At 70.4% G+C, this 57,671-nt stretch carries 43 protein-coding genes, 1 tRNA gene and 1 rRNA gene; 19 read left to right on the top strand and 26 right to left on the bottom strand.

Going from position 1 to position 57,671, the window contains the following annotated elements:
- Nucleotides 1–43: 43 nt before the first annotated feature.
- Complete coding sequence (locus H180DRAFT_RS22215; protein WP_055487954.1) at nucleotides 44–949, bottom strand: oxidoreductase; 906 nt, start codon at nucleotides 947–949, stop codon at nucleotides 44–46.
- A gap of 176 nt (nucleotides 950–1,125) precedes the next feature.
- On the opposite strand from H180DRAFT_RS22215, the gene H180DRAFT_RS22210 reads away from it, so the two are divergent.
- Entirely contained in the window at nucleotides 1,126–1,716 is a 591-nt protein-coding gene (locus H180DRAFT_RS22210; protein ID WP_055487888.1) for a TetR/AcrR family transcriptional regulator, read from the top strand.
- Between the two features lie 76 nt (nucleotides 1,717–1,792).
- A complete protein-coding gene (locus H180DRAFT_RS22205) occupies nucleotides 1,793–2,815 on the top strand; it encodes a TAXI family TRAP transporter solute-binding subunit (protein WP_079100313.1) in 1,023 nt (340 codons plus the stop codon).
- A gap of 147 nt (nucleotides 2,816–2,962) precedes the next feature.
- Here the strand turns inward: H180DRAFT_RS22205 and H180DRAFT_RS22200 are convergent, their stop codons facing one another.
- From H180DRAFT_RS22200 to H180DRAFT_RS22185, 4 genes are all read right to left on the bottom strand, one after another.
- Nucleotides 2,963–5,071, bottom strand: coding sequence for a WD40 repeat domain-containing serine/threonine protein kinase (locus H180DRAFT_RS22200; RefSeq protein ID WP_074466932.1), 2,109 nt, complete (start codon nucleotides 5,069–5,071; stop codon nucleotides 2,963–2,965).
- Nucleotides 5,072–5,392: 321 nt separating this feature from the next.
- The gene (locus H180DRAFT_RS30590) at nucleotides 5,393–7,057 is read right to left on the bottom strand and encodes a P-loop NTPase fold protein (protein ID WP_254666140.1); all 1,665 of its coding nucleotides are present in this window, start codon (nucleotides 7,055–7,057) and stop codon (nucleotides 5,393–5,395) included.
- Entirely contained in the window at nucleotides 7,008–7,478 is a 471-nt protein-coding gene (locus tag H180DRAFT_RS30585) for a P-loop NTPase fold protein (protein WP_055487885.1), read from the bottom strand. Before H180DRAFT_RS30585 ends, H180DRAFT_RS30590 begins: the two co-directional genes overlap by 50 nt.
- Before the next feature lie 140 nt (nucleotides 7,479–7,618).
- Nucleotides 7,619–8,059 (bottom strand): ATP-binding protein, encoded by a 441-nt coding sequence (locus tag H180DRAFT_RS22185; protein ID WP_302622452.1) that lies wholly within the window; start codon nucleotides 8,057–8,059, stop codon nucleotides 7,619–7,621.
- 182 nt (nucleotides 8,060–8,241) lie between these two features.
- Here H180DRAFT_RS22185 and H180DRAFT_RS22180 point away from each other — a divergent pair, with 182 nt between their 5' ends.
- From H180DRAFT_RS22180 to H180DRAFT_RS22160, 5 genes are all read left to right on the top strand, one after another.
- The gene (locus tag H180DRAFT_RS22180) at nucleotides 8,242–9,084 is read left to right on the top strand and encodes a helix-turn-helix domain-containing protein (RefSeq protein WP_055487884.1); all 843 of its coding nucleotides are present in this window, start codon (nucleotides 8,242–8,244) and stop codon (nucleotides 9,082–9,084) included.
- Nucleotides 9,081–9,395, top strand: coding sequence for a DUF397 domain-containing protein (locus H180DRAFT_RS22175; protein ID WP_055487883.1), 315 nt, complete (start codon nucleotides 9,081–9,083; stop codon nucleotides 9,393–9,395). Before H180DRAFT_RS22180 ends, H180DRAFT_RS22175 begins: the two co-directional genes overlap by 4 nt.
- Nucleotides 9,396–9,526: 131 nt before the next feature.
- On the top strand, nucleotides 9,527–9,760 hold the full coding sequence (locus H180DRAFT_RS22170; protein WP_055487882.1) for a hypothetical protein: 234 nt from the start codon (nucleotides 9,527–9,529) through the stop codon (nucleotides 9,758–9,760).
- Entirely contained in the window at nucleotides 9,757–10,182 is a 426-nt protein-coding gene (locus H180DRAFT_RS22165) for a type II toxin-antitoxin system VapC family toxin (RefSeq protein ID WP_055487881.1), read from the top strand. The genes H180DRAFT_RS22170 and H180DRAFT_RS22165 overlap by 4 nt, the downstream gene beginning before the upstream one ends.
- Before the next feature lie 136 nt (nucleotides 10,183–10,318).
- On the top strand, nucleotides 10,319–13,351 hold the full coding sequence (locus H180DRAFT_RS22160) for an alpha-mannosidase (RefSeq protein ID WP_055487880.1): 3,033 nt from the start codon (nucleotides 10,319–10,321) through the stop codon (nucleotides 13,349–13,351).
- 252 nt (nucleotides 13,352–13,603) lie between these two features.
- On the opposite strand, the gene H180DRAFT_RS22155 is transcribed toward H180DRAFT_RS22160, so the two are convergent.
- Nucleotides 13,604–14,659, bottom strand: coding sequence for a LacI family DNA-binding transcriptional regulator (locus tag H180DRAFT_RS22155; protein WP_055487879.1), 1,056 nt, complete (start codon nucleotides 14,657–14,659; stop codon nucleotides 13,604–13,606).
- A 272-nt stretch (nucleotides 14,660–14,931) separates the two neighbouring features.
- Here H180DRAFT_RS22155 and H180DRAFT_RS22150 point away from each other — a divergent pair, with 272 nt between their 5' ends.
- The 4 genes from H180DRAFT_RS22150 (at nucleotide 14,932) to H180DRAFT_RS22135 (ending at nucleotide 19,801) form a co-directional block, all read left to right on the top strand.
- Nucleotides 14,932–16,251 (top strand): ABC transporter substrate-binding protein, encoded by a 1,320-nt coding sequence (locus H180DRAFT_RS22150; RefSeq protein WP_055487878.1) that lies wholly within the window; start codon nucleotides 14,932–14,934, stop codon nucleotides 16,249–16,251.
- Entirely contained in the window at nucleotides 16,248–17,276 is a 1,029-nt protein-coding gene (locus H180DRAFT_RS22145; protein WP_055487877.1) for a carbohydrate ABC transporter permease, read from the top strand. The genes H180DRAFT_RS22150 and H180DRAFT_RS22145 overlap by 4 nt, the downstream gene beginning before the upstream one ends.
- Nucleotides 17,273–18,184, top strand: coding sequence for a carbohydrate ABC transporter permease (locus H180DRAFT_RS22140; protein WP_055487876.1), 912 nt, complete (start codon nucleotides 17,273–17,275; stop codon nucleotides 18,182–18,184). The genes H180DRAFT_RS22145 and H180DRAFT_RS22140 overlap by 4 nt, the downstream gene beginning before the upstream one ends.
- A gap of 213 nt (nucleotides 18,185–18,397) precedes the next feature.
- Entirely contained in the window at nucleotides 18,398–19,801 is a 1,404-nt protein-coding gene (locus H180DRAFT_RS22135; RefSeq protein WP_254666149.1) for a GH1 family beta-glucosidase, read from the top strand.
- A 112-nt stretch (nucleotides 19,802–19,913) separates the two neighbouring features.
- On the opposite strand, the gene H180DRAFT_RS22130 is transcribed toward H180DRAFT_RS22135, so the two are convergent.
- Nucleotides 19,914–21,416: a sensor histidine kinase gene (locus H180DRAFT_RS22130; RefSeq protein WP_055487874.1), complete on the bottom strand. Its 1,503-nt coding sequence runs from the start codon at nucleotides 21,414–21,416 to the stop codon at nucleotides 19,914–19,916.
- 30 nt (nucleotides 21,417–21,446) lie between these two features.
- Entirely contained in the window at nucleotides 21,447–22,166 is a 720-nt protein-coding gene (locus H180DRAFT_RS22125) for a response regulator transcription factor (protein WP_055487873.1), read from the bottom strand.
- A gap of 275 nt (nucleotides 22,167–22,441) precedes the next feature.
- Here H180DRAFT_RS22125 and H180DRAFT_RS22120 point away from each other — a divergent pair, with 275 nt between their 5' ends.
- The 5 genes from H180DRAFT_RS22120 (at nucleotide 22,442) to H180DRAFT_RS22100 (ending at nucleotide 28,103) form a co-directional block, all read left to right on the top strand.
- The gene (locus tag H180DRAFT_RS22120) at nucleotides 22,442–23,218 is read left to right on the top strand and encodes an amino acid ABC transporter ATP-binding protein (RefSeq protein WP_055487872.1); all 777 of its coding nucleotides are present in this window, start codon (nucleotides 22,442–22,444) and stop codon (nucleotides 23,216–23,218) included.
- Nucleotides 23,219–23,443: 225 nt separating this feature from the next.
- Nucleotides 23,444–24,364, top strand: a complete 921-nt coding sequence (locus tag H180DRAFT_RS22115) for a glutamate ABC transporter substrate-binding protein (RefSeq protein ID WP_055487951.1) — start codon at nucleotides 23,444–23,446, stop codon at nucleotides 24,362–24,364.
- A 150-nt stretch (nucleotides 24,365–24,514) separates the two neighbouring features.
- Nucleotides 24,515–25,162, top strand: coding sequence for an amino acid ABC transporter permease (locus H180DRAFT_RS22110; protein WP_055487871.1), 648 nt, complete (start codon nucleotides 24,515–24,517; stop codon nucleotides 25,160–25,162).
- Nucleotides 25,159–26,028, top strand: coding sequence for an amino acid ABC transporter permease (locus H180DRAFT_RS22105; RefSeq protein WP_055487870.1), 870 nt, complete (start codon nucleotides 25,159–25,161; stop codon nucleotides 26,026–26,028). Before H180DRAFT_RS22110 ends, H180DRAFT_RS22105 begins: the two co-directional genes overlap by 4 nt.
- A gap of 260 nt (nucleotides 26,029–26,288) precedes the next feature.
- A complete protein-coding gene (locus tag H180DRAFT_RS22100; RefSeq protein WP_055487869.1) occupies nucleotides 26,289–28,103 on the top strand; it encodes an FAD-dependent monooxygenase in 1,815 nt (604 codons plus the stop codon).
- Nucleotides 28,104–28,249: 146 nt separating this feature from the next.
- On the opposite strand, the gene recX is transcribed toward H180DRAFT_RS22100, so the two are convergent.
- The 6 genes from recX to H180DRAFT_RS22070 all read right to left on the bottom strand — a co-directional run bounded on the left by recX (nucleotide 28,250) and on the right by H180DRAFT_RS22070 (nucleotide 32,880).
- Nucleotides 28,250–29,059 (bottom strand): recombination regulator RecX, encoded by an 810-nt coding sequence (gene recX / locus H180DRAFT_RS22095; protein ID WP_074466930.1) that lies wholly within the window; start codon nucleotides 29,057–29,059, stop codon nucleotides 28,250–28,252.
- Nucleotides 29,060–29,062: 3 nt separating this feature from the next.
- A complete protein-coding gene (gene recA / locus H180DRAFT_RS22090; RefSeq protein ID WP_055487868.1) occupies nucleotides 29,063–30,205 on the bottom strand; it encodes a recombinase RecA in 1,143 nt (380 codons plus the stop codon).
- A 244-nt stretch (nucleotides 30,206–30,449) separates the two neighbouring features.
- A complete protein-coding gene (locus tag H180DRAFT_RS22085; protein ID WP_055487867.1) occupies nucleotides 30,450–30,644 on the bottom strand; it encodes a DUF3046 domain-containing protein in 195 nt (64 codons plus the stop codon).
- A gap of 46 nt (nucleotides 30,645–30,690) precedes the next feature.
- Nucleotides 30,691–31,005, bottom strand: coding sequence for an AzlD domain-containing protein (locus tag H180DRAFT_RS22080; protein WP_055487866.1), 315 nt, complete (start codon nucleotides 31,003–31,005; stop codon nucleotides 30,691–30,693).
- Entirely contained in the window at nucleotides 31,002–31,913 is a 912-nt protein-coding gene (locus H180DRAFT_RS22075) for an AzlC family ABC transporter permease (protein ID WP_055487865.1), read from the bottom strand. Before H180DRAFT_RS22075 ends, H180DRAFT_RS22080 begins: the two co-directional genes overlap by 4 nt.
- Before the next feature lie 139 nt (nucleotides 31,914–32,052).
- Entirely contained in the window at nucleotides 32,053–32,880 is an 828-nt protein-coding gene (locus H180DRAFT_RS22070) for an AraC family transcriptional regulator (protein ID WP_055487864.1), read from the bottom strand.
- 57 nt (nucleotides 32,881–32,937) lie between these two features.
- Here H180DRAFT_RS22070 and H180DRAFT_RS22065 point away from each other — a divergent pair, with 57 nt between their 5' ends.
- Entirely contained in the window at nucleotides 32,938–37,686 is a 4,749-nt protein-coding gene (locus H180DRAFT_RS22065; RefSeq protein ID WP_055487949.1) for an Lhr family ATP-dependent helicase, read from the top strand.
- Nucleotides 37,687–37,788: 102 nt separating this feature from the next.
- Nucleotides 37,789–38,643: an Fpg/Nei family DNA glycosylase gene (locus tag H180DRAFT_RS22060; protein WP_055487863.1), complete on the top strand. Its 855-nt coding sequence runs from the start codon at nucleotides 37,789–37,791 to the stop codon at nucleotides 38,641–38,643.
- Between the two features lie 25 nt (nucleotides 38,644–38,668).
- On the opposite strand, the gene H180DRAFT_RS29575 is transcribed toward H180DRAFT_RS22060, so the two are convergent.
- From H180DRAFT_RS29575 to H180DRAFT_RS22020, 9 genes are all read right to left on the bottom strand, one after another.
- Nucleotides 38,669–38,974: a hypothetical protein gene (locus H180DRAFT_RS29575; protein ID WP_139151426.1), complete on the bottom strand. Its 306-nt coding sequence runs from the start codon at nucleotides 38,972–38,974 to the stop codon at nucleotides 38,669–38,671.
- A gap of 225 nt (nucleotides 38,975–39,199) precedes the next feature.
- The gene (locus H180DRAFT_RS22055) at nucleotides 39,200–39,583 is read right to left on the bottom strand and encodes a helix-turn-helix domain-containing protein (protein WP_028437492.1); all 384 of its coding nucleotides are present in this window, start codon (nucleotides 39,581–39,583) and stop codon (nucleotides 39,200–39,202) included.
- Nucleotides 39,584–39,713: 130 nt separating this feature from the next.
- Nucleotides 39,714–40,280, bottom strand: a complete 567-nt coding sequence (locus H180DRAFT_RS22050) for a CinA family protein (protein ID WP_055487862.1) — start codon at nucleotides 40,278–40,280, stop codon at nucleotides 39,714–39,716.
- Entirely contained in the window at nucleotides 40,277–40,984 is a 708-nt protein-coding gene (gene pgsA / locus H180DRAFT_RS22045; RefSeq protein WP_055487861.1) for a CDP-diacylglycerol--glycerol-3-phosphate 3-phosphatidyltransferase, read from the bottom strand. Before pgsA ends, H180DRAFT_RS22050 begins: the two co-directional genes overlap by 4 nt.
- Nucleotides 40,981–42,570, bottom strand: coding sequence for a 30S ribosomal protein S12 methylthiotransferase RimO (rimO, locus tag H180DRAFT_RS22040; protein ID WP_055487860.1), 1,590 nt, complete (start codon nucleotides 42,568–42,570; stop codon nucleotides 40,981–40,983). Before rimO ends, pgsA begins: the two co-directional genes overlap by 4 nt.
- Before the next feature lie 147 nt (nucleotides 42,571–42,717).
- The gene (locus tag H180DRAFT_RS22035) at nucleotides 42,718–43,539 is read right to left on the bottom strand and encodes a helix-turn-helix domain-containing protein (RefSeq protein WP_055487859.1); all 822 of its coding nucleotides are present in this window, start codon (nucleotides 43,537–43,539) and stop codon (nucleotides 42,718–42,720) included.
- A 190-nt stretch (nucleotides 43,540–43,729) separates the two neighbouring features.
- A complete protein-coding gene (locus tag H180DRAFT_RS22030; protein WP_055487858.1) occupies nucleotides 43,730–46,462 on the bottom strand; it encodes a DNA translocase FtsK in 2,733 nt (910 codons plus the stop codon).
- Between the two features lie 209 nt (nucleotides 46,463–46,671).
- Complete coding sequence (locus H180DRAFT_RS22025; protein ID WP_055487857.1) at nucleotides 46,672–47,382, bottom strand: response regulator; 711 nt, start codon at nucleotides 47,380–47,382, stop codon at nucleotides 46,672–46,674.
- A 246-nt stretch (nucleotides 47,383–47,628) separates the two neighbouring features.
- Nucleotides 47,629–53,349 carry a HAMP domain-containing protein gene (locus tag H180DRAFT_RS22020; RefSeq protein WP_055487856.1) on the bottom strand — a complete coding sequence of 1,907 codons (5,721 nt, stop codon included), beginning with the start codon at nucleotides 53,347–53,349 and terminating at the stop codon, nucleotides 47,629–47,631.
- Between the two features lie 500 nt (nucleotides 53,350–53,849).
- Between H180DRAFT_RS22020 and H180DRAFT_RS22015 the strand changes: the two genes are divergently transcribed.
- Nucleotides 53,850–56,465 carry a SpoIIE family protein phosphatase gene (locus tag H180DRAFT_RS22015; RefSeq protein ID WP_254666139.1) on the top strand — a complete coding sequence of 872 codons (2,616 nt, stop codon included), beginning with the start codon at nucleotides 53,850–53,852 and terminating at the stop codon, nucleotides 56,463–56,465.
- 92 nt (nucleotides 56,466–56,557) lie between these two features.
- On the opposite strand, the gene H180DRAFT_RS22010 is transcribed toward H180DRAFT_RS22015, so the two are convergent.
- From H180DRAFT_RS22010 to rrf, 3 genes are all read right to left on the bottom strand, one after another.
- Nucleotides 56,558–56,630, bottom strand: a tRNA-Thr gene (locus H180DRAFT_RS22010).
- A gap of 115 nt (nucleotides 56,631–56,745) precedes the next feature.
- The gene (locus H180DRAFT_RS22005; protein WP_079100311.1) at nucleotides 56,746–57,432 is read right to left on the bottom strand and encodes a DegT/DnrJ/EryC1/StrS family aminotransferase; all 687 of its coding nucleotides are present in this window, start codon (nucleotides 57,430–57,432) and stop codon (nucleotides 56,746–56,748) included.
- A 102-nt stretch (nucleotides 57,433–57,534) separates the two neighbouring features.
- Nucleotides 57,535–57,651: ribosomal RNA gene (gene rrf / locus H180DRAFT_RS22000) — 5S ribosomal RNA — on the bottom strand.
- Between the last annotated feature and the right edge of the window lie 20 nt (nucleotides 57,652–57,671).

The following is a 57,671-nucleotide window of genomic DNA, read 5'->3' as shown; positions in this document are numbered from 1 at the left end:
CGCGCGGAAGCAGACCCGTCCGCACTGCCGGCCGGCTCCCGGCTCAGGCACGTCCCGAAGGCGCGGAAGTGAGCGGGAACGCGACGCCGGTGAGGCTCTCGGAGAGACCCCAGAGGCGCTCGGCGTCGCGCGCGTTCTTCGCGGCGGCGCTCCTGCGGGCCGGTGCCGGGTGTCCGCGGCTCTCCATGAAACCGCCGGGGCCGGTGTAACTGCCGCTCGGCAGCGGCTGGGTGGCGGCGTAGAGCGTGGGCAGCGCACCCATCTCGTCGCGCTGCGCGACGAGCCGGTTCGCGACGGCCATGAACGCCTTCTCGGCCTTGTTCGTCGTGTGGCCCTGGAGGTTGGTCGCCGAGTACCCGGGGTGGGCGGCGTGCGCCGTGACCTGCGAGGCCACCGACTCCAGCCGCCGGGCGAGTTCGGCGGTGAACAGGAGGTTGGCGAGCTTGGACTGCCCGTAGGCGCGCCAGCGGTTGTACCCGCCGTGGGAGTTGAGGTCGTCGAAGGCGATGCGGCCGGTTCGGTGCGCCACGGAGGAGACGGTCACGACGCGGCCGCTGATGTGGGGCAGCAGCAGATTGGTGAGGGCGAAGTGGCCGAGGTGGTTGGTGCCGAGCTGCATCTCGAAGCCGTCGGCCGTGCGGCGCTCGGGTATCGCCATCACGCCGGCGTTGTTGACCAGGACGTCGAGCGTGCCCTGCCAGTTCTCGGCGAAGGCGCGCACGGAGGCCAGGTCGGCCAGGTCGAGCCGTCGCACCTCGGTGCTGCCCCGCAGCGTGGAGGCGGCGGCCTCGCCGCGGGCCGTGTCCCGCACGGCGAGGACGACGTGCGCTCCGGCGCGGGCCGCCTCCCGCGCGGTGACGAGGCCGAGGCCGCTGTTGGCTCCGGTCACGACGACTGTGCGTCCGGAGAGATCGGGGAGCTGCTGTGCCGTCCATCGTGAGGTAGTCATGACGGGAATGTAGTCACCGACAACATGGCCGTCAATCCCGTCCACCCGGGCCGTGTTCCGCGCGGCTGCGCGGAACACGGCCACCGGAACTCCGGGATCCCGGCGAGCTGCCGGGATACGCCCGGACCGAACCGGACCCACCTGGGCCGACCGCGGCGGTCGAGTACTCTGCCGCCATGCGCGCCGGCTCCTACCACCACGGAAACCTCCGCGCCGCGCTTCTCGAACGGGCCGAGGCCACGGTGCGCGAGCGCGGCGTCACCGCCCTCTCCCTCCGCGAGCTCGCCCGCGAGACCGGCGTCAGCCACGCCGCACCCCGGCGCCACTTCGGCGACCGGCAGGCGCTGCTGGACGCGCTCGCCGAGGACGGTTTCGTCCGCCTCGGCCAGGACCTCGACGCCGCCGTGCGGGACGCCGAGCCGGAATGCACCGCCCGGTTGCAGGCCCTCGCCCGCGCATACGTCCGCTTCGCCATGCGGCACGCGGCCCTGCTGGAGCTGATGTACGCCGGCAAGCACCGCGAGGGTGCCGAGTCCGTGCGCGCCGCGGCGGAGCGGGCGTTCGCCGTCTCGCTCGAAGTGATCTCCGTCGCGCAGGAGTCGGGGGAGCTGGTGCCCGGCAACCCCGAACACCTCGCCCTGCTGGCGCTCGCGACGCTGCACGGGCTGACGGCCATGGCCAACGGCGGGATGCTCGACGGCCAGGAGCTGGAAGCCGTCGTCCCCGACGCCGTCGAGAAACTGCTGCACGGCCTGCGGCGACGATGAGAGCCGCCCGCCCCTCCTCCCTGCACCGTGGCCCCGCCCTCGCGTCCGGCGCCGGTGCCTGGCACGATCGCCGTCCATGGTGAGCCTCCGACGTACAGCGCGCCGCCTGAGCGGCGGCCTCCGCATGGGCAGACGGCACCTGCTGCGCGCGGGCACGGCTGTGGTCGCCGTGCTCGGGGTGCTGGTGTGGTGGCTGGTGCCCGGCGGCACCGCCGCCCCCAGCGGCACCGTCACCTTCGCCACCGGCGTGTCCACGGGTGTGTACGCGCGCTACGGCTCCCTCCTCCAGGACCGCCTTCACCACGAACTGCCCGATGTGCAACTGCGGTTGCGCAGCAGCCAGGGCTCGGTGCAGAACCTCGACCTGGTGACCTCCGGCAAGGCCTCCTTCACCATCGCCGCCTCGGACGCGGTCGCCACGTACCGCGACCGCAAGGAACCGGGCGCCGACCGCCTGCGCGCGTGCGCCCGGCTGTACGACGACTACCTGCAGCTCGTCGTACCGGCCGGTTCGGGTGTGCGCAGCGCCAAGGACCTCAAGGGGATGCGGGTCGGCGTCGGCCAGGAGCGGTCCGGGGTGAACCTCATCGCGGGAAGGCTGCTGCGGGCGGCCGGTCTGGACGTCGACAAGGACGTGCACACCGTGCACCAGGGGATCGACCGTATGCCAGACCTGCTGGAGAAGGGCAAGATCGACGCGTTCTTCTGGTCCGGTGGCCTGCCGACCGCCGCCATCGAGAACCTGTCGGCGAGAACCAACATCCAGCTCGTACAGCTCGGCGATCTGGTGGAGAAGCTCCACGCCCTCGAACCCGAGACGCGCCACTACCGTGCCGCCGTGATGCCGCCCGACGCCTACCCGGCCATTCAGCAGGGCGAGCCCGTCGACACCGTGGCAGTGGCCAACCTGCTGGTCACCACGGACCGTACGGACACCGCCCTCACCGAAGGCATGACGCGGGCGGCGCTCAACAGCCGCGACCGGATCGGCGAGAAGGTCCACGCGGCGCAGAAGGTCGACCGGCGCACCGCGATCTACACGGCACCGCTGCCCCTGCACAAGGGCGCCCAGCACTTCTACAGGTCCGTCAAGCCGTAGCGCCGCGGGGGCACTTGACGCCCGTCGCGTCAAAGTTCCCGTTCGGCGCAGCACTTGACGCCCCGTGTCAGCTCTGCCGCGCACAAGTTCCTTCGCCGGCCCTGCGGTTGGGGCGGGTGCCCGGCCGCGCGCCCCGGCTCCCTCGGCTCAACCGGCCTTCGGGACCTTCCACATGCGCAGCTTGCCGTCCCTCGCCGTGGTCGCGACGAGCCCGCCCCCCGGACTGACGGCCACGCTCTCCACGCTGTCCTTGTGGCCCGTCAGGACGGCCCGCGGTGTTCCGTCGTCCGGATTCCACAGCCGCGCCTCGGTCCACGCGAAGGTCGCGAGCGTCTTGCCGTCCGAGCTGGAGACGACGCCGTCCGCGGAGGTGAATCCGCCTTCGGCCAAGGGGTCTTTTTCACGGCCGCTGTTCACGTCCCACTGTCTGATCCTGTCGTCCGAACCGACGGTGAACAGGGTGGTGCCGTCCTTGCCGAACGCCACACCGGCGACACTCTTGGGATGGCGGAGGGCGTGGGCGGATGTGTGGTCGGCCACGTCCCACAGCATCGCCGTGTGCAGGGAGCTGCCGGCGGGGTCGTAGGCCGCGGACGCCACCGTCCCGCCGTCCGGGCTGAAGACGACGTTCCACACCGGCTGGCCGTGATCCAGTGTGGCGATGCGGCGGGTCTCGCTGCTGTCTACGTCCCACAGCCGCACCTTGCCGTCCTCGCTGCCGGTGGCGAGGACCTTGCCGTCCGGGCTGAACGCGATGTCCCTGACCTGATCCGTGGGGCTCGCCTCGAAGGTGGCGACCTGTCGGCGCCCGGCCAGGTCCCACAGTCCCACCGTGTGGTCGCCGGCCGCTCCGGCGAGCACCTTGCCGTCGGGGCTGAACTCGACGGAGGAAATCCTCTGGAGCTGCTCCTCGCCGCGTTCGTCGCGCTGCTCGAGGGTGGCGCGCTGCTTGCGGGTCGCCACGTCCCACAGCCGCAACTTGCCCTGCTGAACGCCTGCGGCGAGCGTCCTGCCGTCCGGGCTGAACGCCACGTCCGCGGCCGAGTCCCCGGGGCCCGTGAGCGTGACCGTGGGCTTCAGCCAGGGAGGCGAGTCCCCGCCGGTGCCGCCCCAGGGCACGAGGAAGACGGTGAGTACGACGGCCAGAACGAGGACGAGCCCGAGGACGACCCCGCCTGCCCCTGCGCCGCCTCGCCCTCTCCGCAAGGGCGCGGCAAGGGCGGCGAACGGGGAGTACCCGACCGGCGGGGAAGGGCTCGCCGGCCGGGACGGTGCCGCCTCTTCCGGGTCCTGCTTCGTCGGAGGCGGCGCGGGCACCGCGGAGTGGGCGGGCCGGGTCGGAGCAGAGTGGACGTCGACGACGGTCGCTTCCGGCGCCGGATTCCCGCGACAGAGCTGGATGACGGCGGCGGGGTCGGGTCGCTGCTGCGGGTCCTTCGCCAGGCAGCGCGCGGCGACCGTGCGGACGGGCGCGGGGCAGCCGTCGAGGTCGGGTTCCTGTTCGAGGATGCGGTAGGTGACGCCGTGGGCGCTGCCGCCGCCGAAGGCGAGGCGTGCGGTGACTGCGAAGTGCGCGACGAGTCCGAGGGCGAAGACGTCGACGGCTTCGGTCAGTTCATGCCCGCGGATGTACTCGGGCGCCATGTACCCGGGCGTTCCCGCGCGCATTCCCGTACCGGTCACCGAGGTGACGTCCGCGGCCCGCGCGATGCCGAAGTCGATGACCTTGGGCCCCTCGGCGGTGAGGATGATGTTGGAAGGCTTCAGGTCACGGTGGATCACACCGGCGGCATGGATGGACTGCAGGGCCTCGGCCACCTTGGCGACAAGACCCAGCGCCGCCGCCTCCGGCAGCGGACCCTCGTCGTCCACGGCGTCCTGCAACGACGGCCCGGGAACGTAGGCCGTGGCCAGCCAGGGCTCCTCGGCCTGAAGGTCCGCGTCGACCACCGGCACGGTGTACAGCCCCTGGACCCGCCCGGCGGCGGCCACCTCCTGCTCGAAGCGCTTGCGGAAGGCCCGGTCACCCGCGTACTCGCGGTGCACGAGCTTGACCGCCACCTCACTGCCCGCCGGTGTACGCCCCAGGTACACACGGCCCATCCCGCCCGCACCCAGCACCGCCTCCAGCCGGTACGGACCGGCCTCGCGCGGATCGCCGGTCCCCAGCGGCCGGTGCGGAGGCGGAGTCGTCGGCCACCCCGGCCCAGGGCTGACAGGCGGAACCGCCGGACCGCCACGGTCCAGTTGAGACATGGCGCCTCTCCCCCGTTCGTCTGCGCGCCCGTACCGCGCCGTGCGCCACCGATCAGGCGCGGCCCGCTCCCGGCGATCCGGGGGCGGCCTCCCCGCCAGCCGGGTCCGGGCCGCCGGCTCCGAGCGAGCCACAGATTAGACGAACGCCACACCCCTGAACAGATCTCCCAGGACGCGGGAGGGACCGCGTGACCGCTGGTCCCTCCGCCGCCGGCGGCATGCCGACTCCACACGCCACGGGCCACGTCGCTGGGGACGGCCGCCTCGCCGCGCCGTCCGCCGTCGCAAGGCGCGAACGGCACTTCGGGGGCTGCGAACCCGCTACGCGGTCGAGTCGCCGGGCCCGGCCGCCGGAGACGTCCGCGACCGGCGCTCCTGAGCGGCGTCGGCGACGAGCTGCTGCAGCTTGTCCGGGCTCGCCGTGATCCCCGCGTCCAGCTGCTCGGCCTGTGCCTGCCGCGCCGGGGTGACCCGGCCCGTGTAGAAGATCAGGGGGCCCTTGTAGTAGTCGCCGCGGCGGAGACCTTCGGCATCGTTGAACCCGGCCTCGCGGCCCGCGCCGCGCGCGATGTCGGAGATCAGCAGATCGTGGTCACCGGCCGCGAGCTGCCGCTCCGCCTCCGCCCGGTTCTCGACCACCTCGACGGACGCCCCCGCCCGGCGCATCGCCTGGGCCTCCGTCTCGACACTGGCAGGGTTGTCGTCGATCCACAGGATGCGCATGTCCGCGAGTGGTTGGGCGGCGCGTGCCCTCGAAAGGTCCGAGAGGGGAGGCTCGGCCCCGTACTGAGGCACCGGGTACGGGGACCCCGGGTACGGGGACCCCGGGTACGAGGGGCCCGAGTACGGGGACGCCGAGTAGGGGGACACCGGATACGGGGGCCCCGGGTACGGCGAGCCCGGGTAGGGCTGCGGCTGGTACGCGCCCTGGTACTGCTGAGCCGGCACCGGTGCGCCTTGTTCCGCGGTGGGGCGCAGTTGCTGCTGCCACAGCGACTGGATCACCTGCCCGTACGCCTGCGGCTGCTCCAGCTCGTCGACCGGCGAGGGGCGCTGACGCAGTCGCTGGATCAGCTCCTCGTACCGGGGCTGCCGCTCCAACTCGTCGACGAGCGAGGTGAATCCGCGGTCGGCGACCAGGACCGGGAATTCTCTGGGCAGTTCCCGCTCCAGCTCCTCCAGGTTCTCGCTCCAGGTGTCCGTGTCGGTGAGCGAGGGCTGCCGCACCTCGTGCTGCGCGAAGAAGCGCGAGACCTCCTCGTCGCTCGCTACGCCGTCCTCCACCTGGCGGGGCCGCAGCCGAAGCCGGAGGCGGACTTTGCGGTAGGTCTGGAACTCGGTGAGGACGTCGCCGAAGGGGCTGGCGGCGTCGCTTCCGCTGTCGACCAGCATCCGGTAGAAGTCGGTGTAGAAGTGCTGGAGCACCAGGGTGCTGACCACGCTTCGCGCGTCCTCGCGCACGAAGTCCCGCCACAGCGGGTTGAGTCCGACCTCCAGCACGAACCCGTTGATGAGCTTCTTGATCCGCCGCGGATTGCGCCCGGAGCGCTCGGCGATCACGGAGACCACGTCGGCGTTCAGCACCGGCTGGATGCCGGACCGCTGGGCACAGCGGTGGATGAAGTCCTCGATTCCCGTACCGTCCGGCACGGGAATCCGGTAGGTCGTCTGGAAGATCTTCTCCATGAACGCCGACCCGGCGGGCGACAGGTCGCGCAGCAGACCGTTGGATGCGAGCGCCGAGCGGTCGCACCCGATGACGAACGCCACGCCGGGCACGTCCAGATACACCTTCACGGCCTCGCACACCGCGAGAACCGTCTCCTCCGAGCAGCGGTCCAGGTCGTCGATGAAGACGACCAGAAGCTGCTTGGGCGAGAACTCGCCGGTCTCGACCCGCTCCCGCACCGCTTCCCTGATCGCGTCCCGCATCTCGTTACGGGCCTGCGGGCTCCCGGACATTCCCTTCCACAGCTCGTTCACCATGGGGCTCAGCCCGAACAGGCCGCCTGCCAGCAGGAACGAGGCGCGGATCAGTCTCAGGAGGGTCCCGCGGTCGGAGATGCGCTGGGACGGTCCGGCGCAGGACCCGTTTGTCGAAACGCATCAGAACCGACTTGATCAGACCTTCGAGGACGTCCGCGCCGGTCGAGGTCCAGGCGTTGTACCAGACCGTGCGCACTCCGTGGACCTGCGTCAACTCCGTGTCCACCAGGCGCATCAGGCTGCTCTTGCCCGTCCCCCATCCGGCGTCGACCGCCAGGGTGAGGGGCGTGGAACGGCGGGAGTCGACCAGCAGCTTGGCGAGTTGCGCGGCGGGGTCGCGGGCGCCCAGCAGATCCCCTTGCGCGTCGGTGACGGGTTCGTCGTTGATCAGCGAGAAGTGTTGCGGGTCGAACCCGGCCACGGCGTCCCCCCGTTGTGTGCGCCTGCGGAACCGGCGCCATCGTAGTCGTACCTGACGCGGCCAACTGCCGTGCGGACGCGGGCGAGGACGGAGGAGAATGCTTACAGCCCGGCAGCACCTGTGAGCATTTTCCGTCGGGCTCACAGACCGCCGGCCGCGCCGAGACTCAGCTCGGCCCACACCGTCTTCCCCGACGGGTCCCTCGGGGAGACGCCCCAGCGGTGCGCGAGCGAGTCGACGAGCAGTAGGCCGCGGCCCGACTCGGCGTCCGGCGCGAGCGGTTCGGGCGCCATGGCCCCGAACTCGTCCCGCGCATCGGCGACTTCGATCCGGAGGGTGCCGGGCAGCAGCAGACCGGGGCCGGTCAGCAGGCGCAACCGGAAGCTGCGTCCTGGCACACGGCCGTGCGTGGCGGCGTTGGCGGCCAGTTCCGCGATGAGCAGCGTGCCCGTCCGGGAGACCTCGTCGTCGTACGGCCAGCCCCACGCCGCCAGTTGTTCGGTTCCCATCAGACGGGCGAGCCGGGCACCACGGGGAGTCGAACTGAACAGCTGCGCGAACTCGTGGACGGGAGCGCTGATTTCGGTCGGGGCGATCTCGGTTTTCACGTCACAGAGAGTGTCCGCCCGGACATAATCGGTCGAGGGGGTCGGCCGGTACGAGGTGCGGCCGTACCGAAGCGTCCGCGGTGCTGTACCCCGCGTCAGCAGTGACGGGGCCGCCGCACCCCCGTTGAGTACGGGCACGAAGGGGGTGGCGCCGCATGACCGAGGGCGAACACGCAGCGCAGCGGACCGAGACCGGAGACACCGTCGATCCGCTGCTGAGGGCGATCGGCAGGCAGATCAAGTTCCTCCGGGAACGGGCGGGACTGACACAGCCCGAACTGGGCGAACGAATCGGCTACGGCGTCGACTTGGTCTCCTCCGTCGAGCGGGGACGGCGAGCGCCGAAACCGCAGTTCATCGACGGGGTGGAGCGGGTACTGGACGCGCGCGGGTTGCTGAAGGCGGTTCAGGACGACATCGAGCGGTCCGTTCTTCCCGCTCGTTTCCGGGACTTCGCACGCTGGGAAAAGGACGCCGCGAGCTTCTACTCCTATGCGCCTCTCACCGTTCCAGGACTCTTGCAGACTGAGGAGTACGCACGGGCACTCATCCGGGGCCACTGTCCCCCTCTCGAAGACGACACCATTGAAGATCGCGTAGCGGCCCGACTGGAGAGGGCACACATTTTCGACGATCACTCCGCCCCGGTTACGAGCTTCGTCATCGAAGAAGCCGTGCTACGACGGCCGGTCGGCGGACGTGCAGTCATGAGGGCACAACTCGACTGGCTGTTGGACAGGGCGAAACTGCGTAACGTTTCACTCCAGGTCATGCCGACATCACGCTGGGAGCACAACGGCCTGCTCGGCCCAATCACGTTGCTGGAGACGAAAGATGGCCGCCTGGTCGCCTATACGGAAGCTCAAGGCGTCAGCAGCGTGATCACCGAACGCACTGCAGTTCGGGTCTACGCCCAACGTCATGGGATCATCCGGACTCAGGCTCTGGACACCGAGGAGTCGGCCCGTCTTGTCGAGCAGTTGGCAGGTGACCTATGAACGTCGAGAAACAGGCTTCCGCGTACAGCGATCTCATGTGGGTCAAGAGCAGCTACAGCGACAGTGAAGGCGCCGAGTGCATCGAAGTCGCCTGGCGGAAAAGCAGCCACAGCGACAGCGAGGGCGCCAACTGCCTGGAAGTTGCCTGGCGCAAGAGCAGCTACAGCGACAACGCCGGCGGCGAGTGCATCGAAGTCACCGACGCGACCCCCACCGTCAACATCCGGGACTCCAAGAACCCGGAGGGTCCTCTTCTCACAGTGCCGCGAAGCGGCTGGACCGCATTCGTCCAATACGCGAGCACCGGCTGAACAACCAAGCTGTCGCTGCGATCAACGTGATCAACGACCGTTCCCGCCGCCGGGAGTAGCCACACGTCGTGAGGCGCCGGCCCAAATGATCTCCGCGCCCCACGACTGTCGGCAGCGATACGCGGCTGCTGATGAGCGGCACCTTGGCTACCCTGGAAACCATGACGACGCGGGAAGAGCTGCACGCTCTTATCGACAGCGTGCCTGATGACGATATCGATGCCGTGGTGCAGACTCTGAGGCCATTCATAGAGCAGAGCCCCCGCTCTGTACGACCCGCCTTCATCGGCATGGGACATTCCGGCCACTCGGACACGTCGACGCGCGCGGATGAGATTCTGCGCGAGACAGGTTTCGGCGAGTGATCGTGATCGACACGGGGCCCCTCGTAGCCCTGGCGGATGCCGATGATGCCTGTCACGCAGCGTGTGTACGTTGGTATGACAACGTCAACCCGCGAAACCTTGTGATCCCGTCCCCGGTCATTGCCGAAGTGTGCCACTTGCTGGGAACTCGCTGTGGCGCACAAGTCGAAGCGTCGTTCCTGGATGCGCTCGCAGCCGGCCAGCTGGGAACGGTCACCGGTCTCATGCCAGAGGACATCGCACGCATGGCTGAACTCGTGCGGCAGTACGCCGACTTGCCACTCGGCGGCACGGATGCTTGCGTCATCGCGATCGCTGAACGGTGGAAGGCGAAGCAGGTGAGCACCGTGGACCGGAAGCACTTCAGCATCGTTCGCCCTGTTCACGCCCCCGCGTTCGAGCTGCTCCCGGACGACCTTTGAGAGCTCCTGAGCGGTTCCTCCAATACGCCACCGCAGGCTGAAACACAACGCTGTCGCCGCGGCCCGCATGATGGCAGGCTCCTCACCAGGTCGAACGTAACGAGGACCCGAGGACCCTTAGATCGGAGCAGCCGCCATGCACGACGACCGCCGCATCGTCGAGGACCGCCTTCGCCGTGTCCTGGCCGAACGCATCAAGCCCGCCGTATACAGCAGCCCCTTGCCTCTGACTGTCGAGCGGTGGGACGTCCCCGGTGAGCCCGTGCCGGTGGCGGAGGGGCTTGCCGCGACGTACGGACCGTCGAAGGCCGGTGAGCGGTGGGGGCCCGCCTGGGGAACGACATGGTTCAAGGTCACGGGGCGGGTGCCGGAGGAATGGCGGGGCCGCACCGTGGAGGCGGTGCTGGATCTGGGCTTCGACCGGAACATGCCGGGCTTCCAGTGCGAGGGCCTGATCTACCGGGCGGACGGTGAGGCCGTCAAGGCGCTCAATCCCCGCAACGACTGGGTGCGCATCGCGGAAGCGGCCGCCGGCGGCGAGGAGGTGGAGCTGTTCGTCGAGGCGGCGGCGAACCCGATCGTCAACACGCCGCAGACGCCTACGTACCAGGGCGACAGGCTCACCTCCAGCGACCGTCCGCTGTACCGGCTGCGGCGGATGGACCTCGCCGTCTTCGAGGCCGAGGTGTGGGAGCTGGTGCAGGACCTGGAGGTGGCCGGGTCGCTGATGCGGGAGCTGCCGCTGGAGGACGCGCGGCGGTGGGAGCTGCTGCGTGCGATCGAGGATTCGCTGGACGCTCTCGGCGTTCATGACATCGTTGGCAACGCCTCCCGCGCACGGGAGGCACTCGGCGACGTGCTCTCCACTCCGGCGCGTCCCTCCGCGCACCGCATCAGCGCCGTCGGGCACGCGCACATCGACTCGGCATGGCTGTGGCCGCTGCGCGAGACGGTGCGGAAGGTGGCGCGTACCGCGTCGAACATGGTCAACCTCATGGAGGACCACCCGGAGTTCGTCTTCGCCATGTCCTCGGCGCAGCAGCTGGAGTGGATCAAGAACTACCGGCCCGAGGTCTACGCGAAGGTCAAGAAGAAGGTGGCGGACGGCCAGTTCGTGCCGGTGGGCGGCATGTGGGTCGAGTCCGACACGAACATGGTCGGCGGCGAGGCCATGGCCCGGCAGTTCGTCTACGGGAAGCGCTTCTTCCTGGAGGAGTTCGGTGTCGAGACGAAGGAGGTCTGGCTGCCGGACTCGTTCGGATACACCGCCGCGATGCCGCAGATCGTGAAGCTGGCGGGGGCGAAGTGGTTCCTGACGCAGAAGATCTCGTGGAGCGAGACGAACAAGTTCCCGCACCACACCTTCTGGTGGGAGGGCATCGACGGCACGCGCGTCTTCACGCACTTTCCGCCCGTCGACACCTACAACTCCGACCTCGGCGGCGCCGAGATGGCGCACGCCGCGCGCAACTACCAGGAGAAGGGCGGCGGTTCGCGTTCGCTCGCGCCGTTCGGCTGGGGCGACGGCGGCGGCGGGTCGACGCGCGAGATGCTGGCACGGGCGGAGCGGCTGAAGGACCTGGAGGGCTCACCGCGCGTGACCGTCGAGAAGCCCTCGGCCTTCTTCTCCAAGGCGCACGAGGAGTACGGCGCCAAGGCGCCGGTGTGGGCCGGAGAGCTGTACCTGGAGCTGCACCGCGGCACGTACACCTCGCAGGCGAAGACGAAGCAGGGCAACCGGCACAGCGAATCCCTGCTGCGTGAGGCCGAGTTGTGGGCGGCGACGGCGGCCGTGCGCACCGGGCACACCTACCCGTACGAGCAGCTGGACGAGATCTGGAAGACGGTGCTGCTGCACCAGTTCCACGACATCCTGCCCGGCTCGTCGATCGCCTGGGTGCACCGCGAGGCACGCGAGACGTACGCGCGCGTGCGGGCGGAGCTGGAGGAGATCATCGCCGCGGCTCAGTCCGCCCTGGCGGGCGAGGGCGACGTCCCGGTCGTCTTCAACGCCGCGCCGCACGCGCGCGACGGCGTGGCCGCGGGCGGTGCGGCACCCGCGAGCGGGCGCACCGGCGGGGCGCCCGTCACCGTGGAGGAACGGCCCGGCGGCGGCTGGGTGCTGGCCAACGGGCTGCTGCGGATCGAGGTGGACGGGCGGGGCCTGGTCGTCTCCGCGTACGACGAGGACGCCCGCCGCGAAAGCGTCGCGCCCGGTGAGGCGGCCAACCTGCTCCAGGTGCACCCGGATCTGCCCAACCACTGGGACGCCTGGGACGTGGACTCCTTCTACCGTCACAACGTCACCGACCTGACGGGCACGGACGGGCTGGAGCTGTCCGAGTCCGGCGAGGCGCGGGCGACCGTCCGCGTCGAGCGTTCCTTCGGCGCTTCGAGCGTGGTGCAGCGGCTGACGCTGCGCGCCGGTTCTAAGGTGCTGGACATCGACACCGAAGTGGACTGGCACGAGAGCGAGATGTTCCTCAAGGCCGCCTTCCCGCTCGATGTGAAGGCGGACCGTTCCGCGTCCGAGACGCAGTTCGGGCACGTCTTCCGTCCGACGCACACCAACACCTCGTGGGAATCGGCCAAGTTCGAGATCTGCGCGCACCGCTGGCTCCACGTCGAGGAGCCGGGCTGGGGTGCGGCGGTCGTCAACGACTCGACGTACGGGCACGACGTGACCCGCACGGTCCGCGACGACGGCGGCCAGACCACCACGGTGCGGCTGTCGCTGCTGCGCGCGCCCCGCTACCCGGACCCGGAGACCGACCAGGGCTCGCACCGGCTGCGGTTCGCGCTCGCGCCGGGCGCGACGGTGGGAGACGCGGTGCGGGAGGGCCACTGGATCAACCTGCCGGAGCGCACGGTGCGGGGAGCCGGGGGCACGGTCGCACCGCTCGTCGGCGTCGACAACGACCAGGTGGTCGTCGAGGCGCTCAAGCTTGCGGACGACCGCAGCGGCGATCTGGTGGTCCGCCTGTACGAGTCGCACGGCGGGCGCGCACGCGCGGTGCTCACGGCGGGGACGCCGGTCACGTCGGTGAGCGAGACGGACCTGCTGGAGCGTCCGCTGCCGGATGCCGCGGCGCACGAGCTGTCCGCGGACGGTTCCGTGGAGGTCACCCTGCGCCCGTTCCAGATCCTCACCCTCCGCCTGGGCCGCTGAGGACTGTCCGGCGGGTCTTCGCGGGCTCGCGACGCCCGGGCGGTGCCGCTGAGAGTCACCCCCGCCGGTGCCGTCCTGGAAGATGCCGCCGCCGTGTCCCGGGCCACGGGTTGTGAAACCCTTGCCTGGCTGGACCAGAAGTTCGGACGACCCCGGTTCGAGAGAACCGGGGTCGTCCGGCGTTCCCGGGGCAGTCCAGGGCCGTACCGGCCCCGGGGCGCCGCGGCCGGACGTGCCCGGTCCGGTCCGCCTCTATGACGAGGCGCGGACCACCAGCTCCGTCGGAAGGACCAGGTGACGCTGCGTTCCGCGGCGGACCGAGGAGCGCTTGCCCTTGGCGGCCAGAGCCATCTCCTCGAGCAGCAGCTCCGCCATGGCCCGCCCCATGTCCCGGGTGGGCTGGCGGACGCTCGTCAGCCCCGGCTCCATGTGGCGGGCGATCACCGAGTCGTCGAAACCGACCAGGGAGACGTCGCCGGGGATGCGGCGGCCGGCCTCGCGCAGCACCTGGCGGGCGCCGGAGGCCATCAGGTCGGAACAGGCGAAGACCGCGTCGAAGTCGGTGCCGCGCTCCAGGAGTTCCGCCATGCAGCGCCGGCCGCCCTCCTCCGTGAAGTCCCCGTGGGCCACCAGTTCCTCCTCGTAGCCGATCCCGCTCGCGGCCAGCTCGTCCCGGTAGCCGACGAGGCGGCGCACGGCCCCGTACACATCGAGCGGGCCGGAGATGATCGCCACGGAGCGGCGGCCGCGGGAGACGAGGTGCTCGACGGCGAGCCGGGCGCCCGCGTAGTTGTCGGTGTCGACCGAGGGCAGCGGTTCGTCCGCGGAACGGGGGCCGCTGATCACGGTCGGGATGTCCATCTGGGCGAGGCGGTCCGCGAGCGGGTCGTCGGAGTGCACCGAGACCAGGAGGACGCCGTCGACGCGGTGGGCGGCGAGGTAGGCGGCCAGCCGGTCCTGTTCGCGCTCGCCGCGGGCGAAGGTGAGCAGGAGTTGCATGTCGGTCTGCGCGAGGGCGAGGCCGACGCCGCCGACCATGCCGGAGAAGTACGGCTCGGAGAAGAACCGGGACTCGGCCTCCGGAACCACGACGGCTATGGAGTCCGAGCGGTTGGCCGCGAGGGCGCGGGCCGCCGTGTTCGGTACGTAGCCGAGTGCGGCGACCGCTTCCTCGACCGCGGCGCGGGTGCGGTCGCTGACCCGCGGCGATCCGTTGATGACGCGGGAGACCGTGCCCCGGCCGACGCCGGCTCTGGCCGCGACCTCCTCAAGGGTCGGGCGCCTGCCGTGCGTGCCGTGAGCCACCATGACTCCTGCCTCTCCAGATCTTGAGCGGAATCTAACAGCCCGATAACCGCACGGACATGTCGCCGTCGAGTGTCTTGACACCCCCGGGTTCGGGCGGCGACCCTTCAACTCATTACGAGTGGGAGCGCTCCCACCGTACTGGACGCATACAGAAGCCGCACGTTCCCCGCCCGGGCCGCATGCGAACGAACGGGCCCAGCACAGCAATTGGCAGTTGGCCGGGGGGTCTGCACGTCTCAGCAACAAGAGCGCTTGAGCACTTGGAGGACGCAATGCGCACGACTGCCCGAATGTCCCGACGCGCGATGACCTTCGCCGTCGTCGCCGCCCTGGCCGCAGGGTTGCTTGCCGGTTGTGCGAGCGATGCCGACGACGGCTCCGGGGACGCCGGCGCGGGAAACAAGGGCTCGACCACACTGACGGTCGGCACCTTCGGCACCTTCGGCTACAAGCAGGCCGGGCTCTACGACGAGTACATGAAGCTGCACAAGAACATCACCATCAAGGAGAACGTCACCACCCGCACCGACGTCTACTGGCCCAAGATCCTCACACGGCTGCAGGCCGGCTCCGGCACCGACGACATCCAGGCGATCGAGATCGGCAACATCACCGAGGCCGTGCAGACGCAGGCGGACAAGTTCGTCGACCTGGGCAAGGAGGTCGACAAGTCGCAGTGGCTGGACTGGAAGAACAAGCAGGCCACCACCAAGGACGGCAAGCTGATCGGCCTCGGCACCGACGTCGGCCCGATGGCGATCTGCTACCGCAAGGACCTCTTGAAGAAGGCCGGACTGCCCACCGACCGCGACAAGCTCGCCGAGATGTGGAAGGGCGACTGGAGCAAGTACGTCGACGTCGGCAAGGACTACATGAAGAAGGCGCCGAGCGGCACCAAGTTCGTGGACTCCGCGTCGTCGGTCTACAACGCGGCGCTCGGCGGCGCGAAGGACCGCTACTACGACAAGGACGGCAACGTCATCTGGGACAAGTCCCAGGGCGTCAAGGACTCGTGGGACGCCACGACGGAGGTGGCGACCTCCGACATGTCGGCGAAGCTCAAGCAGTTCGACAAGCCGTGGGACCAGGGCTTCGCGAACGGCACCTTCGCCACCATCGCCTGCCCGGCGTGGATGATCGGCTACATCCAGGAGAAGTCCGGTGACTCGGGCAAGGGCAACTGGGACGTGGCGGCCGCGCCGACCGCGGCCAACTGGGGCGGCTCGTTCATCGGGGTGCCGACGGCGAGCAAGCACCAGAAGGAGGCCGTCGCCCTGGCGAAGTGGCTCACCGCTCCCGAGCAGCAGGCGAAGGTCTTCGCCAAGCAGGCCAGCTTCCCGTCGACCCCGTCGGCGTACGAGAACCTGAAGCCGAAGGCGGAGACCACGGCCTACTTCTCGAACGCCCCGCTGACGCAGATCTTCTCCGACGCGGCGAAGACCATCCCGGTGCAGACCTTCGGCATCAAGGACCAGCCGATCAACACGGCGATCACCGACACCGGCGTCCTCCAGGTCGAGCAGAAGGGCAAGTCGCCCGAGCAGGGCTGGGACGCCGCCACCAAGGAAGTCAAGGACGTACTCGGCCAGTGACCTCCAGTGAAGCTCTCGCGCAGTCAGCGTCGAGCACCGACGCCGCGCCCGGCTCCGTCACGGGGTCGGGCGCGGCCGGGGGCGCTCAGGGTCGCGGTACTCCGCAGCGCGCCGACTCCTGGCGCAGCCGGCTGTACCGCTGGGACATGAAGGCGTCCCCGTACGCGTTCATCTCCCCCTTCTTCGTCATCTTCGGCGCCTTCTCCCTGGTGCCGCTGCTCTACACCGCCTGGTACTCGCTGCACCACGTGCAGCTGTCCTCGCTCGACACCCAGACCTGGGCGGGTCTGGAGAACTACAAGAACCTCTTCGACTCGGAGTTCTTCTGGAACGCCCTGAAGAACACGTTCACCATCGGCGTGCTCTCCACCGTGCCGCAGCTGATGGCGGCGATCTGGCTCGCCCACATGCTCAACTACCGGCTGCGCGGCTCGACCGTGTGGCGCGTCGTCATGCTCCTCCCGTACGCCACATCGGTGGCGGCGGCGACGCTCGTCTTCGTGCTGCTGTTCTCCCCCGACAACGGGATGATCAACTGGGTGCTCGGCTCCATCGGCCTCGACGAGGTCAACTGGCGGGAGTCCGACTGGGGTTCACAACTCGCCGTATCGTCGATCGTGATCTGGCGGTGGACCGGGTACAACGCGCTGATCTATCTGGCGGCGATGCAGGCAATCCCGGCCGACCTCTACGAGTCGGCCGCCCTGGACGGGGCGGGCCGCTGGCACCAGTTCCGGCACGTGACCGTTCCGATGCTGCGTCCGACGATCCTGTTCACCATCGTCGTCTCCACCATCGGCGCCACCCAACTCTTCGGTGAGCCACTGCTGTTCGGCGGCGTGAGCGGCACCAAGGGCGGGTCCGAGCACCAGTACCAGACGCTCGGTCTGTACATGTACGACCAGGGCTGGATCGTCGGCAATCTCGGCAAGGCGTCCGCGATCGCCTGGTCGATGTTCCTGATTCTGCTGGTCATCGCCGCGATCAACATGCTGATCTCCCGACGGCTGAGGAAGACCCAATGACCGTCATCAACACCGAAACTCCGCCGCCTGGTCCGCTGCCGGTCGAGGATGCCGGACCACCGAGCCGCCGACGGCTGCTCGGCGCGGGCAAGCAGTTGCACGCCGGGCCGGTCACGTACGCCGTGCTCGCCCTGTTCGCCGCGATATCGCTCGCCCCGCTGCTGTGGACGGCGGTCGCGGCCTCGCGCACCAACGCGCGGCTCGCGCAGACGCCGCCGCCGTTCTGGTTCGGCGGGAACCTGTTCAAGAACCTGGAGACTGCCTGGAACCAGGCAGGACTCGGCTCGGCGATGTGGAACAGCATCATCGTCGCGTCGACGATCACGGTCGGTACGGTGCTGTTCTCCACGCTGGCCGGGTTCGCCTTCGCCAAGCTGAAGTTCCGGTTCTCGACGGCACTGCTGCTGATGACCATCGGCACGATGATGATCCCGCCGCAACTGGCCGTCGTCCCGCTGTACTTGTGGATGACGGACCTGGGGTGGGCGAATCAGCTGCAGACCGTGATTCTGCCGACGCTCGTGTCCGCGTTCGGCACGTTCTTCATGCGCCAGTACCTGGTGCAGGCGCTGCCGACCGAGCTCATCGAGGCGGCACGGGTCGACGGGGCGAGCAGCCTGCGGGTGGTGTGGCATGTCGTGTTTCCCGCGGCGCGGCCCGCTATGGCCGTGCTCGGGCTGCTGACCTTCGTCATGGCCTGGAACGACTTCCTGTGGCCGATCATCGCGCTCAACCAGGAGAACCCCACGGTGCAGGTCGCGCTGAACGCACTGGGCACCGGGTACATCCCCGACGACTCGGTGATCATGGCGGGGGCGCTGCTGGGGACGTTGCCGTTGCTCATCGCCTTTCTGCTGTTCGGGAAGCAGATCGTGGGCGGAATCATGCAGGGGGCGGTCAAGGGCTGATGCCCGAACGGGGGCGTCCCGGTGACGCCCCCGTTCTCCACGCCTCGGGGCTCTGCCCCGGACCCCGCGCCTCAGTCGCCGGCGGGGCTCGAAAGACCGGGCTCTGCCCCCGTGCCCGCCGGCCTCTCCCGGCGCGAGCTCAATACCTACCTATGGGAGCGCACCTTGACCACCACCGACAACACCAGCCCCACCGTCACCACCGCCCCCGCCGTGAACCGGTTTCCCGCAGGATTTCTGTGGGGTTCGGCCACCGCCGCGTATCAGATCGAGGGGGCGGTGCAGGAGGACGGGCGGACGGCGTCGATCTGGGACACGTTCAGCCATACGCCGGGGAAGGTGGCGAACGGCGACACGGGTGACGTCGCCGTGGACCACTACCACCGGTGGCGCGACGACGTGCGGCTCATGGCGGACCTGGGCCTCACCGCGTACCGGTTCTCCGTGGCCTGGCCGCGGGTGCAGCCCACCGGGCGCGGGCCCGCCGTGCAGCGGGGGCTCGACTTCTACCGGGGGCTCGTCGACGAACTCCTGGCGCACGGGATCACGCCCGTCGTGACGCTCTACCACTGGGATCTGCCCCAGGAGCTGGAGAACGCCGGCGGCTGGCCCGAGCGGGACAGCGCGTACCGGTTCGCGGAGTACGCCGCGCTCGTCGGTGAGGCGCTCGGCGACCGCGTCGAGACCTGGGGGACGCTCAACGAGCCCTGGTGCAGCGCCTTTCTGGGCTACGGCTCCGGGGTGCACGCCCCCGGGCGCACCGACCCGGCAGCTGCCCTGCGCGCGGCTCACCACCTCAACCTCGGTCACGGCCTTGCCTGTTCCGCGCTGCGCGGCGTGCTGCCGGCCCGCGCGGACATCGGCATCAGCCTGAACCCGAGCGTGGTCAGGGCCTTCACCGAGGCCCCCGAGGACCTCGACGCACGGCGCCGCATCGACGCGCTGGCGAACCGGGTCTTCACCGGGCCACTGCTCAACGGCGCCTACCCGCAGGACCTGCTCGCCGACACCGCCGGCGTCACGGACTGGTCGTTCGTGCGGGACGGCGACACCGAGGCCATCCACCAGCCGCTCGACTTCATCGGCCTGAACTACTACACCCCGGCCGTCGTCTCGGCCGCCCGCCCCGGCCAGAAAGGCCCCCGCCTCGACGGGCACGCCGCCGGCGAGCACAGCCCGTGGCCGGCCGCCGACGACGTCGCCTTCCACCACGCGCCGGGCGAACTCACCGCGATGAACTGGCCCGTGGATCCGGCCGGACTCACCGAGCTGCTGCTCGACTTCACCGAGCAGGCCCCGGGCGTCCCGCTCTATGTGACCGAGAACGGGGCCGCGTACGAGGACGTCTTGGACGCCGACGGCCGGGTGCACGACCCGGACCGAATCCGCTATCTGCACGGCCATCTCGCCGCCGTGCACGACGCGATCACGCAGGGCGCCGACGTCCGCGGCTACTTCCTCTGGTCGCTGCTCGACAACTTCGAATGGGCCTACGGATACACCAAACGCTTCGGCGCGGTGTACGTCGACTACGAGACGCAGGCCCGCATCCCGAAGTCCAGCGCCACCTGGTACTCCCGGGTGGCCCGCAGCGGGGGACTGCCCGCGGAGTCCTGATTCCGGTGGGCAGGGGAGCCGGTGCGCGGCGCGCGGCAGGGGCGCGCACCGGCCCTTGCCGCCTTCAGCCCCGGTCCGCGGGCTCGGGGCGGGCATCGCCTCCGCGGCGGCGTCAGCCGTCCGCCTCCGCGGACTGCCGTGAGCGCTTCGTCAGGGAGACGGGCCTCACCGACGGCCCGACGGCCCGGCGGCCCTCATCCCCTCGGGGCGCCTCCCAGGCCGAAGGCTCCGGGGGAGGATTCCGCGGCACCGTGATCAGGACGCGCAGGCCCTTCGGCTCGTTGTGCGCGTACGCGAGCTCCGCCCCGCCCGAAGCAAGCAGCGCCCTGGTGATGGACAGCCCGAGCCCCGAGCCGGAGATGTTCTGGTGCCGGCTGCTGCGCCAGAAGCGGTCGCCGATGCGTTCCATCTCGTCCTCGCTGAGCCCCGGGCCGTGGTCGGCGACCTCCACGACGACGCTCTCGCGCTCCCGGGAGACGCTCACCGTGACCCTCTCGTCCTCCGGCGTGAACTTGATCGCGTTGTCGACCACGGCGTCCAGCGCGCTGGAGAGCGCGACGGGGTCGGCCCACCCGGTCACTGCCTGAGGGCCCGCCGACTCCAGCACGACGCCCTTGATCTCGGCGACCGGCAGCCACGCCTCCACGCGCTCGGCCGCCACCTCCGCCACGTCCGTCAGCCGCAGATCGGCGGAGGAGTGCTCGGCGAGGGCCAGGTCGAGCAGGTCGTCCAGCACCCGCGCCAGACGGTTCCCCTCGGCCTGAACGGACTTGAACTCCTCGTCCGCCTCGGGCATTTCGAGGCCGAGCAGCTCGATGCGCAACAGCAGCGCGGAGAGCGGGTTGCGCAGCTGGTGCGAGGCGTCGGCGACGAACGCGCGCTGCTGCTCCAGCACCCCCTCGACGTTGTCGGCCATCTCGTTGAACGAACGGGCCAGGCGGCGCAGCTCGGGCGGGCCGCCGGACGCGGCGACGCGGGACTTGAACTCTCCGACGGCGATCTCGTGCGCGGCACGGTCCAGCGTCCTGACCGGGCGCAGCACCCAGCCCGTCAGGCGCAGCGCGAGCCCGACGGCGAGCAGCATCGCCGCGGCCTCGCCCGCGATGATCGGGAGCCACCCCTGGAGGATGCGTGAGCGCAGCTGCCCGGTGGGTGACTCCGTGAGCACGACGGCTGCCACATCGCCGTCCCGGATGACCGGCGACGCGACGGCGATGCGCTCCTTCTGCCAGGGCCAGACCTGCTGCGGGTCGTGGCTGCGGCGTCCCGCGAGCGCCTCGTCGAAGGCGTCGGCGCCCTGCACGGAGTCGGCCACCTGCCAGCCGCCGGGCGAGACGCCCAGGGCGTTCCCGTCGCGGAGGAAGACGCCGACCCGGATGCCGTAGAGGGAGTGGTAGCGGTCCAGCTCGTCCTGGAGTATGGCGCGGCGCTCGCCCTCGTCGGGCGAGGAGGTCACGAACTGGGCGAGGGCGGCGAACCGTGCCGTGTCGTCGATGCGGTCGACGACGACGCGCTGCTGCTCGGTGGCGGCCTGGCTCATGGCGAGCGGGAAGCCGAGGGCCAGCAGCACACCGGTGAGCAGAATGATCAGCAGTGGCAGCAGACGGGCATGCATGGTCTCTTCCGGCCCCCCGCTCCCCTGCGCCTAGACCGTCTGCTGAGGCTCGACGAGACGGTAGCCGACGCCCCGTACGGTCTCGATCAGTGCGGGCAGGCGCAGCTTGGAGCGCAACGATGCCACATGTACCTCAAGCGTCCGTCCGGTGCCCTCCCAGCTGGTGCGCCAGACCTCGCTGATGATCTGCTCGCGCCGGAAGACGACGCCGGGGCGCTGCGCGAGCAGGGCCAGCACGTCGAACTCCTTGCGCGTCAGCGCCACGGAGTCACCGTCGACGCACACCTTGCGGGTGGGCAGCTCGATGGTGACGGCTCCGACCCGGAGCGTGCTCTCCGCCGGCGTGCCCTCGTCGCGGACCGTCTCGGCGCTCTCCTCGGGCGCCGCGCGGCGGCTCACCGCGTGGATGCGGGCCAGCAGCTCCCCGGTGTCGTACGGCTTGACCACGTAGTCGTCGGCGCCGAGGTTGAGGCCGTGGATGCGGGACCGTACGCCGCCGCGCGCCGTCACCATGATCACGGGAGTCGAGCTGATCTTCCTTATGCGGCCGCACACCTCGAAGCCGTCCTGGTCCGGGAGGCCGAGGTCGAGGAGCACGACACCGAAGGGAGCCACATCGTCCGAGGGCAGCAGCTCACGCAGCGCCTCCTCGCCGCTGCGGGCGTGCACCACGTCGAAGCCGTGCCGCCCGAGCACCGCCGACAGCGCCGTGGCGACGTGAATGTCGTCCTCGACGAGCAGCAACCTCACTCGGGCCTCCCTCCGTGATGCCGGTCCGGGTCCGCGGCGGAAACACCGCAGCATTGCATCAACCCCTATCGGCGCAGGTGAGTCAAGGGGCTCCCGGTCGCTCGCGGGTTTCTGTTATGCAGCCGGTACTACCGGGCACGGATTCCGAGGTCACAGCGGGACCGGGTCCGTTCCGCGACGGGATCGTTATGCTCAATTTCCCCTCAGATGTAATGACGCTGGCGGCCGTCGCTCATTAGTGTCCTCGCAACCGACGAGGACGGAGCTACACGCCGATGAGCGAAGTATCGGTGACCAAGGACGCCGCGCCGGCCGCGGACGATCTGGTCGTACTGGACAACGTCAACAAGCACTTCGGTGCGCTGCATGTGCTCCAGGACATCGACCTGACCATCGCGCGCGGAGAGGTCGTCGTCGTCATCGGACCTTCCGGGTCGGGCAAGTCCACGCTGTGCCGCACCATCAACCGTCTCGAGACCGTCGACTCCGGCAGCATCTCGATCGACGGCAAGCCGCTGCCCCAGGAGGGGAAGCCGCTGGCCAAGCTGCGCGCGGACGTCGGCATGGTCTTCCAGGCGTTCAACCTCTTCGCACACAAGACGGTGCTGGAGAACGTGATGCTCGGGCAGACCAAGGTCCGCCGCACCGACAAGCAGGAGGCGGAGCGGAAGGCGCGCGCGCTGCTGGACCGCGTCGGTGTCGGCAACCAGGCCGACAAGTACCCCGCCCAGCTCTCCGGAGGTCAGCAGCAGCGGGTGGCCATCGCCCGCGCGCTCGCCATGGACCCCAAGGTGATGCTCTTCGACGAGCCCACTTCGGCGCTCGACCCGGAGATGATCAACGAGGTCCTCGAGGTGATGAAGCAGCTCGCCGACGAGGGCATGACCATGGTCGTCGTCACGCACGAGATGGGCTTCGCACGCTCGGCTGCCAACCGGGTCGTCTTCATGTCGGACGGCCGGATCGTCGAGGAGGCGACACCGGACCAGTTCTTCAACAACCCCCGCAGTGACCGGGCGAAGGACTTCCTGGCGAAGATCCTTCACCACTGACGTGCCGCTGAGCGGAGTTCCGAGCAGATCCGATCCAGATCCAGGACGCCCCCCGCAACGACCCGCCGGTCCACGCGCCGCCCGGTCCGACGGCCGTCCGGCTGCCGCCCCGGCGGCAGCCGGGAGGACGAAGACCCAGGCAGCGGGCCCGCAGGACCTGCGACCCGCACGACCGGCTGTGCAACGACGGCCGACCAGCAGAACACCGAGCAAGGGATGCCCATCATGAAGTTCCGTAAGACAGCCGCCTCGGCGGCCGTGGTCCTCACTCTCGCCCTCTCCGCCACCGCCTGCGGAGGCAAGGAAGGCCCCGCCGGCGACAAGCCGGGCGGCGACACGGACACCAAGGCGCTGCCGAAGTACGAGGTCGCCAAGGACGTCAAGGTCGACTCGCCCGTGCTGAAGAAGGCACAGAAGCGGGGCAAGCTGATCATCGGCGCCAAGTCCGACCAGCCCTACCTCGGCTTCCAGGACCCCTCGTCCAAGAAGTACGAGGGCTTCGACATCGAGGTCGCGAAGATGGTCGCCGCCGACCTCGGCTTCGGCGAGAAGGACATCCAGTTCAAGACCATCGACTCCTCCGTCCGCGAGACCGCGATCTCCAAGGGCCAGGTCGACCTGATGGTGGGCACGTACACCATCAACGACGAGCGCAAGAAGCAGGTGTCCTTCGCCGGCCCGTACTACATGGCAGGCCAGGACCTCCTGGTCCGCAAGGACGAGAAGTCGATCAAGGGCCCGGACAGCATCAAGGGCAAGAAGGTCTGCTCCGTGACCGGCTCGACGCCGCTGCAGAACATCAAGGACAACAAGTCCAAGTACGGTGCCGAGACCGTCGAGTTCGGCAAGTACACCGACTGCGTCAAGCAGCTGCTCGACGGCCAGGTCGACGCGATGACCACCGACGACGCCATCCTCAAGGGCTACGCGGCCGAGCGTCCCACCAAGCTGAAGGTCGTCGGCGAGACCTTCAGCGAGGAGCCGTACGGCATCGGCCTGAAGAAGGGCGACACGGAGCTGCAGAACGCGGTGCTCGACGCCGTCGAGGCGCACCAGAAGGACGGCAGCTACAAGAAGGCCTACGACGCGACGCTTGGCCGCTCCGGTTCGAAGTTCGAGGAGCCCCCGGCCCTGGAGCGCGGCTGACAGCTCGGCCTAAGGCCGGCCCGACGCTCGACCACCTCGCGCGGCGGTCACGCCTGACCGGCAGGCCGGCGCCGCACCGCGTCCCGTACGCCCGTCCGCGCGGGCGGGCGTGCGGGACGCGGCTTTCCCTGACCGCCCTGCGGAGACCCCATGAATGTTCTGCTCGACCATCTGGACCTGTTCCGTGACGGATTCATAGGAACGGTCTCTCTGACCGCGGCCAGCGCCGCGCTCGCCCTCATACTCGGCGTGCTCATAGCCGGCTTCCGGGTCTCGCCGGTGCCGCCGCTGCGCGCGTTCGGTACCGCGTGGGTGACGCTGCTGCGGAACACGCCGCTGACGCTGCTGTTCCTCGTGGCCTTCTTCGTACTGCCGCAGATCGTCTTCCCCGGTATCAGTTCCTACGTCCTGGGCGTGCTGGCACTCGGCTTCTACACCTCGTCGTTCGTCTGCGAGGCCGTGCGCTCCGGCATCAGCACGGTGCCGATGGGCCAGGCAGAGGCCGCGCGCAGCCTGGGCATGACCTTCGTGCAGACGCTCCGCATGATCGTGCTGCCGCAGGCGACCAGGACCGTTCTCCCCCCGCTGAGCAGCATCATGATCGCGCTCACGAAGAACTCCGCCATCGCCGGCGCCTTCAACAACCCCGAACTCTTCAGCGTCCAGAAGGTGCTGAGCGACAAGGGCTACAACGTCATGGTCATCTTCGTCTGGGTGGCCCTCGCCTACCTCGTGCTCGTCTTCCTCATCAGCGGTTTCTTCCGGCTGCTTGAGCGCAGGCTGGAGGTCGCCCGATGAGCTCGTCCGTACTCTTCGACGCGCCGGGGCCCAAGGCCCGCGCACGCAACCGCACTTACGCCGTCATCGGCTCCGCCGCGCTGGTGGCGCTGATCGCCTTCATCGTCTACCGGCTGGCCGCCAAGGGCCAGCTCGACGGCGCGATGTGGGACATCTTCAACTACGCCGGAGTACGCAACTCGATCGTCGACGGACTCGTCAGCACCCTTCAGGCGTTCGCGATGGCCGGCGTGCTGTCGCTGGTGCTGGCCGTGGTGCTCGCCGTGGGGCGGCTGTCCGATCACAAGCCCGTCAGCTGGGCCGCGACCGGCGTCATCGAGCTCTTCCGCGCCGTTCCTCTGCTGATCACCATCTACGTGCTGTGGGTCGGCTTCTTCACCAACGAGCCGCTGTGGGCCGTCGTCATCGGCCTCACGCTCTACAACGGGGCGGTGCAGGCCGAGGTGCTGCGCGCCGGCATCCTTGCCGTGCCGCGGGGCCAGAGCGAGGCCGCGTACGCGCTGGGCATGAGCAAGACCCAGGTGATGACGACGGTGCTCATCCCGCAGGCCGTGCGGTCCATGCTGCCGACGATCGTCAGCCAGCTCGTCGTCACGCTCAAGGACACCTCACTCGGCTTCGTCATCACCTACGAGGAACTCCTCTACGCCGGGCGGCAGATGGCCAACACCATCCTGGTCGACGGGGAGAACCCGTACGTGCCGGTCGTGCTCGTCTTCGGCGCCATCTACGTCGCCCTGTGCCTGGCTCTCTCCGCGGTCGCCAACTGGATCGAGAAGCGCGGCCGCCGCGCCAAGACAGGCATCAAGGTGACCGAGGCGCAGACCGCGACTCCCGAGGGCGCGAGCGCCGGGCCCCCTGCCTGACGCAGAGCCCTGCCTGACGCGGAGCCCTGCCTGACGCGGAGGCCGCGGGGGAGCAGCCGCCGGAGCGGCGGACCGGACTTGTCACCATGTGTCCGGGCCGCCGCTCCCGCCGTTCCGGCTCAGCTTGACGGGTGACCCGGCACTGGGTTGCATACGTTTGTGATCGCGCGCTGTGCTCCACCCGTTCCGGCTTTTCCCTCCTCAACCGCGTGTGCGGGCCGAGCGGTTCACGGTGTCCCGCGCCGCACGGGGACCGGCGCGTGAGCGAGTCCGAAGTCATCGTCGTCGGCGCCGGGCCGGCAGGGCTCGCCCTGGCACTGGCGCTCGCCAGGTCCGGTGTTCCCTCACTCGTGCTGGACAACAGCGACGGCGAGGTCGTCCGACGAGCCGCCCGCAGCTGCGTGCTGCGCCCCGACACCGCCGCGTGGCTGGCGTCGATGGCGACGCCGCACGCCGTCGTTCCCGGCGTCCGCTGGAGGCGCTGGAGCACGCGGCGGCGCTCGCAGCTCGTGCAGGACGTCGAGTTGACCGACGAGACCTCGCCGGTCCACGTGGAGCAGCACGCTCTGGAGCGCGGGCTGCGCGCCGCGCTCGCGCGGGAGAAGCTCGCCCACGTCGTCACGCGCAGCCATGTCGATCTCATCGAGCAGGACGCGGCAGGCGTCACCGCGCACACGCGGCCGCGCGGTTCGGCCGCTCCCGCCGGCGACCAGGACTCAGGTGACGGCACGGACACCGCGGCCACCGGACGCGATGCCGGCGAAGGCGCGGGGGCGGGCCGCGGCGGCACATGGTGGCGCGGCAGCTACCTGGTCGGGTGCGACGGCGCACGGTCAACTGTGCGGAAACTCCTGGGAGTCGGATTCGCGGGACGCACCGCAGTGGAACGTCACGCCGTGGCGGCACTCCGCGCGGAACTGCCGTGGGAGCAAGAGGCGCTGCTCCACCGTGAACTGGGTGCGGGAAGCGGGAACCGGGCCGGCAGGACGCAGACCGAGGTGACGGCCAGGCCGCTGCCCGACGGCGTGTGGCGCCTCGACTGGCTGCTCCCGCCCCGGGGCGAACTCGTCACGCCCGAGGCGCTGTTGGAACGCGTGCAGGACACCCTCGGACTGTGGCACGGAGGAGGCGCGCGCGGACGCGGAGGCGAGGTCACCGGCGTGGATGAGGCCGTGCGGTACGAACTCCTCGACACCGGCGTCCACACCTCGCACCAGCGGCTCGCGCGCCGGTGGCGTGTGGAGCGTACGTTCCTGGCCGGCGACGCGGCGCACCTCGTCGGCGCGCTCGGCGTCCAGTCCGTGGACGAGGGGCTGCGCGACGTCGCCAACCTCGCCTGGAAGCTCGCCCTGGCCTGGCACGAGGCGAACGGTGTACGGGGGGCCCGCACCGACCGTGACGCGATCCACGCGCTTCTCGACAGTTACGAGTCGGAGCGGCGAGGGGCCGTCGGAGCCCGGCTGCGCGCCGTCGACCAGGCACTGCCGGTGGTGCGGCGGGAAGGCGGGGGCCTGCGGTCGATGCTGCCCGGCGGCGGCGCCCGCACGCCGATGGAGCTGCTCACGGACGGGCATCTGGGGCGGGGACTGCTGGGGGCGCCGGCGGCCTACCGGCGCTCGCCGCTGACCCCTCCGCAGGGCGAGGTCGGGACCGTGCCGGTGGACACGCCGCCCGGCGCGCCCGTGGAGGACGTACCGGTGATCGCGATGGACGGGGGACGCGGGAGGCTGCGCGGACAACTGTGCGGCTCCGGCAGTGAATTGCTCGTCCTGCTCGTCGCGCCCGGAACGGCCGTGTGGGACAGCCGCCACTGGCTGTCGGCAGGGATGATGCCCGAACTGGCCGCAGCGGTGGAGGCGTTGCCGCTGAAGGCACAGCTGCTGGTGACGGAGCAGTACCCCGGCGCGGCAGCCCACACCGTGCTGGTCATACGGCCCGACGGTCATCTGGTGGCGGCCCTGCCCGGGCCGCGCACCGCCGACCTGCGGGCGTGCGCCGACGCGGTGCGCGGCGGCGCCCTCCCCGGCAGGCAGCCGGACGCGTACCGCAGGCCCCGTCGGCAGACCCGGACCTGAGGCCGCCCAGACCTGGGACCGCCCAGGCCTGAGGCGCGGACAGGCGGAGCCTCGATGCGGGCCGGGCCCCCCGGGGGGATGTGCGTGCACAGGCGGCCGGCGGCGGGGCCGGGCAGGCGGCCGCGGCCGGAGGCGCGCACTCCGCCTCAGTCCTCCGGCAGATACCGGTCCAGCGCCTCAGGGTCCTCGCCCTCTTCCTCCAGGGCCCTCCGCACCACGTGCAGCGCCAGCCCTTCGCCGTACCCCCTGCGGGCGAGCATCCCCGCAAGCCGCCGTATGCGCTTCTCCCGGTCGAGCCCCCTGGTGGACCGCAACTTCCGCTCCACCAGGGCCCGTGCCGTCTCCGCCTCACGCTCGGCGTCGAGCTGCCCGACGGCGTTCTCGACGACCTGCGGTTCAACACCCTTGGTGCGCAGTTCGCGGGCGAGCGCCCGGCGGGCCAGACCACGGCTGTGGTGCCGGGACTCGACCCACGCATCGGCAAAGGCGACGTCGTCGATCAGCCCGGCCTCCTCGAAGCGGGAGAGCACCTCCTCGGCGGCCTCGTCGGGGATCTCCCGCTTGCGCAGCGCGTCGGCCAGCTGCTGTCGCGTCCGCGGCGTACCGGTGAGCAGCCTCAGACAGATCGCGCGCGCACGCTCCGCCGGATCCTGCTCCGGGCCCCCGTCCTGGGCATGCCCGGACGGAGGGCTCTCGCCGTCTCCCTCCGGGGCTTCGTCGCCGCCTTCGTGAGAAGCACGCCCGCCTGTCGGCTCCCCGGGCCGGCCCCCGCCCACCTGGACGGGGAGTCCGCCCTCCTCTTCGGCGTCGCCCGGCAGCCCCTGGTCATCGGGGCGGCGACCGCCGGACGCACGCCTGCGTGACGTGCGCGTCTTACGCGGTGGCCCCGCCCCGGCCCTCGACGAAGTGGAGCCACCGCTGTCTTCCTGGACCGGCCATGGGGTGCGCCGTGTCACGGATCAGCTCTTCGCGGCAGCGGACTTGGGAGCCCTCGCCTTCGACGCGGGAGCCGCCTTTGCCGTACCGGCCGTCCCGGCCGCACCGTCCACCGGGGAGCCCGCGGCCCCGGCGGCATCGGCACCGGGCTCGCTGCCCGGCTCCTCCGGAGCCACTCCGATGCCCAGCTTCTCCTTGATCTTCTTCTCGATCTCGTTGGCCAGGTCGGGGTTGTCGCGCAGGAAGTTGCGGGCGTTCTCCTTGCCCTGGCCCAGCTGATCGCCCTCGTAGGTGTACCAGGCGCCGGACTTGCGGATGAAGCCGTTCTCGACGCCCATGTCGATCAGCCCGCCCTCGCGGCTGATCCCCTGCCCGTAGAGGATGTCGAACTCGGCCTGTTTGAAGGGCGGGGCGACCTTGTTCTTGACGACCTTGACGCGGGTGCGGTTGCCCACCGCGTCCGTGCCGTCCTTGAGCGTCTCGATCCGGCGGATGTCGAGCCGCACGGAGGCGTAGAACTTCAGCGCCCGGCCGCCCGTCGTCGTCTCGGGCGAGCCGAACATCACGCCGACCTTCTCGCGCAGCTGGTTGATGAAGATCGCCGTGGTCTTGGAGTGACTGAGCGCGCCCGTGATCTTCCGCAGCGCCTGGCTCATCAGCCGCGCCTGGAGACCGACGTGCGAGTCGCCCATCTCACCCTCGATCTCCGCACGCGGAACGAGCGCGGCGACGGAGTCGATGACGATCAGGTCGAGCGCGCCGGAGCGGATGAGCATGTCCGTGATTTCCAGCGCCTGTTCGCCGTTGTCCGGCTGGGAGAGGATCAGCGCGTCCGTGTCGACACCGAGCTTCTTCGCGTACTCGGGATCGAGCGCGTGCTCGGCGTCGACGAACGCGACCGTGCCGCCGCCCTTCTGGGCGTTGGCCACCGCGTGCAACGTCAGGGTCGTCTTGCCGGAGGACTCCGGCCCGTACACCTCCACCACTCGGCCGCGCGGGAGGCCTCCGACGCCGAGGGCGACATCGAGGGCGGTGGACCCTGTGGGGATGACCTCGACCGGCTCGTTCGGCCGCTCCCCCATGCGCATCACGGCGCCCTTGCCGAACTGCCGTTCAATCTGCGCGAGGGCGGTTTCGAGCGCCTTCTCGCGGTCGGTTTCTGCCATGGGTGCCACCCGGTTTGCTTGAGTCGATCGCTTCACGTCCAAGACGCTAGCGCCTGCCACTGACAATCGGTCCGGCTGCCTGCTTCCCGGCCGGGAAGGCGGGAGCGGGAGAACCCGCCAGGGCCTCCATAAGAATCGATGTTCGATTTTGACGTCAAGGCGCTCCGGGAGTCTGTGGAAAACTCCCGAAATCCCCCTTCAAAAGGGCGAGTTCAGCAGCCACGGCCGCGCAGCGGCGGGCCGGTCACCTCTTCTCTGCGGGCACGTCCATCACGGCACACACGACTCGCCAGACGTCCTTCGCGTCCCAGCCGGCGTCCAGGGCCTCGCGGACCGTACGGCCGCCGAGTCCCGCCATCACATGGTCACGTGCGAAGGAGTCGGCGTAGGACTCGCCGAAGTGGTCCGCCATCCGCTGCCAGAAGTCCGTCAACCGCATGAGACCAGTATCCAGCCCGTTGCAGGCCGGGCCGTCCGCCCTCCGCTCACGGCGCCCAGCCCAGGGCCCGCACGGCCGCGGTGACCAGTACCGCCGCCGCGATCACGACCAGGAAGGGCGCCCGGAGAAGCAGCGTCACCGCGGCGGCGGCCAGGCCCGCGGCCTTCGCGTCCAGCAGGAGCGCGCCGCCCTCGCTGAAGGTCTGCTGCGCCGTCAGCGCGGCGAGCAGCGCGACCGGAAGCAGCGTCACCAGCCGCTTGACGACCGGGCGTTCCAGCATTCCCTCCGGCACCGACAGCCCCAGCAGCTTCGCCGCGTAACAGCCCAGCGCCGTCGCGCCGATCGCGATCCAGACGCTCATCGCCCCTCCTCCCCCGTCCGCCCGCAATCCCCGGCCGGGGCGCCCGTGCCGGTGCGGGTGCGGGCCTCCGGCCCTGCCGCACCCTCCGGGTCCTGCTCCGGAGCCGCCAGCCGCTCCGGGTCCTGTTCCGTAGCCGCCCCCGGGTCCTGCTCCTCCGCCGAAGCCGCCTCCCGCTCCCGGTTCCGCTCCTGATCCCTGCGTCCCCGCATCAGCAGCACCGCCGGTGCCGCCAGCGCCGCGAGCAGCACCGGCACGCCACCCGGAAGCACGGGCAGCAGCCCGAGCCCCAGAGCGACCGCGAGGGCGGCGGTCGCACGCGCGGCCGCAGTGCGGAGCATCGGAGCCAGGAGCGCGAGAAAGACCGCGGGCCCCGCCGCATCCAGGCCCCACGTCCTGGTGTCGCCCAGTGCACCGGCGCCCAGCGCCCCGAGCAGCGTGGTGAGGTTCCACAGCACGAAGAGGGTCGCCCCCGTGACGGTGAAGCCGATCCGGGCTCCCCGCCGGGTGCGCTGCGCGAGGGTCACCGCCGCCGTCTCGTCGATCACCATGTGGGCGGCGAGGGGACGTATCGCACCCGGCAGCCGCAGCAGCGTCGCGAGCCGCAGTCCGTAGAAGGCGTTGCGCACGCCCAGGAAGAAGGCACCGGCTGCGGCGGTGAGCGGGCTCGCTCCCGCCGCGAGCGCACCGACGAGGGCGAACTGCGAAGCGCCGGTGAAGACGAACAGGCTGAGCGCGCACGTCTGCGGCAGGCTGATGCCCGCGCCGGCCGCCGTCACCCCGAAGGCGAACCCGGAGAGCCCGACGGCGACGCCCACGCCCAGCGCGTCGCGCACGACGGCCCGGTCGTCGTGCCGTGTGCGGGAAGGCGGGTCATCGGCGGACTGCGAGACGTTCTTCTGTTCGAGCACGGCCCCACGCTAACCACGACGGCCGACAGCGGTCTTGTACGTTCTTGCACGCGAACGTGACCGTGCTCGCGCACCCGTCATCACGGCCGTCACCGGCCGCGGGGCACCGGCCCTGCTTCGCGGGCGGTCCGGCCGGGCTTCAGCCCGGCCGCAGACGCTCACGCTGGTACGCGCCCGGCGGCACACCCACGATGCGCCCGAAGTGCCGGCTGAGATGCGACTGGTCCGTGAACCCCACCGCGGCAGCGGCCTGCGCCGGCGGCACACCCGCGTCGAGCAGCCGGCGTGCCCGGTGCACGCGGGCGTCGGTCAGCCAGGCGTGCGGCGGCATCCCGTACCGCTCGCGGTACGCGCGCAGCAGCGAGAAGGTGCCGGTGCCCAGCTCGCCCGCGAGAGCCTCCAGGGTGGGAGGGTCCGCCATCCGCTCCTCCAGGACGGCGCGGGCCCGCTCGGCCGTGCGGGATCCCGCCGTGGCGACCGGCCGGGACGGGAGCGTGCCTCCGTACAGCCGCAGCAGCCGGACGATGACGATCCGCATCAGGCTGTCCGCGGCGAGTGCCTGCCCGGCCTCGGCGGCACGGTGCACACGGGCGACGAGAGCCGCGCCCTCGGGATCGTCGGCGACCGTGGCGGCGAAGCCGGGAGTCCCGCGGAGCGACGTCGTCTCGGCGACCGTGCGGGTGACCAGCGCGGGCGCGGGGTAGAGCACGTCGTAGCTCCACCCCTCCGGGCTGCCCGCGTGCGCCGAGTGCGGAACGCCGGGATTGATCAGCGCCAGCCGGCCCGGCACGGCGCGGTGCTCGGCACCGCCCAGCACGAACGCCTCCACGCCCTGGGCGACGGCCCCGATCACATAGGCGTCGTGGGTGTGCCGGGCGAAGGTCTTGCGCAGGTAGCTGGCCCGCAGAAGATCGACCTCCGGCAGCTGTGGATGCCGCCAGTGCCGCGCGCTCTCACCCGTCCCCATGGGCCCATTCTGCGCCGCTGTGCGGCGTTGTCAGTGGTGAGGTGCACGATGGGGACCATGGGTCGGACGTCGCCGGGCCCCTCACCGGCCTCGGCACTCGATGTCTTCTCCCCCGCGACCAGGGCCTGGTTCACGGGGGCCTTCAGCGCGCCCACCTCCGCCCAGGCGGGGGCCTGGCGCGCGCTGGCCGAGGAGTCGGACGCGCTGGTGGTGGCTCCGACCGGCTCCGGGAAGACCCTCGCCGCGTTCCTCGCCTCGCTCGACAGGCTGGCCTCCACTCCGCCGCCCGCGGACCCGCTCAAGCGCTGCCGCGTGCTGTACGTCTCGCCCCTGAAGGCACTCGCGGTCGACGTGGAGCGCAATCTGCGCAGTCCGCTGACGGGCATCCGCCAGGAGTCGCTGCGTCTCGGTCAGCCCGAGCCGGACATCAGAGTCGGCATCCGCTCCGGCGACACCCCCGCCGCCGAGCGGCGCTCGCTGGCCCGCCGACCGCCCGACATCATGATCACGACGCCCGAGTCGCTCTTCCTGATGCTCACCTCCGCCGCCCGCGACGCCCTCTCCGGCGTCGAGACGGTGATCCTGGACGAGGTGCACGCGGTGGCCGGCACCAAGCGCGGTGCTCATCTCGCCCTGTCCCTGGAGCGGCTGGACGAGCTGCTGGAGCGCCCCGCACGGCGCATCGGGCTGTCCGCGACGGTCCGGCCCGTGGACGAGGTGGCGCGTTTCCTCTCGCCGCAGCGCAAGGCGACCGTCGTGCAGCCGCCGTCCGGCAAGGAGTTCGACCTCTCGGTGGTAGTGCCCGTCGAGGACATGGGCGAACTGGGCGGCTCCCCCGCGCAGGACAGCGCCGGTGCCGCGGGCGGCAGCGGCCCCGGGGGTGGCGGCAAGCCCTCGATCTGGCCATCGGTGGAGGAGCGCATCGCCGATCTCGTGCAGGCGCACCGCTCGACGATCGTCTTCGCCAACTCCCGCCGTCTCGCGGAGCGGCTGTGCAACCGTCTCAACGAGATCGCGTACGAGCGCGCCACCGGCGAGCCCATGCCCGAGCACCATTCGCCCGCGGAGCTGATGGCCGAGGCGGGATCGGCGAAGGGCGCCCCTCCCCTGCTGGCCCGTGCGCACCACGGCTCCGTCTCCAAGGACCAGCGTGCCCAGGTCGAGGAGGAGCTGAAATCGGGCCGGCTGCCCGCCGTGGTCGCCACCTCCAGCCTGGAGCTGGGCATCGACATGGGCGCCGTCGACCTGGTCGTCCAGGTCGAGTCGCCGCCGTCGGTCGCGTCGGGGCTGCAGCGCGTGGGCCGCGCGGGCCACCAGGTCGGTGCAGTCTCGGCCGGTGTGGTCTTCCCCAAGTACCGGGGAGATCTGGTGCAGTCGGCCGTCGTCACGGAGCGGATGCGCGAGGGCGCCATCGAGTCGTTGCGCATCCCGGCCAACCCGCTGGACGTACTGGCGCAGCAGGTGGTCGCGATGGTCTCCGTCGACACCTGGGACGTGGAGGAGCTGCTGCTGCTCGTGCGCCGCGCGGCACCGTTCGCCTCGCTTCCCGAGTCGGCGTACCACGCGGTGCTGGACATGCTCGCGGGGCGCTATCCCTCCGACGCCTTCGCCGAGCTGCGGCCGCGGCTGGTGTGGGACCGGGTGGCGCGGACCGTCAGCGGCAGGCCCGGCGCCCAGCGCCTGGCCGTCACCTCCGGAGGCACCATCCCCGACCGGGGTCTTTTCGGCGTCTTCCTCGCGGGGGCCGACCCGAAGAAGGGCGGCGGCCGGGTCGGCGAGCTGGACGAGGAGATGGTCTACGAGTCGCGCGTGGGCGACGTCTTCACGCTGGGAACGACCTCCTGGCGGATCGAGGACATCACCCGCGACCGCGTCCTGGTCACACCGGCTCCGGGTGTGCCGGGGCGGCTGCCGTTCTGGAAGGGCGATCAGCTGGGCCGTCCGCTGGAGTTGGGGCGCGCGCTGGGGGCGTTCCTGCGCGAGGTCGGCTCGCTCGGCGCAGAGGCGGCGAGTGAGCGGCTGTCCGCGGCCGGGCTCGACGAACTGGCCGTCGGCAATCTGCTCACCTACCTGGAGGAGCAGCGCAGCGCGTGCGGCCACGTCCCCGACGACCGGACGATCGTGGTCGAGCGCTTCCGCGACGAGCTGGGCGACTGGCGGATCGTCGTGCACTCACCCTTCGGCGCGCAGGTGCACGCGCCGTGGGCGCTGGCCCTCGGTGCCCGTCTCACCGAGCGGTACGGCATGGACGCCCAGGTCATGCACGCCGACGACGGCCTCGTCCTGCGCCTTCCCGACGCCGATCTGATGGGTCTGGATCTGCTGGAGGAGGCCGCGGCCGGGCAGCCGTCCGGGGGCGGGGCGGCCTTCGACGACGGGCAGGCCCCGGTCGGCGTGTCCGACGTCCTCTTCGACGCGGGCGACGTGGAGCAGATCGTCACGGACCAGGTCGGCGGCTCCGCTCTCTTTGCCGCCCGTTTCCGCGAGTGCGCCGCCCGTGCGCTCCTGCTGCCGCGCCGCAACCCCGGCAAGCGCACCCCGCTGTGGCAGCAGCGGCAGCGGGCCGCCCAACTCCTCCAGGTCGCCTCGGAGTTCGGTTCGTTCCCGATCGTGCTGGAAGCGGTGCGGGAATGCCTCCAGGACGTCTTCGACGTGCCGGGCCTGTCGGAGCTGATGGGCGACATCGAGGCACGCCGGGTCCGCGTGGTCGAGGTGACCACCACCGACCCGTCGCCCTTCGCCCGGTCCCTGCTGTTCGGCTACGTCGCGCAGTACCTCTACGAGGGCGACTCCCCCTTGGCGGAGCGCCGCGCGGCGGCCCTGTCGCTGGACTCGCGGCTGCTGGCGGAGCTGCTCGGCCAGGCGGAGCTGCGTGAACTGCTCGACGCGGAGGTGCTGGCGGAGCTGGAGCGCGAACTGCAGTGGCTCAGCGAGGACCGGCGCGTCAAGGATGCCGAGGGTGTGGCCGACATCCTGCGGCTGCTGGGCCCGCTGACGCCCGAGGCACTGCGGGAGCGCGGAGCGGACCGGAGGTGGGCGGAGGAGCTGGAAGCCGCCCGCCGGGCGATCCGCGTCCGTGTCGCCGGTGAGGAGCGCTTCGCCGCCGTGGAGGACGCGGGCCGGCTGCGCGACGCGCTGGGAGCGGCGCTCCCGGTGGGCGTCCCGGAGGCGTTCACCGAGCCGGTTCCGGATCCCCTCGGCGACCTGCTCGCGCGCTACGCCCGTACGCACGGCCCTTTCGTCTCCGCGGACGCGGCGGCGCACTTCGGGCTGGGCACCGCCGTCGCGGAGGGCGCGCTCCAGAGGCTGGCGGCGGGCGGGCGTCTGGTGCAGGGCGAGTTCCATCCCGCCGGGGTCGGCCAGGAGTGGTGCGACGCGGGCGTGCTGCGCCGGCTGCGCCGCCGGTCGCTGGCCGCACTGCGCGAGGAGCTGGAGCCGGTGCCGGCCTCCGCGCTCGCGGCGTTCCTTCCGCAGTGGCAGCACGTGTCCGCTCCGGGCGGCGGCAGCGTACGCGGCATCGACGGTCTGATGCGCACCGTCGAGCAGTTGCAGGGCGCACCGGTGCCCGCCTCGGCACTGGAGAGGCTGGTGCTGCCGGGCCGCGTGCGCGACTACGGCCCCGGCATGCTCGACGAACTCACCACGTCCGGCGAGGTCCTCTGGGCCGGTGCGGGTTCGCTGCCCGGCAAGGACGGCTGGCTCTCGCTGTATCCGGCCGACACGGCGGAACTGCTCCTTCCACCGCCGCTGCCGCTGGAGCTGACGCCGCTTCACCAGGCCGTACTGGACGCCCTCGCTCCCGGGTACGGCCTGTTCTTCCGTCAGATCGCCGACCAGGTGCGCGCCACGTCCGGTCCGGAGGCGACGGACCCCCAACTCGCGGACGCCCTGTGGGATCTGGCGTGGTCCGGCCGGGTGTCCAACGACACGCTGGCCCCGCTGCGCGCGCTCCTGGGCTCGGGCCGTACGGCGGGGTCGACGGCTCACCGCGCCAAGCGTGCGGTCCCGCGCGGGCGTTACGGCTCCCTCACCGCCGCCGCCACCCGCAGCGGCACGAACCGGCCCACGGCTTCCCGCAACGGGCCGCCGACGGTCGCGGGCCGCTGGTCTCTCCTGCCGCCCGCCGGGACGGACGCGACGCACCGGGCTCATGCCCTGGCCCGCACGCTTCTGGACCGGCACGGCATCGTCACCCGGGGTGCGGTGTCGGCGGAAGGCGTGGAGGGCGGCTTCTCCGCCGCCTACCGGGTGCTGGCCGCGTTCGAGGAGAGCGGGCAGGCGCGGCGCGGCTATGTCGTGGAAGGCCTCGGCGCGGCCCAGTTCGCGATGGACGGTGCAATCGACAGACTGCGCGCCGTGCACACGGCCCGTGAGCGCGACCAGCATTTCCGCGCCGTCGTCCTGGCCGCCGCCGACCCGGCGAACGCCTACGGAGCGGCCCTCCCCTGGCCCGACCCTCCGGAGGGCGCCACGCACAAGCCCGGCCGCAAGGCGGGCGCGGTGGTTGTCCTCGTCGACGGCGAGCTGACCATCTACATGGAGCGGGGCGGTAAGACGCTGCTCGTGTGGCCGGGCACGTCAGATCCGGGCACCACCCCTGGCGACGGCCTCACGGCCCCCGGCGAGGTGCCCGCGCCCGGCACCGCGGCCGAGGCCCTGGCGCGTGCGGCGCTGGACGGTGCTCTCGGCACGGTCACCGTGGAGCGCGTGAACGGAGTTCCCGCCCTCTCCTCGCCCTTCGGCGGCCTCTTGGAGAGCGCGGGCTTCCACGCCACTCCGCGCGGGCTCCGCCTGCGGGCCCGATGACGGAAGAACGGCCGGATTCAACCGGCCGCGCGGCACGGGGAGTCGGCGTTCCACCGACCGCGTCCCTCTCCGACCGCTTCCGCTCCTTGCAAGGATGAGCCCATGCCCGAAGGAGACACCGTCTGGTACACCGCGCGCCGGCTGCACGAGGCACTGGCCGGGCAGGCACTCACGAGGACCGATTTCCGCGTCCCCCGGTTCGCGACGTCGGATCTCGGCGGACGACGGGTCCTCGAAGCGGCGTCACGCGGCAAGCACATCCTCATCCGCGTCGAGGGCGGCGTCACCGTCCACTCGCATCTCGGGATGGAGGGCTCATGGCGCGTCAGCACCCCGCAGCGTCCTGCGCGGGGTGGCAGCGGGCCCGCTCATCAGATCCGTGCTGTCCTGACGACGGCGACAGCCACGGCGACGGGCTACCGTCTCCCCGTTCTCGAACTGCTGCGCACCGACGAGGAGTCCGGGGCCCTGGGACATCTGGGGCCGGATCTCCTCGGCCCGGACTGGGACGCGCAGGAGGCCCTGCGCCGCCTTCTGACCGAGCCTGGCCGCCCCCTCGTCGAAGCGCTGCTGGACCAGCGCAACCTCGCCGGGATCGGCAACGTCTACGCGGCCGAACTGTGCTTCCTCGCGGGCAGTTCGCCCTGGGCTGCCCTCGGGGAACTTCCGCCGTCGCGCCTGGAGACACTTCTCGCCGCGGCGCACAATCTCCTCGACGCCAACAAGGAGCGTTTCGACCGCCGTACGACGCACGCCCCCGCCCGTTCCGACCGCGACCGCGCGCTGTGGGTGTACGGCCGCGTCGGCCGCCCCTGCCACCGGTGCGGCACCACCGTGCGCACGGGCTCGCACGGACCGGCGGACCGCCCCCGCACCGCCTTCTACTGCCCCCGCTGCCAGCCGGGTCCGCACCCCGATGAGCCCGGGACCCCGCCTTCCGGACCGGTCTCCCGCTGACCCTTCGCCCGCATGTTCCCCGCGGTCAGTCGTTGTCCGCTTCGCGCGACCAGCGAACTTTCGTGTCTCGCCCCGCAGTTCGCCGCATCACTTCGTGCCGGTAGGTCTGTGCGGGCCGCCGTACCGTCCTGCTCGGGGCCTGCTGACGGGGAGTTGAGAACGTCACATGGACGGGTATCAGGCCCAGCCCCCAGCCGAGTACCGCTGCCGTCGCGGCTGCCGGAGCGCCGCCGCCCGGGGCTATGAGCCGCCACACCAGCCACGCACCTGCCGCGACGGCCACGGCCGTCAGGGCCCGGCGCACGGGCAGCCGCCGTATGCATCCCGTCATCTCCGCACCTCCCGGGCACGCCGGTCGCTGGTCACGCTCGGCCCATCGTCGCGCACTCCGTGCGACCGCGCGACAGCAGAGCGGCATCAGTGCGTTCTGCCGCACATCAGCGGTCCCGCGGGCCGGCCGCACGGGCTCCGACCGCCTCACGACGCCGAGAGGCCCCGCCGGCGAACCGGCGGGGCCTCTCGGCGAACTCCCGTGGCTGTCCCTGCGGGACGCGCGTCAGGCCGCGACGACGTCGACGGCCTCGGCGGGCGCCTTGATCGTCACGCGCTCCTCCGGCACTCCTGTGACGGACGTCACGGAGATCGGGTTGAGCACGGTACGCCGCATCGGCGCGGGCACCGTCTCGCTCGCAGCGGACTCGGCGAGCTCCGCAAGTGCCAGCTCGTCGCTGACCTCACGCATCAGCTCGGACATCCGTACGTCCAGCGCGTCGCAGATGGAGGACAGCAGCTCGGAGGAAGCTTCCTTCTGACCACGCTCGACCTCGGAGAGATACCCGAGCGAAACCCGGGCAGATGAAGAGACTTCGCGCAGGGTACGGCCCTGGCGCTGGCGCTGCCGACGCAGCACGTCACCCAGCAGGCGACGGAGCAGAATCATCGGTGCTCCTCCCTCTCAACGCGCGGCGTCTTCCACAGCTTGATACCCACCACCCCATCGGGCGTGAATCCTTCAGGCTCCACCGTACCGCCTCGGGCTGCGCCCGTGCGGGGAGCGATGTCGTGTTCACTCAGGGCTGCAAACAACCATTCCCCCCGTCATGTTCCTTATCCTTCCTCCGCGCATTCCCGGCCAGTTCGTCGTGCAGCAGCGCCACGGCGCCCCTCACGCTCCCCCTGCGGATCTCCGCGCGGTCCCCGTCGAGATCCAGTTCCCGGCACACCGTCGCCCCGTCCGGGCCGGCCACGGCCGTGAAGACCGTGCCGACGGACTTGCCGTCCTGCGGATCCGGGCCGGCCACGCCCGTCGTCGACAGCCCCCAGGAAGCGCCCAGCGCCGCTCTCACGCCCTCGGCCATCGCCCGTGCCACGTCCTCGTCGACGGCGCCCCGCTCGGCGAGCAGCTTTCCGTCGACGCCCAGCAGGTCCTTCTTCAGGTCGGTCGCGTACGCCGTCACCGAGCCGCGGAACGCCCGCGAGGAACCCGGTGCCGCAGTGAACTCGGCGGCCACCATCCCTCCCGTCAGCGACTCGGCGACGGCCACGGACTCCCCGCGTTCCACCAGAAGCTCCAGCACATGCGCGGCCCGGTCGAGAAAATCCTCGTCACGTTCCTCCGGCGCAGGGACGTCGGTCACGAGCGCTCCTGCCCGGCCCGGCCCGCCCCTCGTGCCTCCCGCTCCCGGGCACGCCCTGCCCTGCGTAGCACAATCGCCTGCCGGACGTAGTCCAGCCCGGTCACGACCGTCAGCAGGACGGCGACCGCCATGACCCACCAGCGCAGGGTGGCGAGCGGCCCCGTCAGCGCCAGCACGTACATGCCCACGGCGACGCCCTGTGCCAGTGTCTTGAGCTTGCCGCCCCTGCTGGCGGGGATCACGCCGTGCCGGATGACCCAGAAGCGCAGCGCCGTGATGCCCAGCTCCCGGAAGAGGATCACGGCGGTCACCCACCAGGGAAGGTCGCCCAGGACCGAGAGGCAGGCCAGAGCGGCCCCCATGATCGCCTTGTCCGCGATGGGATCCGCGATCTTGCCGAAGTCGGTGACGAGGTCGTAGCGGCGGGCCAGTTCCCCGTCGAAGAGGTCCGTGATCATGGCGACCGTGAAGGCGGCCCAGGCGAACGAGCGCCAGGCGGGATCGTGCCCGCCCTGCCACAGCATCAGCGTCACGAACGCGGGGACGAGCAGCAGCCGCACCATCGTGAGGATGTTGGCGATGTTCCACAGGCTCACTTTGCGCGCCGCGTCCGCGGTGGCAGGTGGCAGGGGCTCGCGCTGGGGCTTGTGCTGGGGTTTCGCCATGGCACCACCGCTCGCCGCGGAGGCCGGGACTCCTGTCATCCGCCGGCCTCCTTGCTGCCTCCGCCGCCCTCGTCGCGCCCCTCGGCACTGCCGTGCAGAGGCTCCGCGACGAGGTCCACGCCTTCTGTGGCGACCACTTTCGCCTCGACCATACGTCCGATCGCGGAGCCTCGTAGCGGCGCGGGACCTCCGCTCAGCAGCACCTGTCCGTCCGTCTCCGGCGCCTGGTGCGCGGCGCGGCCGACCAGCACGGGCCCGTCGGTCTCGTGGGCCTCGCCGCCGCCGGAGCCGCCCGAGCCTTCGCCGTCGGTCTCGACCGCCTCGACGAGCACGCGCACCGTCTCCCCGAGACGCTCCTCGGCTCGCTGCGCCGTCAGCTCCTCTGCCAGCCGGGAGAGGCGCTCGAGGCGTTCCGCGACGACCTCGGGGTCGTTCTTGTCCCCGTAGCCCGCGGCCTCCGTCCCGTCCTCGTCGGAGTACCCGAAGACGCCGACGGCATCCAGGCGGGCCTCGGTGAGGAAACGCTCCAGCTCGGCGACGTCGGCCTCGCTCTCGCCCGGGAATCCCACGATGAAGTTCGAACGGACGCCCGCCTGCGGCGACTTGGATCTGATCGTCTCCAGCAGCCCGAGGAAGCGGTCGGTGTCGCCGAAGCGCCTCATCGCCCGCAGCACCCCCGGGGCGGAGTGCTGGAAGGACAGGTCGAAGTACGGGGCGACCTTGTCCGTCTGCGTCAGTACGTCGATCAGGTCGGGGCGCATCTCGGCCGGCTGGAGGTAGCTGACCCTGACGCGTTCGATGCCCTCGACGGCGGCCAGCTCGGGCAGCAGCGTCTCGAGGAGACGGATGTCGCCCAGGTCCTTGCCGTAGGAGGTGTTGTTCTCGGAGACGAGCATGACCTCGCGCACGCCCTGTCCGGCCAGCCAGCGCGTCTCGTCCAGTACGTCCGACGGCCGCCGGGAGATGAAGGAACCGCGGAAGGAGGGGATCGCACAGAACGAGCACCGCCGGTCGCAGCCCGACGCCAGCTTCACGGACGCGACGGGACTGCCGTCCAGCCGCCGTCGCAGGGGCGCACGGGGCCCGGAAGCCGGAGCGACCCCCGCCGGGAGGTCCTCGGGCCCTTCGGGCGCCTGGGGGCCGTGACCGGGCAGCGCGACGCCATCGGCACCCTGCCGCTCGGCGGGGCTGATGGGCAGCAGTTTGCGGCGGTCCCGCGGGGTGTGCGGGGCGTGCACGCCTCCGCCGAGGATGGTCTGCAACCGGTCGGAGATGTCGGCGTAGTCGTCGAATCCGAGCACACCGTCGGCCTCGGGCAGTGCTTCCGCGAGATCCTTGCCGTACCGTTCCGCCATGCAGCCCACGGCCACGACGGCCTTGGTGCGGCCGCCGCCGTCCGAACCCGCTGCGGATTTCAGGTCGTTGGCCTCGAGCAGCGCGTCGACGGAGTCCTTCTTGGCGGCCTCGACGAAACCGCAGGTGTTGACCACGGCGACATCGGCGTCGGCGGCCTCTTCGACGAGGTCCCAGCCGTCCGCCGCCAAGCGGCCTGCGAGCTCTTCGGAGTCGACTTCGTTGCGTGCGCATCCAAGCGTGACAAGGGCGACGGTGCGGCGTTCGGGCATGGACTCAGCGTACTTCGTCGCGTTCCGTCCACCGGCCGCAGGTGATGCTGCGGCTGGTGGGCGGGACGCGCTCCGGCCGGGTCCTTGCGCGGTCGTCGCACTGCGGTGCCCTGGTCAGGGCTGCGCATCGGGTCGGCGTTGCCGGGGTCAGCCCGCCTCGGGGTCGCCCCTGGTGTAGCTCACTCGCTGCACCTGGCCGTCCTCGCCGACGTCCTTGACCTCCTTGCCGTTGACGTAGAGCTTCACGCCTCCGGCGTTGCCGAGTACGAGGCTGAGGCGCTCGTCGTCGGTGAAGACCTTGCTCTTGCTCTTCTTCAGCACGCCCTCGTGCATCAGCCGTCCGTTGTGGTCCCGCGCGGAGATCCACACGTCCTGCTCGGCCGTCATCTGCACCGTGACCTTGTCGGCGGGGGCGGCGGCGATCGCGCTGTCGGAAGCCTCGGGGCCTTCGGAGGGCTTCTGGTCCTCGGGGTCCGAGCTCTGCGGCGGCTTTGACGGGGTGTAAGTCTCCGTCGGCTCCGCGGAGCGTGACTCCTTCGCTTTCGACGGCTCCTGCTCCCCGCCGCCTCCGACGAGGGTGAAGCCGACGAAACCGACGACCGCGACGATCGCGGCGACCATGGCGGCGGTCCAGTTCGGCCTGCGCCGCTCCGGCCTGATGCGTTCGGCCTCGAAGAGCGCGGCCGGCGGCGTCGGCTGAGGACGTCCGCCGTGGTCCTCGTCGTACTGCGAGACGAGCTCTTCGGGGTCCAGTCCGACTTCGCGCGCCAGGGTCCGGATGTGACCGCGGGCGTAGACGTCGCCGCCGCAGCGGGAGAAGTCATCCTCCTCGATCGCCTGCACGATGGGGACGCGCACTCTCGTAGACGTACTGACTTCGTCCACTGTCAGCCGTGCTTCGTTACGTGCTTGCTTGAGGGCTTGACCGACCGATGGACGGTCCTCTTCCGCTTCATTGCCGATGGACACGGGGGCGCCTTTCGAGCGTGTAGCCACCTGCTGGGGGTTCAGTCTAGGGGCGGGGCAAAAGAGCGGGGCAAGCGGGCGGACGAACTTTGTACGCCATCAGGATTGTCGTACCGCCTGACTTCGGACACTTCCGCACACTCCCATCTCCAACTTGACGTATACGCCAGGGAAACGGTTGCCTCACTCGTCCTTACGGGTGAGGTTCCCCGCGGATCACGGCGAGCACACCATCGAGTTCGTCGGGCTTGATCAGCACATCACGCGCCTTGGAGCCCTCGCTGGGCCCGACCACGCCACGGGACTCCATCAGGTCCATCAGCCGCCCGGCCTTGGCGAAGCCGACGCGCAGCTTCCGCTGCAGCATCGACGTCGAGCCGAACTGGGTGGAGACGACCAGCTCCGCCGCCTGGCAGAGCAGGTCCAGGTCGTCGCCGATCTCCTCGTCGATCTCCTTCTTCTTGCTCTGCCCGACGACGACGTCGTCCCGGAAGACCGGGGACATCTGATCCTTGCAGTGCGCGACGACCGCCTGGACCTCCTCCTCGCCGACGAAGGCCCCCTGCATCCGCACCGGCTTGTTCGCACCCATGGGCAGGAACAGGCCGTCGCCCTTGCCGATCAGCTTCTCCGCACCGGCCTGGTCGAGGATGACGCGGCTGTCGGCGAGGGAGGAAGTGGAAAAGCCCAGCCGTGAGGGCACGTTGGCCTTGATCAGACCGGTCACGACGTCCACGGACGGACGCTGCGTCGCCAGAACCAGGTGGATGCCCGCCGCACGCGCAAGCTGCGTGATGCGCACGATCGCGTCCTCGACGTCCCGCGGGGCCACCATCATCAGGTCGGCCAACTCGTCGACGATGACCAGGAGATACGGGTAGGGCGCCAGCTCCCGCTCGCTGCCCTCCGGCGCCGTCGCCTTGCCGCTGCGCACGGCCGCGTTGAAGTCGTCGATGTGCCGGTACCCGTACGCCGCCAGGTCGTCGTAGCGCAGATCCATCTCACGCACGACCCACTGCAGCGCCTCGGCGGCCTTCTTGGGGTTGGTGATGATGGGCGTGATGAGGTGCGGAATGCCTTCGTAGACGGTCAGTTCGACCCGCTTGGGGTCGACCAGGACCATCCGCACGTCCTCCGGAGTGGCACGGGCCAGCACGGAGGTGATCAGGCAGTTGATGCAGGAGGACTTGCCGGAACCGGTCGCGCCCGCGATCAGTATGTGGGGCATGCGGGCGAGATTGGCCGAGACATACCCCCCTTCGACGTCCTTGCCGAGGCCCACGAGCAGGGGGTGCTCCTCGCCCGACGCCTCGGCGGAGCGCAGCACGTCACCGAGGTTGACCATCTCCCGGTCGCTGTTGGGGATTTCGATACCGACCGCGGACTTGCCCGGGATGGGGCTGATGATGCGCACGTCCGGACTCGCCACGGCGTAGGCGATGTTCTTCGTCAGGGCCGTGATCTTCTCGACCTTCACTGCCGGACCGAGTTCGATCACGTACCTGGTCACGGTTGGACCACGTGTGAATCCGGTGACGGCGGCGTCGACCTTGAACTCGCTGAAGACGTTCGTCAGCGACTCGACCACACGGTCGTTGGCGGCACTGCGCGTACGGCCGGGCCCGCCCCGCTCCAGGAGGTCGAGGGAGGGCAGCGAGTAAGTGATGTCCCCGGAGAGCTGGAGCTGCTCCGCGCGCGGCGGCAGCGACTCCGGGTCCTTCCGGACGGGCGGCTTCGTCAGGTCGGGCACGGGGGTGTCCTCGCGCCGGCCGGTACCCGTCTCACCGCGCTCGCCCCGCGCGGCCGCGTCCCCGGGCGGGGCCTTCTCTCCGGTGGCCCCGCGACGCTCACCGGAGGAGACGCCGTTGCTCAGGTCGGCGACGAGCGGTGAGGGCTGCACGCCGTGCAGCAGCGCCCCGTCGAGCGAGGCCGCAGCACCGGCGGAGACGTCGAACGACTCGTCGGACCGCTCCGCATCCGCCGCCACGCCGCCCCGGCGGCCACGGCCCTTGCGTGAGGAGCGGCGCGCGTCGAGCGCCTCCTTCTCCGCGTGCGCGGGGTCGAGGTACTCCTTGCGCATGTTGTGGGCACGCCCCCGAGCCGGGCGCTCCTCGTCCGTCTCGTCGCCCTCGAACTCACCCGCTGCGGCAGGGGCATCCGCGAGGCCCAGCCGCACGGCGAGGGCACGCAGCCGCCGCGGAATCGCATTGACGGGCGTGGCGGTGACGACCAGCAGACCGAAGACGGCGACGAGTACGAGCAGCGGCACAGCCAGCGCCCCGCCGACCGTCTCGATCAGCGGCCGCGACGAGGCCCAGCCGATGAGGCCCCCCGAGTCCTGGATGGCGCTCTCACCCGCGCCGCGGCCGGGCGCACCGCAGGCGATGTGCACGAGCCCGAGCCCGCCCACGACGAGCGCCGAAAGTCCCACGACGATACGGCCGTTGGCCTCCGGCTTCTCGGGATGGCGGATCAGGCGCACGGCGACGACACCGAGGAGCACCGGCACAAGCAGATCGAGCCGCCCGAAGGCTCCCGTGATGAGCATCTTGATGAGCTCGCCGACGGTGCCGTCGAGGTTGGACCAGGTGCCCGCGGCGACGACCAGCGCGAGGCCGAACAGCAGCAGGGCCATGCCGTCCTTGCGGTGGGCCGGGTCGAGGCCCTTGGTGCTTCGCCCTATGCCGCGCAGCAGCGCGCCGAGCGTGTGGGCGAGACCGAGCCAGACGGCCCGCACCAGGCGGTAGATGCCACCGGTGGGCGACGGCGCGGGTTTGGGTGCCGGCTTGGCCTTCGCCTTGGCGGGAGGCCTGCGCGGTGCTGCCTTCTTGGCGGTGGCCTTCTTCGCCGGCGCCTTCTTCGCGGCAGCCTTCTTCGCGGGTGCTTTCTTGGCTGCCTTTCCGGAGCCTGACGTACGAGAGGCCATGACGGTGAGGTTACCGTCGTCGGGCCCCCGGAGCACGAACGGCTGTGCAGGGCCTGCGTGGTGGCGCCGCGGGTGCCAGGGGCAGGTCTCGCACCGTCGGGGCAGCATGTGGCCGGCAGACCGGTGACGGCGCATCAGGAGGCGGCCCGGCGGATCCCGGCCGCACGGCATGCCGGTACGGGCCGTACTGCTTCCCGGGCCCTGCCCGGTCAGTTCTGGGAGGGCACCTGGGCCGTGGCGCTGCCGCCCGTGCCGGGTTCGAGGGCGTCAAGTGCCCGGCGCAGCCCGGTGATTTTGCGTTCGAGATGCGCGGCCGTGGCGACAGTGGCCGACTCGGCGCTGTCGCCGAGCTGTTTGGACAGCGCTTCGGCCTGCTCCTCCACGGCGGCCAGACGGGTGGACAGCTCGGTCAGCAGTGCGTGGGGCTCGGCGCCCTCGTCGCTGTCCGCGCTCTCGCTCCCCGCCTGACCGGAGGAAGTGCTGCCGTTCTCCAACTGGCGCCGCAGCAACGACGCCTGTTCGCGCAGCTGGACGTTCTTCATGTACAGCTCGACGAATACGGAGACCTTGGCCCGCAGAACCCAAGGGTCGAACGGCTTGGAGATGTAGTCCACCGCTCCTGCCGCGTAGCCCCGGAAGGTGTGGTGCGGACCGTGGTTGATGGCCGTCAGGAAGATGATCGGGATGTCACGCGTGCGTTCCCGGCGCTTGATGTGGGCCGCCGTCTCGAAGCCGTCCATGCCGGGCATCTGCACATCGAGCAGGATGACCGCGAAGTCGTCCGTCAGCAGCGCCTTGAGCGCTTCCTCCCCTGACGATGCCCGCACCAGTGTCTGATCGAGCGCGGAGAGAATGGCCTCCAGCGCCAGCAGATTCTCCGGCCGGTCATCGACCAAGAGGATCTTGGCCTTCTGCACCATGGCCCGTCCTCCTCGCCCCGGCAGTCCGTCGGACACCGCCCCTGAGGGCCGCCCATCGACAGCGCCGCCCGTCCTTGTGCGGGCCATCGTAGCCGCACGCCGGTGTTCACCACACCCTGTCACCGTGATGTCACTGTGTACGCAGCAAAAACGTCTCAGGAGACCGCAAGGTTCCCGGTTGACCGCACTTCCACATATTCTCGGCACACTCTGTCAGCAGCCGACTGCTACGAGCACCGTGCCACATCAGCGCGCACTCATCCACTCCCGCATGACAGACAACAGGTGATCGGTGTCCACAGGTTTCGTGACGTAGTCGGACGCTCCCGCCTCGATGCTCTTCTCCCTGTCACCCTTCATCGCCTTGGCCGTCAGCGCGATGATCGGCAGCCCGGCGAACTGCGGCATCTTGCGGATCGCGGCAGTGGTCGCGTAGCCGTCCATCTCGGGCATCATGATGTCCATCAGCACCACCGTCACATCGTCGTGCTGCTCCAGGACCTCGATCCCCTCGCGGCCGTTCTCCGCGTAGAGCACCTGCAGGCCGTGCTGTTCGAGCACGCTCGTGAGCGCGAAGACGTTACGGATGTCGTCGTCGACGATGAGCACCTTCTCACCGCCGAAGTCGCCGCCGGGGCCCGGCTCGACGAGGTCCTGCCCGCTGTGCAGCCAGGCCTCGTCCTCAGCGGCCCGGGACGCCGTGGAGGCGGCGTCAGCCCCGCTCCCCCGGCCGGCACCGGCACCCGCACCGGAGCTCGTTCGGTCGAAACGGGCCTGCCCTCCACCGCGGCCGTTGTTCAGCGCACGCGGCCCGGGCTGTGCCTCCGGGGGCAGCTCCGGCTGCTGCTCGGGTTCGGCGGCGTTGCGCTGCCTGCGGCGCCGCATGAGGGAGGCCGCGGCCCGTTCCGCCTCGGACGCGGCGATGTCGTTCGCGGCATGCTCCTGGGCCTCCGCGGCCCCGCGCTCCGGGCCGGCCTCGGCCTGCTGTCCCTCTGCCTCCTCCCCGTCCGTCCGGGGAGCCTCCGCGTCCTCGACCCGCTCCAGCGGAGCGATGCGTTCCGCCGCGGCCGCTCCGGTCTCCGCGGCGGCGGCGACCGCCAGCGTGCCCGAGCCGAGCTGGGCATACCCCTGCGGCGGCAGCTCCGTCGGATGCAGCGGAAGGTACAGCGTGAAGGTGGAGCCCCGGCCGGGCTCGCTGGCCGCGTAGATCTCACCGCCGAGCAGCCGGGCGATCTCACGGCTGATGGACAGGCCCAGGCCCGTACCGCCGTACTTGCGGCTCGTCGTGCCGTCCGCCTGCTTGAACGCCTCGAAGATCACACGCATCTTGCTGGCGGCGATCCCGATGCCGGTGTCGGTCACCGAGAAGGCGATCATCTCCGCATCGGCGTCCAGCAGCGATCCGTGCTCCAGCATCTGCTCCCTGATGACGTCGGGAACGTCCGCGTGCGCCGAGCGGATCACCAGCTCGACGGCGCCGGTGTCGGTGAACTTCACCGCGTTGGACAGCAGATTGCGCAGCACCTGCAGCAGCCGCTGCTCGTCGGTGTGCAGCGTGGCGGGCAGCTCCGGTGAGACGCGTACGGAGAAGTCGAGCCCCTTCTCCGCCGTCAGCGGCCTGAACGTGGCCTCCACGTAGTCGACGAGCTGGACCAGCGCGATGCGCGTCGGGCTGACGTCCATCTTGCCCGCCTCGACCTTCGACAGGTCGAGGATGTCGTTGATCAGCTGCAGCAGGTCCGAACCGGCGCCGTGGATCGTCTCCGCGAACTCGACCTGCTTCGGCGAGAGATTGCTCTCCGCGTTGTCGGCGAGCAGTTTCGCGAGGATGAGCAGCGAGTTGAGCGGGGTGCGCAGCTCGTGGCTCATGTTCGCCAGGAATTCCGACTTGTAGCGCATCGAGACCGAAAGCTGTTCGGCACGCTCCTCCAGAACCTGCCGCGCTTCTTCGATCTCCCGGTTCTTGATCTCGATGTCGCTGTTGGTCTGGGCGAGCTGCTCGGCCTTCTCCTCGAGCTGCGCGTTCGACTCCTGCAGCGCACGCTGCCGGTTCTCCAGCTCCTCCGAGCGCTCCCGCAACTGCTCCGTCAGTTCCTGCGACTGCTGCAGCAGGACCTCGGTCTTCGTGTTGACGCTGATCGTGTTGACGCTCGTGGCGATCATTTCGGCGATCTGGTTGAGGAAGTCCTTCTGGATCTGCGCGAACGGCTGGAACGCCGCCAGCTCGATCACGCCGAGGATCGTCCCCTCGAAGACCACGGGCAGCACGATGACGTGCGCGGGCGGTGCCTCTCCGAGCCCGGAGGAGATCTTCAGGTAGCCGGGCGGAGCGTTCTCGACGAGGATCGTGCGCGCCTCCTGCGCGGCTGTCCCGACCAGGGACTCGCCAGGCGTGAAGGTCGTCGGCATGGCCTCCGTCGAGTAGCCGTAGCTGCCGACCAGACGGAGCTCGTAGTTGCATTCCGCGCCGTGGTCCGCGCCGATGCCGACGTCCTCCCTGTCCTCGCCGGTGGAGAAGGCGAGGAAGAACGCGCCGTGCTGCGCGGAGACGACCGGCGTCAGTTCGCTCATGATCAGACCGGCGACGTCCTTGAGGTCGCGGCGGCCCTGCATCAGGCCGGAGATGCGGGCGAGGTTGCCCTTGAGCCAGTCCTGCTCCTGGTTGGCGAGCGTGGTCTCGCGGAGGTTGGCGATCATCGTGTTGATGTAGCCCTGGAGCTGCAGGATCTCTCCCGCGGCCTCCACGTCGATGCGCACGTTGTGGTCACCGCGCGTCACGGCGGTGGCGACGTCGGCGATCGCACGCATCTGGCGGGTCAGGTTGGAGGCCATCTCGTTCACCGAGTCGGTCAGGTCCTTCCACGTGCCCGCGACGCCGCGCACGCGTGCCTGACCGCCCAACTGCCCCTCGGTGCCGACCTCGCGGGCGACCCTCGTGACCTGCTCCGCGAACGAGGAGAGCTGGTCGACCATCGTGTTGATGGTCGTCTTCAGTTCCAGGATCTCGCCGTTGGCCTCGATGTCGATCTTCTTCGTCAGGTCACCGCGTGCAATGGCGGTGGTGACCATCGCGATGTTGCGGACCTGGCCGGTGAGGTTGGAGGCCATCGAGTTTACCGACTCGGTCAGGTCCTTCCACGTGCCGGCGACTCCGGCCACCCGGGCCTGGCCGCCCAGGACGCCGTCCGTGCCGACCTCGCGGGCGACCCTGGTGACCTCCTCGGCAAACGTGGAGAGGGCCGTGACCATCGTGTTGAGGGTGTCGGCCAGCTGCTCGACCTCACCGCTCGCCTCGACGGTGACCTTCTTCGTCAGGTCACCGTTGGCGACCGCGGTGGCGACCTGCGAGATGTTGCGCACCTGGCTCGTCAGGTTGTTCGCCATCAGGTTGACGTTCTCGCTCAGGTCCTTCCAGATGCCGGTGACGCCCGGCACCCGCGCCTGGCCGCCCAGCATGCCTTCGGTGCCCACCTCACGGGCCACCCGCGTGACCTGCTCCGCGAACGAGGACAGCTGGTCGACCATCGTGTTCACGGTCGTCACCAGTGCGAGGATCTCGCCCTTGGCATCGACGGTGATCTTCTTGGACAGGTCGCCCTGCGCGACCGCGGTGGTCACCTCGGCGATGTTCCGGACCTGCGAAGTGAGGTTGTTCGCCATGAAGTTGACGGACTGGGTGAGGTCCTTCCACGTCCCGGAGACGCCCTTGACCTCGGCCTGGCCGCCCAGGATGCCCTCGGTGCCCACCTCACGGGCCACCCGCGTGACCTGCTCGGCGAACGAAGAGAGCTGGTCGACCATCGTGTTGAGGGTGTTCTTCAGCTCCAGGATCTCCCCGCGGGCGTCCACGGTGATCTTCTGGGAGAGATCACCGCGGGCGACGGCAGTGGCCACCTGAGCGATGTTGCGCACCTGGTCGGTGAGGTTGCCGGCCATGCCGTTCACCGAGTCGGTCAGATCCCGCCAGACGCCCGCGACGCCCGGCACCTGCGCCTGACCGCCGAGCCGCCCCTCGGTGCCCACCTCGCGGGCAACCCGCGTGACCTGCTCCGCGAACGAGGAGAGCTGATCGACCATCGTATTGATGGTGTTCTTCAGCTCCAGGATCTCCCCGCGGGCGTCGACCTCGATCTTCTGGGAGAGGTCACCCCGGGCGACGGCCGTGGTGACCTGGGCGATGTTGCGCACCTGCGAAGTCAGGTTGCCCGCCATGAAGTTGACGGAGTCGGTGAGGTCCTTCCAGGTGCCCGAGACGCCGTCGACGCGGGCCTGACCGCCCAGGCGGCCCTCCGTACCGACGTCCCTGGCCATCCTCGTGACCTGCTCCGCGAACGAGGAGAGCTGGTCCACCATCGTGTTGACGGTGTTCTTCAACTCCAGCATCTCGCCGGAGACGTCCACCGCCACCTTCTGCGACAGGTCGCCGTTCGCCACCGCCGTCGTCACCTGCGCGATGTTGCGGACCTGCCCGGTGAGGTTGCGGAAGGCCGTGTTCACCGAGTCGGTGAGGTCCTTCCAGGTGCCGCCGGCGCCGGGTACCTGCGCCTGACCGCCGAGTTCGCCCTCGACGCCGATCTCCCGTGCGACGCGGGTCACTTCCGCGCCGAACGAGGAGAGCTGGTCCACCATCGTGTTCACCGTGGTCTTCAGCTCCAGCATCTCGCCGGAGACGTCCACGGTCACCTTCTGCGACAGGTCGCCGTTCGCGACCGCCGTCGTCACCTGCGCGATGTCGCGGACCTGCGCGGTGAGGTTGCGGAAAGCGGTGTTCACCGAGTCGGTGAGGTCCTTCCAGATCCCGGCGGCGCCGGGCACCTGCGCCTGACCGCCGAGGACACCCTCCGTGCCGACCTCGTTCGCCGCACGGGTCACCTCGTCCGCGAACGTACGAAGCGTCTCGGTCATCGTGTTGATGGTCTCGGCGAGCTGGGCGACCTCGCCCCTCGCGTTGACCGTGATCTTCTGCGAAAGGTCGCCGTTGGCGACAGCCGTGGTGACCTGGGCGATCTCACGCACCTGTGAGGTGAGATTGCCGGCCATGAGGTTGACGGAGTCGGTGAGGTCCTTCCAGACGCCCGCCACTCCCTGCACACGGGCCTGGCCGCCGAGCTCGCCCTCGGTGCCGACCTCGCGGGCGACCCTGGTCACCTCGGACTGGAAGGAGGAGAGCTGGTCCACCATCGTGTTGACGGTGTTCTTCAACTCCAGCATCTCACCGGCCACATGGACGGTGACCTTGCGTGACAGATCACCCTTCGCGACGGCGGTCGTGACGAGAGCAATGTCACGCACCTGAGCGGTCAGCCGGGACGCCATCGTGTTGACAGAATCCGTCAGATCCTTCCACGAACCGGACATACCGCGCACGCGCGCCTGCCCGCCCAGCTTCCCCTCGGTGCCGACCTCGCTCGCAACGCGCGTCACCTCGTCCGTGAACACCGAAAGCTGATCCACGAGCCCGTTGACGGTGCGCCCGACCTTCAGGAACTCGCCGCGCAGCGGCCGCCCGCTGCCGTCGGCCCCGCGGGAGCGCAGATCCATCCGCTGCTCCAGGTCGCCCTCGGCCACCGCGGTCAGCACCCTGCCGACTTCGGAGACGGGCCTGACCAGGTCCTCCACCAAGGCGTTGGACGCGTCGATCGCCGCAGCCCACGAGCCTTCGCACGTCCCCGTCTCGAGCCGCTCCGTCAGCTTGCCCTCGCGGCCCACCACCCGCCGTACGCGGGCCAGTTCACCCGTCAGATGAAGGTTCTGATCGGCGACCTCGTTGAAGACCGCAGCGATCTCGGCCATGGGCCCGTCGCCCGTGACGGTGAGGCGCTTGCGGAAGTTGCCGTCCCGCATTGCCGTCAGCGCCTGCAGCAACCGGTTCACGGATGCCGCGTCGACCTCGATCGTCCCGCTCTTCCGGGAGCGGCTGCTCTTCGCGCGCGCACTCTTGTTACGCACCGCTGCGCCAGACTCCACCGTGTCCCTCCCGAAGGGTCGACCGTCCTGCCGTCATACCCGGGCTTCTGCTTCGAGCCTTCCCAGTGTTTCACCCTGCCCGAACCAGGCGATAACAGTTCGGCAGCATGGCACACGGCTCTCCACAGACCCCGGACGGAAAACACACTGGATCCGGCACCCGCGCACACTGCGAACGTAAGTAACCTGGCTTCCGGCTGTCCATCCGGCCCGCGTTGTGGGCAGAGCGCGAAAAGTGCGGATCGTGTGGAAGCACACGAAGAAGGCGGGGCGGCTGCGGCAACATGAAAGGCAACGGAGGGGCGCTGCGGGTGACGCAAGAGCAGAGCGCCGATCGCGGGGAAATGCCCGCGGACGGCGACGTGGGTCTCCCGGCCGGCGGTAATGGGAACAGCCCGGCAGACGACAGCGTGAGTGCACCCGCCATCGCGGCGCAGCACACCCCGCCAGGCGCGGACGGCGCACCGGCGGGAAGCGATCAGCGATACAAGGGGAGACGAGTGATCACCGCGAGGGCAGCGGCCACGTTCGAGCCTGTCGGACGTTCCGTCGCGACCGCCCGCGCATTCGTGCGGGACACCCTCCAAGGGTGGGGGCTCGGCGACATCGTCGACGACGCCGTCGTCCTGACCAGCGAACTCGTCACCAACGCCGTCGTGCACGCCGGCACGGCCGCCGAAGTGGTGTGCCTGCGCAACGGCGAGGGCGTGCGCATCGAAGTCGTCGACCGCTACCCGGAGCGAGAGTTGCCGCTCCAGGACCCCGCACACGTCCTCGGCAGCCCGGACCGGGAGGGCGGCCGTGGGCTCCTGCTGTGCGCGGCTCTGGCCTCGCACTGGGGCGTGGACTACACGGCCGCCGACAAGCGCGTCTGGTTCAGCCTCGACCTGCCCGAACGCCCCGTCGGCACTCGCGCGGCAGGCCCCGCACTGCCCGACGACGCGCTTCCCGTCGCCGACAGGCGCGTACGGGTCGCAGTCGTGCAGGTCGACCGCGGCGGCGCGATCGCCGCCTGGAACGAGGACGCCCAGCAGCTCTTCGGCTACCCGGCCGATCAGGTCGTCGGCAAGCCGCTCACCGACTTCGCCGCATGGCCCCACACCCCCGGCACCAGCACAGGCATCGCCGAAGCGCTGCACCTCTCCCGGTGGGAGGGCTCGTACGGGCTGCGGGACGCAGACGGCCGTACGATCCCCGTCTACGCCTCCCACCTGCGCGTGCGCGACAGCGACGGAGAACCGTCCACCGTGTGCCTGCTCGTACGGGACCACGAACGTGCCGTTCTTCAGTCCCCGCTGCGCTCCCCGGCACCGGACTCGGCCGCCCGCCAGGACACCGGAGACGGCCCGGCCGACCCCTTCGAAATCTTCATCGGTTCCCCGGCCCCCGACGATCTTGACGGGCTGCTCCAGCGCACCGTGGAACGCGCACGCGACATGCTGGACGGTGACTCGGCCTACCTCCTCCTCGCCACGGACGACGAGACGGAACTCGAAGTGCGCGCCTCCACCGGGCTGCCCTCCGCGCGCCAGCGCTTCGCCCGCGTACCGGTCGAGGCGGGCACCGGCCGGTACGGGTCGGCGCGCATGCCTTCAGTGCACGAAGACCTCACCGTCGTGCCGGGTGCCGTCCCGCTGCTGGCCGGTACCGGCATGCGTTCCGTCGTCACGGTCCCGCTGAAGGTCGAGGGCCGGCTGACGGGTTCGCTGGGCGTGGCCACGGAAGCGCCCGGCCGGTACACCAACGAGGAGGCGCTGCGCCTCCAGTTCGCCGCCGACCGCATCGCGCTCGCCGTCGAACGGGCCCGTCTCACCGAGCTGGAGAGGCTTCGGCGCGGCTCGCTCTCCTTCCTCGTCGAAGCGTCCGACCTGCTGGCAGGCACGCTGGACAGGGACCAGACTCTGGCCCTCATGGCACAGATGACGGTGCCCACCCTGGCGGCATGGTGCGCCGTCTACACCGTGACCGACCCCGGCTCGGACCCGCAGCTGTCGTATGTGCTGCACGAGGACGAGGACCGCATCGACCACCTCAAGTCGCTGCTCAGCAAGGTCGATCCGCCGGAACCGGTGCCCGCTCCCGGCGCCCGCGTGTGGAGTGCGCCGTCCGACGAGGCGCACTCGGCGGCCCTGCGCAGTTCGCTGCGCACCGTGGTGCTCGGCGAGGAGGAACACCAGCTCTCGCCCGGCTCGACGCGGGCCACGGCGTCGGCGGTGGGCGGCGAAACGGTGGTCCTGCCCCTGGTCGCGCGCAACCGCGTCATCGGGATGCTGACGCTCGGCAAGCCGGCGGACGAACGGTTCAGGCAGGAGATCCTGGAACTCGCCGAGGACCTCTCCCGCCGTGCCGCACTGGCCCTCGACAACGCGAGGCTCTACTCGGAGCGGACGGCCATCAGCCAGTCGCTGCAGCGCAGCCTGCTGCCCCCCGAACTCCCCGAAGTCAGCGGCGGAGTCGAGGTCGAGGTGATCTACCGTGCGGCCGGCGAAGGCAACGAGGTGGGCGGCGACTTCTACGACCTCTTCGACATCTCCGAGGACACCTACGGCTTCGCCATCGGCGACGTCTGCGGCACGGGGCCGGAGGCGGCAGCCGTCACCGGCCTGGCGAGACACGCGCTGCGCCTGCTCGCGCGCGAGGGTCTGGGTGGGCCTGCGGTCCTGGACAGGCTCAACACGGCGATCCTCGACGAGGGAGCGCGCAGCCGCTTCCTGACGCTGCTGTACGGGGAGTTGCGGCCGCAGCGCGACGGGAGCGCCGAGCTCAAGGTCGTCTGCGCCGGGCATCCGCTGCCGCTGCGGCTTCGCCAGGACGGCAGCGTGGAACCGGCCGCGGACCCGCAGCCCCTCCTGGGCGTCATGGAGGACCTCGAACTGTACGAGCAGACCGTCTTCCTGGACCCGGGCGATGTACTGCTGTGTGTCACGGACGGCGTGACCGAACGCCGCGAGGGCACGCGGATGCTCGGGGACGACGGTCTCGCCGACGTGCTGACCAGCTGCACCGGACTGACGGCCGGGGCCGTGGCCGCAAGGATCATGCGCGCCGTCGAACGCTTCGCGAGCGCGGCTCCCTCGGACGACATGGCCATCCTCGCCATGCGCGTGCCCGAGTAGTCCCGGGCCGCAGCCACCGGCAGCGGGGCACGACAACGAAAAGGGGGGCTTCCGTCCTCGGACGGAAGCCCCCCTTCGAACTGCTTGTTCAGAGCCCCAAAACGGAATCGAACCGTTGACCTTCTCCTTACCATGGAGACGCTCTGCCGACTGAGCTATTGGGGCGCGGCAGCGGAGTCGATCTTACCTGATGCGGCAGCCCGCCACGAATCCCCGTCCCGCGGCGACAACCACCGTGCACCGTCTGCCGGTTCGTCTCCTGGTTCGCAGCGTGCGATCTTCAGCAGGCCGCATCCATCAGCAGCCCGCCGAGGCCGTTGCAGGCGGAGACCATCCGGTGGAGTTCGCGCTTCGTCATCGACGCCTCAACGGGAAGAGCCAGTGTCTCGTCCGCCGCCCGCTCCGACTCGGGAAGCCACACATCGGTGCGGAACTCCGCGGTACGGTGCGCCGGATTCTTCACCGGTACGTAGCAGCCCACACCGCGTGCCCTGAGCGCGTGCTTGAAAGCATCGCGGTCGGGCCGCCCGTTGCCGGGCACACGCACCACGTACTCCGTGAACTCGTGCTGAACCCCGAGAGCGACGGCCGGCGTCACCACGCCTCGCAGGCGGCGCTCCAGGTAACCCGCCGACTGCCGACGGCGCGCGCCGTCGATCGAGGCCACAGTAGAACCGGGGCCGGGATCCACGACGTGCAGACCGTGCCTCTGCGCCAGCTCACGCAGGCAAACCATGTCCGCGGGGTGACCGAAGAGATGGACGGGCGCTATGGCAACCGTCCGGTCCGTCACGGCGGCCTCCGCCGCCGAGGGGGACAGGCAGAAACTCAGGGGATCGATGTCCGCGAACACCGGCCTGGCCCCCACCGCACGCACCGCGCCCGCCACTTCGGCACCACCGAAGGCCGGCACCACAACCTCGTCTCCGCTTCGTATGCCGGCGGCCTTCATCTCTGTCGCGCTCATGCCGCCGATGGTGAGCGCGGAAAATGAACTCCCGGTAACCACACGAATAAGGGCTGTGGTTCCCGAACCCAACAGTTCGAGAACCACAGCCCTTCAATAGTAGTTCGGCGGTGTCCTACTCTCCCACACGCTCCCGCATGCAGTACCATCGGCGCAGTAAGGCTTAGCTTCCGGGTTCGGAAAGTAACCGGGCGTTTCCCTCACGCTATGACCACCGAAACACACCCCCCACACATGGC

The sequence above is a fragment of the Streptomyces sp. WMMB 322 genome (assembly GCF_900090145.1).
Classification (GTDB): domain Bacteria; phylum Actinomycetota; class Actinomycetes; order Streptomycetales; family Streptomycetaceae; genus Streptomyces.
This window is presented reverse-complemented; position numbering and strand designations above follow the sequence as displayed.

What these genes read in the sequence shown, in the direction of transcription:
- H180DRAFT_RS22180 (WP_055487884.1), top strand. Translation starts at nt 8,242, where the DNA reads ATGACCGAGGGCGAACACGCAGCGCAGCGGACCGAGACCGGAGACACC.
- H180DRAFT_RS22140 (WP_055487876.1), top strand. Translation starts at nt 17,273, where the DNA reads ATGACCGTCATCAACACCGAAACTCCGCCGCCTGGTCCGCTGCCGGTC.
- H180DRAFT_RS29575 (WP_139151426.1), bottom strand. Translation starts at nt 38,974, where the DNA reads ATGACGGGATGCATACGGCGGCTGCCCGTGCGCCGGGCCCTGACGGCC.
- H180DRAFT_RS22120 (WP_055487872.1), top strand. Translation starts at nt 22,442, where the DNA reads ATGAGCGAAGTATCGGTGACCAAGGACGCCGCGCCGGCCGCGGACGAT.
- pgsA (WP_055487861.1), bottom strand. Translation starts at nt 40,984, where the DNA reads ATGACAGGAGTCCCGGCCTCCGCGGCGAGCGGTGGTGCCATGGCGAAA.
- H180DRAFT_RS30590 (WP_254666140.1), bottom strand. Translation starts at nt 7,057, where the DNA reads ATGGTGAACGAGCTGTGGAAGGGAATGTCCGGGAGCCCGCAGGCCCGT.
- rimO (WP_055487860.1), bottom strand. Translation starts at nt 42,570, where the DNA reads ATGCCCGAACGCCGCACCGTCGCCCTTGTCACGCTTGGATGCGCACGC.
- H180DRAFT_RS22065 (WP_055487949.1), top strand. Translation starts at nt 32,938, where the DNA reads ATGGGTCGGACGTCGCCGGGCCCCTCACCGGCCTCGGCACTCGATGTC.
- H180DRAFT_RS22070 (WP_055487864.1), bottom strand. Translation starts at nt 32,880, where the DNA reads ATGGGGACGGGTGAGAGCGCGCGGCACTGGCGGCATCCACAGCTGCCG.
- H180DRAFT_RS22205 (WP_079100313.1), top strand. Translation starts at nt 1,793, where the DNA reads ATGGTGAGCCTCCGACGTACAGCGCGCCGCCTGAGCGGCGGCCTCCGC.
- H180DRAFT_RS22130 (WP_055487874.1), bottom strand. Translation starts at nt 21,416, where the DNA reads ATGCATGCCCGTCTGCTGCCACTGCTGATCATTCTGCTCACCGGTGTG.
- H180DRAFT_RS22105 (WP_055487870.1), top strand. Translation starts at nt 25,159, where the DNA reads ATGAGCTCGTCCGTACTCTTCGACGCGCCGGGGCCCAAGGCCCGCGCA.
- H180DRAFT_RS22160 (WP_055487880.1), top strand. Translation starts at nt 10,319, where the DNA reads ATGCACGACGACCGCCGCATCGTCGAGGACCGCCTTCGCCGTGTCCTG.
- H180DRAFT_RS22115 (WP_055487951.1), top strand. Translation starts at nt 23,444, where the DNA reads ATGAAGTTCCGTAAGACAGCCGCCTCGGCGGCCGTGGTCCTCACTCTC.
- H180DRAFT_RS22080 (WP_055487866.1), bottom strand. Translation starts at nt 31,005, where the DNA reads ATGAGCGTCTGGATCGCGATCGGCGCGACGGCGCTGGGCTGTTACGCG.
- H180DRAFT_RS22030 (WP_055487858.1), bottom strand. Translation starts at nt 46,462, where the DNA reads ATGGCCTCTCGTACGTCAGGCTCCGGAAAGGCAGCCAAGAAAGCACCC.
- H180DRAFT_RS22175 (WP_055487883.1), top strand. Translation starts at nt 9,081, where the DNA reads ATGAACGTCGAGAAACAGGCTTCCGCGTACAGCGATCTCATGTGGGTC.
- H180DRAFT_RS22155 (WP_055487879.1), bottom strand. Translation starts at nt 14,659, where the DNA reads ATGGTGGCTCACGGCACGCACGGCAGGCGCCCGACCCTTGAGGAGGTC.
- H180DRAFT_RS22210 (WP_055487888.1), top strand. Translation starts at nt 1,126, where the DNA reads ATGCGCGCCGGCTCCTACCACCACGGAAACCTCCGCGCCGCGCTTCTC.
- H180DRAFT_RS22200 (WP_074466932.1), bottom strand. Translation starts at nt 5,071, where the DNA reads ATGTCTCAACTGGACCGTGGCGGTCCGGCGGTTCCGCCTGTCAGCCCT.
- H180DRAFT_RS22055 (WP_028437492.1), bottom strand. Translation starts at nt 39,583, where the DNA reads ATGATTCTGCTCCGTCGCCTGCTGGGTGACGTGCTGCGTCGGCAGCGC.
- H180DRAFT_RS22110 (WP_055487871.1), top strand. Translation starts at nt 24,515, where the DNA reads ATGAATGTTCTGCTCGACCATCTGGACCTGTTCCGTGACGGATTCATA.
- H180DRAFT_RS22215 (WP_055487954.1), bottom strand. Translation starts at nt 949, where the DNA reads ATGACTACCTCACGATGGACGGCACAGCAGCTCCCCGATCTCTCCGGA.
- H180DRAFT_RS22150 (WP_055487878.1), top strand. Translation starts at nt 14,932, where the DNA reads ATGCGCACGACTGCCCGAATGTCCCGACGCGCGATGACCTTCGCCGTC.
- H180DRAFT_RS22085 (WP_055487867.1), bottom strand. Translation starts at nt 30,644, where the DNA reads ATGCGGTTGACGGACTTCTGGCAGCGGATGGCGGACCACTTCGGCGAG.
- H180DRAFT_RS22005 (WP_079100311.1), bottom strand. Translation starts at nt 57,432, where the DNA reads ATGAGCGCGACAGAGATGAAGGCCGCCGGCATACGAAGCGGAGACGAG.
- H180DRAFT_RS22060 (WP_055487863.1), top strand. Translation starts at nt 37,789, where the DNA reads ATGCCCGAAGGAGACACCGTCTGGTACACCGCGCGCCGGCTGCACGAG.
- H180DRAFT_RS22170 (WP_055487882.1), top strand. Translation starts at nt 9,527, where the DNA reads ATGAGCGGCACCTTGGCTACCCTGGAAACCATGACGACGCGGGAAGAG.
- H180DRAFT_RS22025 (WP_055487857.1), bottom strand. Translation starts at nt 47,382, where the DNA reads ATGGTGCAGAAGGCCAAGATCCTCTTGGTCGATGACCGGCCGGAGAAT.
- recA (WP_055487868.1), bottom strand. Translation starts at nt 30,205, where the DNA reads ATGGCAGAAACCGACCGCGAGAAGGCGCTCGAAACCGCCCTCGCGCAG.